This window comes from Stenotrophomonas sp. STEN021, assembly GCF_056760175.1.
Genome location: NZ_JBRREH010000016.1, coordinates 1 through 56,104, shown reverse-complemented (window position 1 = coordinate 56,104; position 56,104 = coordinate 1). Strand labels below are relative to the sequence as shown.

Sequence of the window (56,104 nt, the reverse complement as noted above, 5' to 3'; positions counted from 1 at the left end):
GCAAGCCGGAAGTGATTGCCGGCATCCACACCGCCTATCTCGAAGCCGGTGCGGACCTGCTGGAAACCAATACCTTCAACGCCACCTCGGTCAGCCAGGCCGATTACCACCTTGAACATCTGGTCTACGAGTTGAACAAGGCCGGCGCGCAGGTGGCGCGCCAGTGCTGTGACGCGGTGGAAGCAACCACGCCGGACAAGCCGCGCTTCGTGATCGGCGTGCTTGGACCGACCAGCCGCACCGCCTCGATCAGCCCTGACGTCAACGATCCCGGCTTCCGCAACACCAGCTTCGACGAGCTCCGCGCCACCTACCGCGAAGCCATCGATGGTCTGATCGACGGTGGCGCCGACACCCTGATGGTGGAAACCATCTTCGACACACTCAACGCCAAGGCCGCGCTGTTTGCCATCGAAGAGGTATTCGATGCGCGTGGCGGGCGCCTGCCGATCATGATCTCCGGCACGATCACCGATGCCTCCGGCCGCACCTTGTCCGGGCAGACCGCCGAAGCCTTCCATGCGTCGGTTTCGCACAGCCAGCCATTGTCGATCGGCTTCAACTGCGCACTGGGCGCCACCGATATGCGTCCGCATGTTGAAACGCTGTCGCAGGTATCCAGCGGCTATGTCAGTGCCCACCCGAACGCTGGCCTGCCCAACGCCTTTGGTGAGTACGATGAAACCCCCGAGGAGATGGCCAGGACCCTGAAAGAGTTCGCCCAATCGGGTCTGCTCAATCTGGTCGGCGGCTGCTGCGGCACCTCGCCCGATCACATCCGCGCCATTGCCGAAGCCGTTGCCGGCTTGCCGCCGCGCGCGCTGCCGCTGGCTTCTGCCAAAGCTGCCTGAGGACCACACGATGAAGAAGATCCTGCTGGTCGGTGCCAGTGGCACCCTGGGCTCGGCGGTTGCGCAGCATCTGCGGCAGCACCATCAAGTCATCACGGCCTCGCGTTCGGACCCACTGCACAGCGTTGATCTGCGCAGCGATGACAGCGTGACTGCGCTGCTGCAGGCGGTCGGTCCGCTCGATGCCATCGTCGCAACCACCGGCAGCGTCCACTTCGGGCCTTTGACGGAAATGAGCCCGGCGCAGTTCGCGCAAGGACTGCAGGACAAGCTGCTGGGCCAGGTGCGTCTGGCCTTGCTCGGCCAGCACCATCTGCGCGATGGCGGCAGCATCACCTTGACCACCGGCATCCTCACCGAGCAGCCGATCGCCCAAGGCGCCAGTGCCACCAGCGTCAATGCCGCCATCGAAGGTTTCGTGCGTGCCGCGGCACTCGAACTAACGCGCGGCCTGCGCATCAACGCAGTAAGCCCAAGCGTGCTGAGCGAAGCGCTGGATGCCTACGGCGACTTCTTCCCCGGCTTTGAACCGGTCACCGCTGCCCGCGCCGCACTGGCCTACCAGCGCAGCATCGATGGCATCGCCAATGGACAGGTTTTCAAGGTCTGGTAATGAGCAACGACACCGCAACCCACTACACCCGTCTATCCGGTCTTGAACCGCTGGTCATCACTCCTGACCTGCTGTTCATCAACGTTGGCGAGCGCACCAATGTCACCGGCAGCGCGCAGTTCCGCAAGCTGGTCAAGGAAGAACGCTACGAGGAAGCCGTTGACGTCGCCCGTCAGCAGGTGGCCAGCGGCGCGCAGATCCTCGACGTCAACATGGACGAGGGCCTGATCGATTCCGAAAAGGCGATGGCGCGCTTCCTCAACCTGATCATGTCCGAGCCCGATATCGCCCGCATTCCGGTGATGGTCGATTCGTCCAAGTGGAGCGTGATCGAGGCCGGCCTGAAATGCCTGCAGGGCAAGAGCGTGGTCAACTCGATCTCGCTCAAGGAAGGCGAAGAACTGTTCATCGAACACGCCCGGCTGGTACGCCGCTACGGCGCCGCTGCGGTGGTGATGGCGTTCGATGAGGTCGGCCAGGCCGATACCTGCGAGCGCAAAGTCGAGATCTGTACCCGCGCCTATCGGATCCTGACCGAGCAGGTTGGCTTCCCGCCGGAAGACATCATCTTCGATCCGAATATCTTTGCCGTGGCCACTGGCATCGAGGAACACGACAACTACGCGGTGGACTTCATCGAAGCGACCCGCATCATCAAGCGCACGCTGCCGCATTGTCATGTATCCGGCGGCGTCTCGAACGTGTCGTTCTCGTTCCGTGGCAATGAAACGGTGCGGCAGGCGATCCACTCGGTGTTCCTGTACCACGCGATCAAGGCTGGCATGGACATGGGCATCGTCAATGCCGGTGCGATGCCGATCTACGACCAGCTCGACCCGGAGCTGCGCGAGCGCGTGGAGGACGTGATCCTCAACCGCCGCCGCGACGGCACCGAGCGCCTGCTGGAAATCGCCGAACGCTACAAGGGCAAGAAAGGCGAGAAGAAGGTCGAAGACCTGGCCTGGCGCGAGCGCCCGGTCCGCGATCGCCTTGCGCACGCGCTGGTCCACGGCCTGGATGCCTGGGTGGAGGAAGACACCGAAGAAGCCCGTCAGCAGTCCAATCGCCCGCTGGACGTGATCGAAGGCCCGCTGATGGACGGTATGAACGTGGTCGGCGACCTGTTCGGTGCTGGCAAGATGTTCCTGCCGCAGGTGGTGAAGTCTGCGCGCGTTATGAAGAAGGCCGTGGCCTATCTGCTGCCCTTCATCGAAGAGGAGAAGGCACGCACTGGCGACGTTGGCAAATCCAACGGCAAGATCATCATGGCCACCGTCAAGGGTGACGTGCACGACATCGGCAAGAACATCGTCGGCGTGGTGTTTGCCTGCAACAACTTCGAGGTGGTGGATCTTGGCGTGATGGTGCCAACACAGAAAATTCTGGATGCTGCCCGCGCGGAGAACGCCGACATCATCGGTCTGTCCGGCCTGATCACGCCATCACTGGAAGAAATGAGCCACGTCGCCAAGGAGATGCAGCGGCAGGGCTTCGAGATGCCGCTGATGATCGGCGGTGCCACCACTTCACGCGCACACACCGCCTTGAAGATCGACCCGTACTACAGCGCGCCAACGGTGTGGGTGAAGGACGCTTCGCGCGCGGTCGGCGTGGCCCAGTCGCTGATCTCGCGGGAGCTACGCGACAGCTTCATCGCCGCAAACGACGCCGACTACGCCGACATCCGCCAGCGCCATCGCAACCGAGGTGACGCCAAGCGTCTGGTATCCCTGGAGCACGCACGCGGCCAGCGCTTTACCTGCGACTGGAGCCAGTACACCCCGCCCACCCCGAACCAGCCGGGCGTGCATGTATTCGACAACTATCCGCTGGAAGACCTGCTGCCGGTGATCGACTGGACGCCGTTCTTCCAGGCCTGGGAGCTGGCTGGCAAGTACCCGGCGATTCTGACCGATGAGATCGTGGGTACGCAGGCCAGTGATCTGTTTGCCGATGCGCAGGCCATGCTCAAGCGCATCGTTGATGAGAAGTGGTTGACAGCGCGGGCTGTGTTTGGGATCTGGCCGGCGAATAGTGATGGCGACGATGTGCAGATAGCCCTTCTCCCGTCGGGAGAAGGTGCCCGAAGGGCGGATGAGGGTGCGGCATGCCAAACATCTCTGACTCCACGCACCCTCAACCCAACCCCCACTCCGCGCCCCGGCCCTTGCGCTGGCGCAAGGGCGTTCGAGGAGCAACGAACCAATGGTTCGCCAGCTGCTCCTCTCACCCCGGAGGGAGAGGGGCTTGAGCAACGCACCCTCCACTTCCTCCGCCAGCAGGTCGACAAGCCGGCCGAGCGCCCGGACTTCTGCCTGGCCGATTTCATCGCACCCGCAGACAGTGGCAAGCAGGACTGGATAGGCGCCTTCGCGGTCACCGCCGGCATCGGCATCGATGAACACGTTGCCCGCTTCGAAGCCGACCACGATGACTACAACGCCATCCTGCTCAAGGCCCTTGCCGATCGCTTGGCTGAAGCCATGGCCGAGCGCCTGCACCAGCGTGTACGCACCGAGTTCTGGGGCTATGCCAAGGACGAGCAGCTCGACAACGAGGCCTTGATCGCCGAGAAATACAGCGGCATCCGCCCTGCCCCGGGTTACCCGGCCTGCCCCGAGCACAGTGAAAAGCAGACCATCTTCCAGCTGCTGGACGCAGAAGGTATCGGCATGTCGCTGACCGAGAGCTTCGCCATGCTGCCCACCGCAGCAGTGTCTGGCTATTACTTCAGCCACCCGCAGAGCCAATACTTTGTGGTTGGCCGGGTAGCGCGCGAGCAGGTGGTCGACTATGCCAAGCGCAAGGGCGTGGAGCGGGCGCAGGTGGAACGCTGGTTGGCCTCCAATCTCGACTACGATCCGGAATGATCCGCAACTGCTGGCGGCGACAAGCTCGCCGCCAGCGCCTATCCTGCCCGCAGCCTTCCAAGCCCAGACCCCATGCAAAGCCGCAATGCAGAGCTGATCCGCAAGCACGCCGCGCCCGGCCGCATCGGCCTATGCGGCACCGATGACTGGGTCGGCAAGGCCATCCGCAAGGCGCAGGCGCCACTGACCCAGGACGGCCATCGCAGCCTGTGGTCGCATGCGTTCCTGTTCAGCGAGCAACGGCTGGACGGCCACTGGTGGGTATTGGAATCGGATCTGGACCTGCGCAATCGCCAGCTGCGACTGGGTGCGCAGGAGAACCGCGCCGATCGCTATTTCGACGACGAAGCCTTCCCGAATCTGGCCATCCTCGATTTCGGTCTGGATGCAGCACAAACCCACAAGGTGCAGGTTGCGGCCTTGGACCTGCTCTCAGGCCTGTCCAGTTACTCGCTGAGCGAACTGGTCGGCACCTTGTTCGCGATGCACAGTACCCGCCTGCGTAGACGCAGCAACTTGCTGTCCAAGGAAGGTGCACTGTACTGCTCGGCGATGGTGCAGCACTGCTATGCCGCCGCCGGCATCGACCTGCTGCCAGGCGTGCACGGCAAGAACGTGGCACCGCAGGACATCTACGACGCCGCCCTGCCACACACCACCCATTCGCTGATCCGCGACCTGGGCATTTCCAGCCTGCGTCGCTTCACCCATGGCGCCAAAGAGCTGCTGGATACGCCGGTCGAAGACTTGTTCTAACGACGTTGGCGACGTGCCGGTGCCCTGCCAGCGCCCCACTCAGCCCATTTCCTGCTCCAGCATCTGGATCAGCAACGCAGCCAGCGCCTTGGCTTCCGGATCCGCTGAAGGACGATGCAGCACTGCCAACTCGACGCTGTCGATCCGCGGCAAGCCAGTCTCAATCCCCAGCACCACATGCCCGGCTGTCATCGCGCGCGCCGGCAACAAGCTGATGCCCAAACCATCGGCAACCGCCGATTGAATGCCACCAAGACTGGAGCTGGTGAAACTGATACGCCAACGCCGACCCAGGCCTTCAACCGCGTCGATCATGTCTTCGCGGTACATGCCACGCGGCGGAAAGGCCACCAGCTGCACCGGTTCGGTCCCGAACGACGGACTGCTGGCACTGTCCACCCAGCACATGGGTTCCGGCCAACAGGCCACCCCCTCACGGCTGCCACGACGTTGCTTGACCAGGATCAGGTCGAGCTCGCCGCGGTCGTAGCCCTCGGCCAAGGCCCGGCTCAAACCACTGCTGACCTCCAGCTTCACCCGCGGATGGGTTCTGGTGAATTCTGCCAGTACCGGCGTGGTGCGCCCTGCCGCGAAATCCTCCGGCACGCCCAACCTGATCACCACAGCCGCGCCATCACCCGACAAGGCTTCTGCCAACTGCTCGTTGAGCGACAACATGCGCCGGGCATAACCCAGCACGGTCTCACCGATGTCGGTCGGCCGCACATCGCGTACCCCACGATCCAGCAGCCGATGCCCGGCAAGGTCCTCCAGCCGACGCACTTTCTGACTGATGGTGGACTGGGTGGAATGCAGGCGTGCGGCGGCGGCAGTGAAACTGCCGCAATCGGCCACCATCACCAGCGCCCGCAGCAGATCCAGCTCGAAGTAGGCCCTATTTGTTTTTGAACTGGACTCAACCATGACATTTAATTTCACGATAGCTCGGCGCACTTGTAGCATCGGCCGCAGCCTCGGGTAAACACCAGATCCGACAGCTCGCGTGCAGCCCTCTCGCTGGTGCCGTGCAGCGACGCTGACCTGGACCCGCTCGAAGGCCATCGCTTACCACTGGAATACGCCATGAAGACCACGCTGTACCTGCTGCTGTCCGCCGCCGCAGTCACCTCCCCCGCGATCGCCGCGGCGCCGCAGGCCGATGTGCTCATCCGCAATGCAACCGTGATCGATGTCGAACATGGTCGCGCGATACCCGACCAGACCGTCGCCATCCGTGACGGCAGCATCGTCGCCGTCGGTGACGATGCCCACGTCGGCACGCAATGGCGTGCGACCACTGCCGTCGATGGCCGCGGCCGTTATTTGATACCCGGCCTGTGGGACATGCACGTGCACTTTGGCGGTGGCCCGGCACTCATCGAAGAGAACAAGGCGTTGCTGCCACTGTATGTGGCCCATGGCATCACCACGGTGCGTGACGCCTCCGGTGACCTGGCCGAACAGGTGTTGTCGTGGCGCGGGCAGATTGCCAATGGCCAGTTGTTCGGGCCGCAGTTGTTCACCTCCGGTGCCAAGATCGAAGGCCTGGCACCGGTCTGGAAAGGCACGATTGAAGCAGGCGACAAAGCCGGCGTGGACGCCGCGCTGGATCGCGAGCAGCGCGACCAGGTCGACTTCGTGAAGATCACCGACAGCACCCTCAAGCCGGAGCTGTTCCTGTATGCCGTCAGCCAGGCCAAGGCGCGCGGCCTGCGCAGTTCCGGCCATGTGCCGATGGCGTTGACCGTGGGTCAGGCCATCGAGGCCGGCATGAGCTCGATCGAGCACCTCGACTACGCCTTCAAGGCCGGGGTCAAGGACGAGGCTGCAATCGCCGCCGATTTCGCCGCCGGCAGAATCGACCGGGCCGAAGCCAACCGCCGACTGCACGCCGGCTTCGACCGCGCCACGGCGATGGCCGCCTATCGTCGTTTCGCCGAACTGGGCGTTGCGGTGACCCCTACCCTGGATGGCGGCCGCATCGTCGACTTCCTTGATGTCCAGCCGCGCGACAACGACCCCTACCTGGCCTACATCGGCCCGGGGCTGCGCGATACCTACAAGTGGCGCGTCGAACGCGCCGCCAAGGCCACACCGGCACAGATCGAAGCACGCCACGCCCACTACGCACAGGTCGCCGCAGTTCTGCCGATGCTGCAGGAAGCCGGTGTGCACATCATGGCCGGTACAGACGCAGGCTTTCTGAACTCCTACAACTTCCCTGGAATCGGTCTGCACAACGAGCTTGCCCTGTATGTGCGCGAAGGGCTTACCCCCGTGCAGGCGCTGCAGTCGGCGACCCGCGCTGGCCCTGCCTGGTTCGGCAAGCTGGACCGCTACGGCGCGGTCGCCGAAGGCAAGGCTGCGGACCTGGTTCTGCTCGACCTCAACCCCTTGCAGGACATCACGGCCACGCGTGCAATCAACACCGTGGTGATGCGCGGCAAGGTCTATGACCGCGCCGCACTCGATGCCATGCTGAGCGATGCCAAGGCGCAGGTCAGCCAATGGAACGCGCAGGCCAAGCCCTGATATCTGCTTTTCCAGCGCCTGCCGATTTAGGGCGCCGGGCACGACCATGGCCCGGGCCAGCGCAGCCCGGGCCACATTGACCACACGCAAACCTGCAATTTTTGGGAGCGGCGTAAGCCGCGAAGCGGGAACACCATCAGATCGCACAGGCATCTGGAACTCCAACAAGGCCAGCTTCGCGGCTCACGCCGCTCCCACAATCGGATGCCAGCAGGCGTAAGCTGCTTGGCGAAAGCCAACAACTTTGCGCCAACGAGCGTTTGACTCATCCGAAACAATGGGAATCAACCGGATCGCCTCCCTGCGAACTGCCATCCAAAGACGGCAGAGGGCACAATAGCGGCAGCGGTGCATGCCACCGCCCCCCCTTGCCTGCCCAGCGCGTCCAGCGCCTCCCCATGACATCCGTTGCCCTGCCAACACAGGCCGTGCCAACCGCACGCTTGTCGAGCTTCTACTTCTTCTACTACGCCGCACTTGGCGCGTTCACGCCGTACTGGAGCCTGTACCTGCAGTCGCGTGGCATGACCGTCACCGCCATCAGCGTGATGATGAGCCTGTGGTACGCCACGCGAGTGATCGCGCCCAGTACCTGGACCTCGCTGGCCGCTGTTTCGCCGCGCCCGATCCGCTGGCTGCGCGTTGGCTGTGTACTGACCATCGTCTGCTTCGCCGGCTTCCTGGTGCCCGCACCGCCGTGGACCCTGTACGCGGTGATGATCGCATTCTGCTTCTTCTACAACGCGGTGATGCCGCAGTTCGAATCGATCACCCTCACCCACTTGGGCGCGGACAGCCATCGCTACGGCATGATCCGCGTCTGGGGCTCGGTGGGCTTCATCATCGTCGTCACCCTGTTCGGCTGGTTGATTGAAAAGCATGGCGCCGGCAAGTTGCCGTGGCTGATGCTGCCGCTGTTCGCGCTGATGGCAGGCTCGGCCTTCCTCAACCGCTATGCGCGCAATATCGGCGCGCGCAGCCAACACGAAGCAGGCTTCTGGAACATCGTGCGGCAGAAGCCGGTAATGGCCTTCTTCATCGCCGCCTTCCTCGAACAGCTGTCGTTCGGCCCGTACTACACCTTCTTCTCGCTTTACATGGACCAGCACGGCTACAGCACCTCGTTGCTGGGCCTGATGTGGACCGTCGGCGTGGTATTCGAAGTCGCCGTGTTTTTCCTGATCGCCCGCTTCTTCCGCCGTTGGGATGCCAGCTGGCTGCTGATCATCTCCATGGGCAGCGCCGTACTGCGCTGGTGGGTGACCGCGCTGTGGCCGGAGAACCTGCCGGTGATGCTGGTCGCACAGGCCACCCATTGCCTGGGCTTCGCTGCGTTCTTCGCCTCGGCCATGCAGCTGTTGGCACGCTATTTCCCGGGCACGCTCAACGGCCATGGACAGGGCCTGTTCTATGGTTTTTCGTCCGGCCTGGGCGGCGTGCTTGGGGCGTTGATCGCCGGCCAGTTGTGGCAGTTCGGCGACGGCAAGCTCGCCTTCATCGTCGGCGGCTGCTTCGCTCTGCTCGGCACCTTGATTGCCTGGTACTGGCTGCCGCCATCGCGGCAAGCGCGCCGCAACGGCGCCTGAGCCGGCACGCTGCCGCAACCTGGCGCGAGGGCGGCAGCAAAGCCCCTTCAGTGCTGCGGCGACGCCAGATGCCGGCGGAACGACGGCAGCAGTGCGCGGTTGCCATGACCGCTGAGATGATCACCATCAAAGAACAGCGGCCTGCCAGCGTCGTCGGGCAGACACACCTGCCCAGGACACAGCACGGGCAAGGGATCCCAGATCGTCGCGCCCGGCAGCGCCTGCGCCACCTGTTGCAAGCTGGACAAAGCAGGTGCCCGCAGTGCTTCCATGCGTTCGCGCGTAATTGCCATCCCGTTCACGCAGATCGGATTGGCACGATTGAACACATCGGAACAACGGAACGGGGGCGCGCCCAGCACCGGCTTGGGTGCTTCCAGCACGATCAGAACGCCGCGATCGGCCAAGGGCTTCAGTTCAGCGATTGCTGCCTGCACGTCCACAGCACGCTGGGCAACAGATGCATCACTCAGCACCGCTGCAAACACCTGCTGCTGATCGAACAAGCCGAACTGCTCAACCAATCGTGGCACTCGCAGACCTGGCAGGAACAACACATCACCGGCCCGCGCCTGCGCAGCTACATCGCTGAGTGTGTTGTGCACGTACGCATCACAGCCCGGATCGGTTTGTTGCCCACCTTGCAATCCGACCAGCGCACAGCCCGCATTGGCGTACAGCCGAACCTGCTCCCCGTCGAGCAGCACCACGCGGCGGAGCATTTCCCTATAGGCAAGCGCATGTGAATCGCCGGCCACGAACAAGCGCCGCGAGCTCCCTTTCTCTGCAGCACATTGGCCGCGCTCGAACTGCTGCACCTGACCGCCCGCCACCGGCAGGCGCGACACCAGCAGTTCGCAATCCGGGAACTCCTTGTTCAAGCCCTTGGCATAGGGATACCAGTCCAGCGGATGGCGACTGACCGTACTCAAGGAGATGTGCTTGGCAGCGCGCTCCACTTGTTTCTGCAGGCCCATGCCCAGCAGCAATGCCATCACGCCACCCGCCACCCAGCGCAGGTCCGAGCCACGCCAGCGCCTGCCAAAGCGCAGCGGCTGTTCGACCCATCGCCATGACAACCAGGCCAACAGCGCCGTGCAAGCCAATGCCAGTGCCCCGGTGGCCAGCGAGTCCAGGCCAAGCGTCCAGCGGAACAGCACGAATACCGGCCAATGCCATAAATAGAGCGAGTACGACATCCGCCCTATCACCAGCATTGGCCGCGCCGACAGGCTGCTGCCAATCCAGCCGGCGGCGGAGCGGTGCAGCAGCCCCAGCAAACCAAGCGTACCGAGCACCGGCCACAGGCCATCGATCCACGGCGAGTGACCGGGACGCGCAGCCCACAACCCGTAGGCCAGCAAGCTGGCGCTGCCCAACTGCAACAGCACAGACCAAGGCCCTGCTGGACGCGCTTCGGTGTTCGCACGCCCACGCATTGCGAGCAATTGAAACAGCAGCACGCCCGTACCCAACTGCCAGAACCGCGTGGTGGTCTGATAGAACGAAGCGATCTCATGCCCCCCCTGCAGCGCGCGGCTTATCGCAAACAACAACGAGCCGGCCGTGGCCAGGGCAAACAGCAGCATCGACAACCCCCTGCCCCGCCCGCCCTTGGACCAGGCCATGAACAACAACGGGAACAACAGGTAAAACTGCTCCTCCACACCCAGCGACCAGGTATGGGTGTAAGGGTTGAACTCACTACGTGGCGAGAAATAGTCATTGCCAGTTCCCGCCAACACCCAGTTGCTCAGCCCGACAAAGGCCATGCGCCCGGTCTTGCCGCTGGTTTCGCTGAGCCAAGATTCGGGAATGAACAGGGTGCTCAGCAGGCTGGTAGCAAGCAGGCACACCACCAGCGCCGGCATGATCCTGCGGAGGCGACGCGCATAGAAGCCCAGCATTCCCTTCCAGCCGATGCACCCGGATGACCGCGCCACCGAAGCACTGACCACATAACCGGATATGACGAAGAAGACATCGACACCGGTGAATCCGCCCGGCAACCAGCTCGGATTGAGGTGGTACAAGATGACCGCGAGCACGGCAACGGCACGCAGGCCGTCAACGTGGGGGAGGTAGCCTTCCTGCTTCAACTGCCCCTGCATGGTTTCCCTCGTCAAAAAAAAGGGCGCCAGCGGCGCCCGTTATCTGCATCATAGCCAATCGTTACCAGACCAGATCGTCCGGCACCTGGTACTGCGGGTCCGCGTACGGATCAGCATCTGCCGGGGCATTCGGGTCGACCTTCAATGCCACGGCCTGGGCAAATATCTCCTCGGCCTGCGCCAACACCTCGGCTGTCACCAACAGGTAGCGGCCATTCTGCTGCAGCACGCCGAGCTCGCCGGCGTTGAGCGCCTTGAGCTGGTCGGCATTGACATAGACGCGCTTGATCTTGCCGCCATAAGGGAAGTGACGGGCGATGTCGGCATTCGGGTCATTCAGACCCTTGTCCTTGATCAACTCATCGAGCTTCGCGCGCGCTTCGCGGCGCAGGCGTGCTTCTTCCTGCTTGGCCTGTTCGGCCTGGATGCGCTCGTCCTTTTCCTTCTGCGCACGGATCGCATAGGCCTTGGCCAGATCGATGTCTTCCTGTGAGCGGGGCTTGCGCGGACCCTGCTGCGGCCTGCCCTGCCCGGGCTTGCCCGGATGGGATGGCTTGCCGTGCTGCGCGGGCTTGCCTGCGTGGGCAGGCTTGTTGCCCGCCTGCTGCGGGCGGCCCTGGCCAGGCTTGCCCTGCTGGCGGCCGTCACGGCGCGGTTCGGGCTTGCGCTCCGGTTTGGGAGCAGGCTTGAAACCCAGCCCTAGCAGCTGGTCACGAATATTGTCACTCATAGGAAATATCAGTAGTGCGGGGGCGGTGGTTCATCGGCAGCATCGGCGTACAACGCCGTGCGCACCTTGCCCAGGTCATCAAGTAGGTGACGCAGCAGATCGGCATTGCGTGAGCCCTGCATACGGGCATCCGCCAATGCTTCGCTCATCTCCGCCAGCGCGTGCTCCTGGAAAGAGACGCGCATCTCCAGCTCAACCAAGCGTGCTTCCAGCGCCTGTTCGCGCTGCTCGGAAGTGGACTCATGCATGTACGGAACGTCCTCGGCCAATGCCGTAATACGCCAGGCCTGCGGCTTCGATCTCAGCCGGGTCGTAGAGGTTACGGCCATCAAATACCACCGCATCACCCAGCGCTTCGCGCATGCGCGCAAAGTCAGGGCTGCGGAACTGCTTCCACTCGGTGACAACCACCAGAGCGTCTGCACCATGCAATGCTGCAAAGGCGGAATCGCAGAACACCAGGTCCTCGCGCTCGCCAAAAACGCGTCGGGCTTCGCCCATGGCTTCCGGATCGAACACCTGCACCTTGGCACCGGCTTCCCACAACTGCGCCAATACACGCCGGCTCGGCGCCTCGCGCATATCGTCGGTGTTCGGCTTGAACGCCAGGCCCCATACAGCGAAAGTCTTGCCGCGCACACCCTCGTCTTCACCGCGGTCGTAATGCCGCTGGATCAGTTCGAACAGATGGCCCTTCTGGGCGGCGTTCACCGCCTCGACTGCGTTGAGCAGCTGCGGCTGGTGGCCATGCTGGGCAGCGGTACGCGCCAGTGCCTGCACGTCCTTGGGAAAACAGGAACCGCCATAGCCGGCGCCGGGATAAATGAAGTGCCAGCCGATGCGTGGGTCGGAGCCTATACCCTGGCGCACCTGCTCGATATCGGCACCTACGCGCTCGGCGATATTGGCAATTTCATTCATGAAGCTGATCTTGGTCGCCAACATCGCATTGGCGGCGTATTTGGTCAGCTCAGCCGAGCGCACGTCCATTTCCACGACACGGTCACGGTTGCGGTTGAACGGCGCATACAAGCGGCGCAGTACCGCCACCGCATGGGCGTTGTTGGCGCCAATGACGATGCGATCCGGGCGCATGCAATCTGCGACCGCATCGCCTTCCTTCAGGAATTCGGGATTGGAGACCACATCGAAGGCGATCTCCTGTCCACGCGCGGCCAGCTCTTCAGCGATGGCGGCACGAACCTTGTCAGCGGTACCTACCGGCACCGTCGACTTGTTCACCACCACAGCGGGCCGTGAGAGATGGCGGCCGATGGTGCGGGCCACCGCCAACACATACTGCAGGTCGGCGCTGCCGTCTTCATCCGGCGGGGTACCGACCGCGATGAAGATCACTTCACCGTGGCCGATGGCCTTCGCCGCGTCGGTGGTGAAGGCCAAGCGCCCGGAGGCGTGATTGGCCTTCACCATCGGCTCCAGGCCAGGCTCGTAGATCGGGATGATGCCCCGCTCCAGACCGTCGACCTTGGCCTGGTCGATATCGACGCAGACCACATCGTGCCCTACTTCCGCCAGGCAGGTCCCGGTGACGAGACCCACATAGCCGGTGCCGAAAATAGCTACACGCATGGTTGCGCCTACTCCGTTACTCAGCCTTACGGCATGATGCCCAGCAACTCGACGTCGAAGCTCAACGTCGCGTTCGGACCGATCGGACCGCCCTGGGTGCCGGCTTCGCCGTAGGCCAGCTCGCCCGGAATCCAGAAGCGGTACTTGGAACCTACCGGCATCAGCGCCACGCCTTCGGTCCAGCCCTTGATGACCTGGTCCAGACCAAAATCAACCGGCTGACCGCGCTGGTAGCTGCTGTCGAACACTTCGCCGTTGAGCAGCTTGCCTTCGTAGTTCACACGAACGCGGCTGCTGGCCATCGGGCGCTCGCCGCTGCCGGCACGGATCACCTGGTACTGCAGGCCCGAAGCAGTGGTCACCACGCCCGGCTGGGTCTTGTTCTTGGCGAGGAAGGCATTGCCTTCTTCACGGTTGGTCTGAGCGGCCTTGCCGGCCTCAGCCTTCATTTCGGCTTCCTTGGTGGCGCTGAATGCCTGCAGCACGCCCTGCGCCTGCTCGTGGCTCATCAGCGGGGTGCCCTTGGCGAACACCGTGCTGATCGCCTGGAACACCGAATCCAGATCAATCTCATTCTTGATGCGCGCCAGCGACGGACCAACGGCAAAGCTGCCCAGCATCAGGCCGACCTTTTCGCGGTCAACCGACGGCGGCGCGCTACCCGGTGCCATGCCCGGAACCTGCTGACCCGAACGCGCCATCATCACGGTGCGCAGTGCCTGATCGGTCTTCTGCGCATCTTCCTGCGACAGCAGCGGCTGGCCGCCAGCAAAGGCGTTCTCAACACCGCGGCGCATTGCGGCGACGTCGACTTCCGAGGCAATCGGCTCAAACGAGCTGGCCACGTCGATGCCGATGGCGTAACCAATCTTTTCACGATCCGAGGTCAAAACAGACTTCTCCTTGGTCGCCGCCGCAGCGGCAGGTTGTTGCGAAAAAACGACCCCGGGGGCCGCCATCGCCAAAATCAGAAGCGACGCAACCGCGCCACGCTTTCCCATCTTCATTCGCTGCATTCCTGGAAGTGAACAAACGCCACCGGCGGCGCGAGGGGCGATATTGTCGCACGCGCACCGCAGATGTCGAGGTACGTCAGCGCGGCGGTGCTGGTGCGGCCAGCGCGCGATCGATTGCCGCACGCAGTTCCGGGTCATCCGGCTTCACCTTGCTTGGAAACTGCGCCAGCACGCGTCCATCGCGGGATATCAGATATTTATGAAAGTTCCAGCCCGGTGCCACGCCACTGAGACGGGTCAGGTCCTGGTATAGCGGCGTCGCCTCCGGACCAATCACATGCACTTTTTCGAACATGGGGAACTTCACCCCATAGGTAAGTGTGCAGAACTCCTGGATCTGCGCCTCGCTGCCCGGCTCCTGGCCTTTGAAATCATTGGACGGAAAGCCCAACACGGCAAAACCACGCGGCGACAGTTCCTGCTGCAATGCCTCCAGCCCCTCGTATTGCGGGGTGAATCCGCACTTGGAGGCTGTATTCACTACCAACAACACCTTGCCGCCGTACGCGCGATTCAGGTTCACCTCGTCTTTTCCGGCCAGCGAACGGTAGTTGCGGTCCAGCAACGGGCCTGCAACCACATCCAACGCAGCACCAGTGCCTAGCACAAAAGCAACTGAAATCAATAAATTACGAATGTTCACTGGTTTCTCCCGAGCACTACAAGCAAGTTTGGAACGGCATAGGCCATCAGTTGGGTCGGAACCAGTTGCATGTCGGCGTGTCGGTGTTATAGTTGCATACAACACCAGCCACCCTACACAGGGGCCTCATGAACACCAAGCACGGCAGACACGCTCTCCACGCACTGATGGTCACAGGCACCTTGCTGTTGCTGGGCTGCTCCACATCCCTCGGCAACGGCCTGGCCGATGCCACGGATTATGCAGCCCGAGTGGGCGGTGATGGGCAGGATGCCGACGAAATCCCCAAAGCGAAACGGCCGGCCCGGCGCATGCGGACCAGTCTTTCGATGCCTTATTTTTCTTTCGCACAGCTGAATTCGCGGAGCTGACCCATGAGCGATATCCAGTGGAGCGATGGCGCTCCCATTTACCGCCAGCTGAAGGATCGCGTGATTGCGATGATGCTGGACGGGATCCTGAGGCCGGGCGACGCCCTGCCCTCGGTACGCCAGGTTGCGGCCGAGTACCAATTGAATCCGATCACCGTCTCACGCGCCTACCAGGAGTTGGCCGACGAGAACCTGGTCGAGAAGCGCCGTGGCCTTGGTATGTTCATGACCGAGGAGGCCGCACAGAAGCTGCGCGGCAACGAGCGTGATCGTTTTCTCAATGACGAATGGCCGGCCGTGCTGGAGCGTATCCAGCGCCTTGGCTTGACCATGAAAGATTTGCTGCCACCGGGGACCACTCTATGAACGCCGCCGTCGAAGCCGTCGTTTCCGCCAAGGGCCTGCGCAAGGCCTACAAGCAGAAGCCAGCGCTGGACAACACCAGCTTCACCATTGAACCGGGCCGCATCGTCGGCCTGATCGGCCCCAACGGCGCAGGCAAGACCACGGCGCTCAAGGCCCTGCTCGGCCTGACCTCGTTCGACGGCGACCTGCAGGTACTGGGCATGGACCCACGCAGCCAGCGCGATGATCTGATGAATGATGTCTGCTTCATCGCCGACGTGGCTGTGCTGCCGCGTTGGTTGCGGGTCAAGGAGGCCATCGATTTTGTTGCCGGCGTGCACCCACGCTTTGACCGCGCCCGCTGCGAGCGCTTCCTGGCCAATACCAAGCTCAATCCGAAGCAACGCGTCCGTGAGATGTCCAAGGGCATGGTGGTACAGCTGCACCTTGCCCTGGTGATGGCGATCGACGCCAAGATCCTGGTGCTGGACGAGCCCACCCTCGGCCTGGACATCATGTACCGCAAGGAGTTCTACCAGCGCCTGCTGGAGGATTACTTCGATGAGCAGAAGACCATCATCATCACCACCCATCAGGTGGAAGAGATCGAGCACATCCTGACCGACGTGCTGTTCATCCGTGATGGCTCGATCGTGCTGTCCTCCGACATGGAGGCACTGGCCGAGCGTTACACCGAACTGCTGGCCTCCGCCGACACGCTGCAGGCCGCCCGCGCCCTTGCTCCGATTGAAGAACGTGCCCTGCCATTCGGCAAGACCGTCCTGCTGTTCGATGGCGCCGACCGCAACCAACTTGCCGCCATGGGCGAAATCCGCACCCCCGGCCTGGCCGACCTGTTCGTGGCCACCATGAAGGGAACCTACGCATGAACGCCACTCACCACATCACCCCGCTTGGCAAGTTCAAATGGCTGCTCAAGCGTGAGTACTGGGAAAACCGGGGCGGCTTTGTCTGGGCCCAGGTCATCACCGGCGGCATCGCCATCCTGTTCGCCATCATCGGCGCACTGATTGGCGCGTTCGCCGCCCGCAACTCTGATGGCATCAACCATATGGGCGATGTCAGTGAGTACCTCAAGGTCATGGGCGCGTTCGGCGACGGCCTGCTACTGGCGGGCATCTTCCTGGCTTCGCTGATCCTGGCCTTCGTGGTGTTCTTCTACGCATTGGGCAGCCTCTACGACGACCGTCGCGACCGCAGCGTGCTGTTCTGGAAGTCATTGCCGGTCTCCGACACCCAGACCGTGCTGTCCAAAGCATTGTGGGCGCTGGTGTTGGCGCCACTGATCGCCATGGCCATCGGCCTGGCTGTCGGCCTGGTGTTGTGGGTGGTCGCCATGTTGGGCGCAGCCGGTGCCGGCGCCACCAGCCCCTGGGCGATCGCCACCCATTCCCACCCGTTCCGCATCCTTGGCCTGGTCCTCAGCACCCTGCCGGTGAGTCTGTTGTGGGCGTTGCCAACCGTGGGCTGGTTGATGTTCTGCTCGGCACTGGTGCGCACCAAGCCGTTCCTGTGGGCGGTACTGATCCCGCTGCTGGCCTGCACCATGATCAGCATCCTCGGCGCCATGCCGGGTGTGAAGCTGCCGCTGGGCTGGATCTGGTACACCGTTGCCTACCGCGGCCTGCTGAGCGTATTCCCCTCGTCCTGGCTTCCGCGCGGATTGACCGACACCAACATCAGTGGCAATGATCTGCAGACGCCTGCCGATCTGGTGCAGTGGCTGCTGCAGCATCACAGCCTCAGCAAGGTACTGTCCAATCCGGATATCTGGATCGGTGCGGTTGTCGGTATCGCCCTCATCGTCGCCGCTATTTACCTGCGCCGCCGTCGCGACGACATCTGACCCTCGATCAGGAGAATGTCCATGCACAAGACACTTGTACTTGCCGCTTTGCTGGCTGCGCCGGGCGCAGCCATCGCCAGCCAGCCCTGCGCGTTTACCGCACCGCAGGCGCTGAACCTGGACCTGGGCGGCAGCAAGATCGTGATGTTCGAGGTGAACAGCCATGATCTGCGCCTGCAGGCCAGCCCTGGAGCGAAAGCGGCCGTCAGCGGACGTGCCTGCGCCTCCAGCCAGGAACTGCTGGACCAGCTTTCGCTGAGCCAGCGCAAGGTCGGCAACAAGCTGGTGGTGACCCTGGAACGTAAAAACCAGGGGCTGAACATCAACATGGGCCACACCTACGCCTATCTTGACCTGACCGGCAGCCTGCCGGACGACATCCTGGTCCAGCTCAAGGTTGGCTCCGGCGATGCCTCGCTGTCCGGCGCGCAGAGCATGAGCGCCGACGTGGGTTCGGGCGATGTCAGTGCCCGTGACATCAAGGGTCTGGCCACGGCGGCGGTGGGCTCAGGCGATGTCGAGTTCCACAACATCGGCTCGCTGCATGTGCTGTCGGTGGGCTCGGGCGATGCCAAGGCCAATGGTGTGCGCGGCGATGCGCGCATAGGCACCGTCGGTTCCGGCGATGTCGAACTGCAGGGCGTGCAAGGCGCGGTGACGATTGAAAGCATCGGCTCAGGCGATGTCGATGTACGTGACAGCCGTGGCGCGGTGAGCCTGGGCTCGCTGGGCTCGGGCGACCTGGATGTACGCGGCGCCGCCAGCCTCAAGGTTGATCGGCTTGGCAGCGGTTCGGTGAATCATTCCGATATCCGCGGCAATGTCGATCTGCCGAAAAAACGTTGATTCCTTCCAACCGCAACGGAACGCACACCATGAAGACCCTCCACGCATCCCTGCTGGCCTTGGCACTGGCAATCCCATTGGCCGCCTGCGGTGAAAAGCCGGCCGCCAATGCGCCGGCGACCGACACCAGCGTTGGCGCCAAGTTCCGCGAAGCCACCGACAAAGCCCGCAAGGAAATGGCCGAAGGCAATATCAGTATCGGCTCCGACGGGGCCAAGGTGGAGCTCACCCCTACCGGCGACCTGCTGATCAACGGCGCATCCATCCCGCTCAATGACAGCCAACGCGCCATCACGCTGCGTTACCGCACGCAGATGATCGGCATCGCCGAAGCCGGCATCGACATTGGCGTGCAGGGTGCCAACCTGGGTGCGAAGGCCGCGGGCGAAGCAATCAAGGGGATCTTCTCCGGCAACTCCGAGCAGATCGAAGCACGCATCAATGCCGAAGCGGACAAGATCAAGGCCAGTGCCGCCAAGCTGTGCGACCAGCTGCCAGCACTGATGGCCACCCAGCAGCAACTGGCTGCGGCGGTGCCCGAGTTCAAGCCGTACGCAAGGATGGACCAGAGCGATATCGACGACTGCCGCAACGGCAACTCGCAGTCCTTCTGACCGGCACAGGCAGGGGCGGTAGAATGACCGCCCCTGTCGTTGCTGCCCCGATGCCATGAAAAAACTGTTGTTGCTGATCCTCGTTGCCTTCGCCACCCTGGCCACCGGCTGTGATCGCGAAAAGTACGCCGAGCACCGCAGCGAGCGCAGCAAGCCCAAGACCGAGGTCACCCTGGAGCGCATCGCCATCCGTCGCGCGCCCTATCCCAACCTGGACATCCTCCCGGACGGCCGCCTGCGCGTTGATGACATTGTCATTCCCTTGAACGCCGAGCAGCAGGAATTGCTGCACACCAGCTTCGTCAAACTGCAGATCCTGCGCCAGAACACCTTGGTGGATGCCGATCCGGCGCTGGCACAGGAACGCACGTTGCCGCTGCAGCTCCCGGAAGGCCAATCGCCGTTCCCCTCGGATCTGGCCAAGCAGATTCCCGAGTTCGAGAAATACGACGAAGCCCTGGCCAACCTGCGCGCCGTGCGCTGAGCACGCGCACAAATGCGGCTCTTTGTAGTGCCGAGCCATGCTCGGCAAGGGCTTCACTGGTAGAGCCTCTGCCGACCATGGGTCGGCACTACAGGACTCAAGCTAGTGCCGAGCATGGCTCGGCACTGCAGTCCCCGACCTCAATGGTCGTGGATGCCGCCCAGGGTCAGCGCTGCCGGATCCAGCAGGCGCTTCAGTTCGGCCTCGGACAAACCACTGTCCTCCAGCGCCACTTCCAGCACCGGCCGCTGCTCCTTGTAGGCGCGCTTGGCAATTGCCGCCGCCTTCTCGTAGCCGATCATCGGGTTCAGTGCGGTCACCAAGATGGGATTGCGGGCCAAAGCCTCGCGCACCCGCTCCTGTTTGACCACCAGACCCACGAAGACCTTGTCGGCCAGCAACGTCATCACGTTGGACAGCAACTGGATCGAATCCAGCAGATTGGCCGCGATCAGCGGCAGCGCCACGTTCAACTGGAAGTTGCCGGTCTGCCCAGCCACGGTGATCGCCGCATGGTGACCAATCACCTGCGCAGCCACCATCACCGTTGCTTCCGGAATCACCGGATTGACCTTGCCCGGCATGATCGAGCTGCCCGGCTGCAAGGCCGGCAGCTCCACTTCGCCCAGCCCCGCCAGCGGACCGGAGTTCATCCAGCGCAGGTCATTGGCGATCTTGATCAGGGCCACCGCCAGCGCATTGAGCTGGCCTGACAACTCCACCGCGTCATCCTGCGCAGCCAGCCCTTCAAATTTGTTGGCGGCACTCTCGAACTTGACCCCGGTACTGAGCGACAGCGCCCGAGCCACCTTGCCGCCAAAGCGCGGGTCGGCATTGATGCCAGTGCCGATCGCGGTACCGCCCAACGGCAAACGACGCAGGCGCTTCAAGGCATCCTCGATACGCCCTTCGGCCGAGGCCAGCTGCGCCGACCAGGCACCGAATTCCTGGGCGAAGGTCAGCGGCATCGCGTCCATCAGGTGGGTGCGGCCGGTCTTGACGATCTTGCCCAGGGTACGGGCGCGCTTGTCGATGGTCTTGCGCAGGTGCTTGAGCGCCGGCAGCAGCGATTCCACCACTTCGAGCTGGGCCGAGACGCGGATGGCGGTCGGGATGACGTCATTGGAGCTCTGCCCCAGATTGACGTGATCGTTGGGATGCACCGCGGTCTTGCCGGCCTTGCCGCCGTGGTTGGCCAGCGTGGCGATGACCTCGTTGGCATTCATGTTGGACGAGGTGCCCGAGCCGGTCTGGTAGACATCGATCGGGAACTGGCTGTCATGCGCGCCGATCGCCACTTCGGCCGCCGCCGACTGGATCGCCTTGCCAACGCCCTTGGGCAGTAAGCCCAGGCCGGTGTTCACCTCAGCCGCTGCGCCCTTGATCAGGCCCAAGGCGCGAATGAAGGCGCGCGGCATGCGTTGCCCGGAGATCGGGAAATTCTCTACGGCGCGCTGGGTCTGCGCGCCCCATAGGGCCTCGGCAGGCACCTGCAGTTCGCCCATGCTGTCGTGCTCGGTCCTGAAACCGTTCTTGGAAGCCTTGCTCATCGTCAACTCCGCACCATCTGATTGTTGGGAAAAGGGAAGCTGCGGCTGGCAATGGGCAGGCTTCCCTGGCTGGCGGCTGCCGACACCATACTCGCCACGCCCAGCAATGGCACCTGCGCCCGACGGGATTCAACGGCCCGCCAGCGGCCGTTGCCCCGGCAGCGTAGAATATGCGCCCCCGCCACTGCCCAACCGCCTGCCGCCATGACGGATACGTCCCGCCAAGAAGCCGCCCTGCTCGCCCTGTCCCCGCTTGATGGCCGTTATGCCGGCAAGGTCGACGCATTGCGCCCGATCTTCTCCGAGTACGGCCTGATCAAGGCCCGCGTCAAGGTCGAGATCGAATGGCTGCTGGCGCTGGGCGCCGAGCCGGGCATCACCGAGCTGGCCGACTTCTCGGCGGCCGGCAAGGCCAAGCTGCGCGCACTGGCCGACGGCTTCTCGGTCGAGAACGCTGCCCGCGTCAAGGAAATCGAGCGCACCACCAACCACGACGTCAAGGCCGTTGAGTACTTCATCAAGGAGCAGCTCAAGGACGACGCCGAGCTGGCGCCGGCGCTGGAGTTCGTGCATTTCGCCTGCACCAGCGAGGACATCAACAACCTGTCCTACGGCCTGATGCTGGCCCAAGCCCGCGACAAGGTGATCCTGCCCGGTTACAGCGGCATCGCCGCCTCGCTACGCACGCTGGCCCATGCCCAGGCCGAACAGCCGATGCTGTCGCGCACCCACGGCCAGACCGCCTCGCCGACCACCCTGGGCAAGGAACTGGCCAACGTCGTCGCCCGCCTGGAACGGCAGATCCGCCAGATCGGCGCGGTCGAGCTGACCGGCAAGATCAACGGCGCGGTCGGCAACTACAACGCCCACGTCGTGTCCTACCCGAACATCGACTGGCCGGCCTTCGCCGAGCGCTTCGTCACCTCGCTGGGCCTGGTGTTCAACCCCTACACCACCCAGATCGAGCCGCACGACAACGTCGCCGAGATCGGTGATGCCGCCCGCCGCGCCAACACCATCCTGATCGACCTGGCCCGCGACATCTGGGGCTACATCTCGCTGGGCTACTTCAAGCAGAAGCTCAAGGAAGGCGAAGTCGGCTCCTCGACCATGCCGCACAAGGTCAACCCGATCGATTTCGAAAATGCCGAAGGCAACTTCGGTATCGCAAATGCCTTGTTTGAGCACTTCAGCGCCAAGCTGCCGATCAGCCGCTGGCAGCGCGACCTGACCGACTCCACCGTACTGCGCGCCGTCGGCACCGCCTTCGGCCACAGCCAGGTGGGCCTGGAGTCGCTGGCCAAGGGCCTGGGCAAGCTGACCGTGAACCCGGAGCGCCTGGACGCCGATCTGGACGCCGCATGGGAAGTGCTGGCCGAAGCCGTGCAGACGGTGATGCGCCGCCACGGCCTGCCGAATCCCTACGAGCAGCTCAAGGCCCTGACCCGCGGCCACGGCATCACCGCCGATTCGATGCGCGAATTCATCGAAACCCTGGAACTGCCGGCCGACGCCAAGCAGCGCCTGCGCGAGCTGACCCCGGGTGGGTATGCCGGTTTGGCGGCGCAGCTGGCCAAGGCGATCTGAGCAGCAGAAATGCTGAATGCTTGAAGCCGTTCTCCCGTTCACGGAAGAACGGTTGTGATGAGGGCAAGCTACTGGATGTAGTGCCGAGCCATGCTCGGCAGGGGGCGTCCCGGTAAGGCTTCTTGCCGAGCATGGCTCGGCACTACATGTGCATTGCTGGTAACGCCCCCTGCCGAGCATGGCTCGGCACTACGGGTGCATTTTCTCTGCTGAATTTGATCCAGATCAGTCGCCTACGGTGCGCATTGCCGCCAACAAGGGGACAATGGAGGTCTGCGCGTCATCCGCGCCCCTGTTCGACCTCCGTTGCAAAGGACTCCCCCATGGCTGCACGCAAGCAAAAGACCTATCCGATCGAAGTCCAGGCCAAGCCCGGCCTGCCGCTGGGCATGAGCCCGGCTACCTTCCTGCGCGATTACTGGCAGAAACGCCCGCTGTTGATCCGCGCCGCCTTCCCGGACTTCGAAACTCCGGTAATGCCAGAAGACCTGGCCGGCCTGGCCTGTGAAGAAGGTGCGCTGGCCCGCATCGTCAGCCATGACCGCACCACCGACGGCTGGACCTTGCGTACCGGCCCGTTCCAGGAAGAAGACTTCCCCGGCATGCCCGACCACGACTGGACCCTGCTGGTGCAGGACGTGGACAAGTGGGACCCGGAAGTGCGCGCCCTGACCTCCTACTTCAACTTCCTGCCGCGCTGGCGCATGGACGACGTGATGATCAGCTTTGCCGCCACCGGCGGTTCGGTTGGCGCCCATGTCGACCAGTACGACGTGTTCCTGCTGCAGGCCCATGGCCAGCGCCGCTGGCAGATCGACGCCAGCGAGTCGACCAAGGGCAAGCGCCCGTCGCTGGAGTTCCGCCCCGACGTCGAGCTGAAGCTGCTGAAGAAGTTCAAGGCCACCCACGATTGGGTGCTGGGCCCGGGTGACATGCTGTACCTGCCGCCGAACGTGCCGCACAACGGCGTTGCCGTGAACCCCTGCCTGACCTTCTCCTTCGGCATGCGTGCGCCCTCCTCGGCCGAACTGATCAGCGATTACCTGGACGATCTGGTTGCCGATGCCGACGAATCAATCCGCTTCCAGGACCCGGACCTGAAGCTGCCGGAAGATCCGAACGAGATCGACGCCGCCGCGATGAAGCGCGTGGTCGCCGCGCTCAATGCGCTGCGCATGAATGACCCCGACCGTCTGGGCAACTGGTTCGGCCGCTTCATCACCACTTACCGTGCCGCTGGCGACATCCTGCCCTCGCAAGCCCCGCCGTCACCGGAAGAAGTGACCGCTGAGCTGGAAAATGGCGGCGTGCTTGAGCGCCATCCCTGGGCCCGCCTGGCCTGGCGCCGCGCCACCCGTGGCGCCTCGCTGTACTGCTCGGGGCTGGCGTTCCAGCTGTCGATCAAGGACGCGCAGACCCTGGCCGGCGCCGAGCAGATCGACATCACGCTGTTCAACAAGCTGGGCAACAAGGGCCGTGATGCACTGATGGAACTGATCGTCGGCGGCCATTACCAGCTGCTGGACGTGGAAACCATTGCCGCCATGCTGGCCGAGCAGGACGCGCTGGAGGCCATGGAAGACGTGGCCGAAGAAGATTTCGACGAAGAAGACTTCGACGACGAGGCCGACGCCCCGGAAGTCGAGATCGAAGTCATCGAGTACAGCGAAGCCGGTGAAGGCGAGCCGTCCAGCGCCAGCATCGAGACCGTGCTGGTCAATGAGGAAGGCGTCGAGGTCGTGGTGATCTGCGACGACGGCGAGGAAGAAGACGAAAACGACGCGGAAACCCCGTCGGCATGAGTCAAACCGCGATCTTCCATGTAGAGATCGCCGACTACGCCGTGCAGCAGGCACTGCTGCACGGCGTGCGTCATACCGTATTTGTCGATGAGCAGAACGTCCCGGCCGAGCTGGAAATAGACGCACTGGACCCGCTCAGCGACCACGCGCTGGCATTGGACCAACACGGCCAGGCCATCGGCGCTGCTCGCCTGACCCCGGATCAGCGCATCGGCCGCATGGCCGTACTCACCGCCTGGCGCGGCAAGGGCGTCGGCCAAGCCTTGCTGAATGCGCTATTGGCAACCGCCCGCACGCACGGCTGGGGCGAGATCAGTCTGCACGCTCAACTGCACGCCCGCGACTTCTATGCCTGCAACGGATTTTTGCCGGAAGGTGTTGAATTTGAAGAAGCCGGCATCGGTCACCAGACCATGCGCCGGCGTCTGGACGGGGCGATGCGGGTACAGGACCCGGACCAGGCCCGCGCCGCCATGGCGGCGGTCATCCACGGCGCACGTCGCCACCTGCACCTGCAGCTTCGCGGCAACGATGCCCTGCTCGGTCAGCCGCTGGTATTGGACGCACTGCGCCGCTTCGCCACCGCCCGCTACCACAAGCAGGTGCAGGTGTTGCTGCACGAAGCCGACCTGCCCGCCCTGCCCGCTACGTTCATCGCCTTGGCACAACGCCTGCCCAGCGTGTTCCAGCTACGCGAACCGGTAGACCCGATGGACTGCGAGGTCAGCTCGGCAGCCATCAGCAACGATCACGGCGACTGCTACTTTCGTCCAATGGGCGCCCGTGTCGAAGGCGAACTGTCATTGGACAGCCCCGCCCGTGCGCAGCAGCAGGAAGCACTGTTCAAGCGCATCTGGGAGCGTTCACGTGATTGCAACGGGCTGCGCGTACTAGGTGTCTGAGCACTGACCGGGGCAGGACAGGCCGCAGTCAGGTATTAATGCGCGGGACAGTGTAGATGCCCCTTCCTGTCCAGTGAGGGGTATAATTTGATGGTTAGAACACGCCCGCGCGGGACGCTGTAACAGGTCCGCCGGTTCCCAGAACTACCCCACAAGTGAATCCGACTCTCCATCGTGGACAATCTACTGAAGCAGTTTGCGCAATCATCGCAGCTCGCCGGCGGCAACGCCTCCTATGTCGAGGACCTGTACGAACAGTACCTCGTCTCCCCGGACAGTGTGGACCCCAAGTGGAAGTCCTACTTTGACGGCTTCAAAGGCCGCGAAGCTGGCGATGTGCCGCACTCTGCCGCCATCGCACACATCACCGAAGCCGCAAAGAATGCTGGCAAGGTCGGCGCCAACGCCGGTTCCGGCGACGAGCGCGAGCGCAATGTCGGCCGTCTGATCACCGCCTACCGTTCGCGCGGCCACCTCGGTGCCAACCTCGATCCGCTGGGCCTGACCCCGCCGGTCAACCCGCCGGACCTGGGCCTGCCCTTCCACCACCTCAGCGATGCCGACCTCAACGACGAGTTCAGCACCGGCGGTGTCGGCGGCCAGCCGCGGATGAAGCTGCGTGACCTGTTTGCGCGCCTGAAGGCGACGTATACCGGTTCGATCGGCGCAGAATTCATGTATATCGCCGAAGTCGAGCAGCGCCAGTGGCTCTACCAGCGCCTCGAGGCTGCCGGTGGCAACTACAACCTGGATGCCGACACCAAGCGTCGCACCCTGGAGCGCCTGACCGCGGCCGAAGGCCTCGAACGTTACCTGCACACCAAGTACGTGGGCCAGAAGCGCTTCTCGCTGGAAGGCGGCGACTCGCTGATCCCGATGATGGACACCATCATCCGCGACGCCGGCAAGGAAGGCGTCAAGGACGTGATCATCGGCATGGCCCACCGCGGCCGCCTGAACGTGCTGGTCAACACCCTCGGCAAGAACCCGCGCAAGCTGTTCGACGAATTCGAAGGCAAGTTCGAGCACGACGACCGCGCCGTTGCCGGTGACGTGAAGTACCACATGGGCTTCTCGGCCGACGTCGCCAGCGATGGCGGCCCGGTGCACCTGGCCCTGGCCTTCAACCCGTCCCACCTTGAAATCGCCGATCCGGTGGTTGTCGGCTCGGTGCGCTCGCGCCAGGAACGCCGCAACGACACTGCACGCAAGCAGGTGATGCCGGTCCTGATCCACGGCGACGCTGCATTCGCCGGCCAGGGCGTGGTGATGGAGCTGTTCCAGATGTCGCAGGCCCGCGGTTTCGCGGTCGGCGGCACCGTGCACATCGTCATCAACAACCAGGTGGGCTTCACCACCTCCAACCGCGACGACTCCCGCTCGACCCTGTACTGCACCGACATCGCCAAGATGGTCGCCGCACCGGTCCTGCACGTGAACGGCGACGATCCCGAAGCCGTGGTGTTCGCGGCCAAGCTGGCCTATGACTTCCGCCAGCAGTTCAACAAGGACGTCGTGATCGACCTGGTCTGCTACCGCCGCTGGGGTCACAACGAAGCCGATGAACCGGCGATCACCCAGCCGCTGATGTACCAGGTGATCCGCAAGCACAAGACCACCCGCGAGCTCTACGCAGAGCAGCTGGAAGCCGCAGGCGTCATTGCTGTCGGCGCCGGCAAGGAAATGGTCGACGCTTACCGCAACAAACTGGACTCCGGTGAAGTCACCACCGAGCTGGCCACGGTCGAAAAGACCCCGGCCACCAGCAAGATGTTCGTCAATTGGCCGAAGTACCTGTCGGGCAAGCTGTCCGACCCGGTCAGCACCAAGGTCGACATGGGCAAGCTGACCCAGCTGGCCACCATGATCAACACCATTCCGGAAGGCGTGGAAGTGCACTCGCGCGTCGCCAAGGTCTACGACGACCGTCGCAAGATGGCTGCCGGCGAGATCCTCGGTGACTGGGGCTTTGCCGAGAACCTGGCCTACGCAACGCTGCTGGACGAAGGCAATGGCCTGCGCCTGGTCGGCCAGGACGTGGGCCGCGGCACCTTCACCCACCGCCACGCGATCCTGCACGACCAGAAGACCGACAACTACTACCTGCCGCTGCGTCAGCTGGTCGAGTCGCCGGAACAGGCCACCATCATCGATTCGCTGCTCAGCGAAGAAGCTGTGATGGCGTTCGAGTACGGCTTCTCCACCACCGATCCGAACACCCTGTGCATCTGGGAAGGTCAGTTCGGCGACTTCGCCAACGGTGCCCAGGTCGTGATCGACCAGTTCATCGCCTCCGGCGAAGCAAAGTGGGGCCGTATCTCCGGCCTGACCCTGCTGCTGCCGCACGGCTATGAAGGCCAGGGCCCGGAACACAGCTCGGCGCGCCTTGAGCGCTTCCTGCAGCTGTGCGCACTGGAGAACATGCTGGTCTGCGTGCCGTCCACCCCGGCACAGGCATTCCACATGCTGCGTCGCCAGATGCGCATGGACACCCGCAAGCCGCTGGTTGTCATGTCGCCCAAGTCGCTGCTGCGTCACAAGCTGGCCGTGTCCAGCCTGGATGAAATGGCCAATGGCGAGTTCCAGCACCTGATCGGTGACGCCACCGCGGACGCCAAGAAGGTCAAGCGCGTGGTCGTGTGCTCTGGCAAGGTCTACTACGACCTGCTGGAAGACGTGACCAAGCGCGGCCAGGATGACGTTGCACTGGTACGCGTTGAGCAGCTCTACCCGTTCCCGCGCCCGGCGCTGGCTGCCGAACTGAAGAAGTACGGCAAAGCCACCGACGTTGTGTGGTGCCAGGAAGAGCCGATGAACCAGGGTGCGTGGTACCAGATCAAGCACCACCTGCAGGCATGCGTGGCCGATGGCCAGGCCCTGCACTATGCCGGTCGCCCGCGTTCTCCGTCGCCTGCTGTTGGCCACATGTCCGATCACCTGCGCGAACTCGCACAGCTGCTCGCCGACGCGCTGGTCAACAAGATCGACGACAACTACGCCGAATAAGCCCCCTTTTCCACAAGAAAACGAAACCAGGAAATCAGCCAAATGGCCACCGAAGTCAAAGTACCGGTACTGCCCGAATCCGTCTCCGACGCCACCATCGCCACCTGGCACAAGAAGGCTGGCGAGGCCGTCAAGCGTGATGAGAACCTGCTCGACCTGGAAACCGACAAGGTCGTGTTGGAAGTACCGGCGCCGGTTGATGGCGTGCTGAAGGAAATCAAGTTCCAGGAAGGCGACACCGTCACCTCGAGCCAGATCCTGGCGATCATCGAGGAAGGCGCGGTTGCTGCTGCCGCTCCGGCCGCTGCTGCCGAGGCACCGAAGGCTGCTGCCCCGGCCGCCGCCGCTCCGGCTGCTGCCGCTGCACCGGCCCCGGTTGCCAAGTCGGCTGCCGACGCCCTGCCCCCGGGCGCCCGCTTCTCGGCAATTACCGAGGGCGTGAACCCGGCTGACGTGTCCGGTACCGGCCGTCATGGCGCGGTCACCAAGGAAGACATCGTCAACTTCGCCCGCAACGGCGGCGTCGGCAAGGCCGGCGGCGCACGTCCGGAAGAACGCGTGCCGATGACCCGCATGCGCAAGCGCATTGCCGAGCGTCTGATGCAGTCGAAGAACTCGACCGCCATGCTGACCACCTTCAACGAAGTCAACCTGTCCAAGGTCTCGGCTGCGCGCAAGGAACTGCAGGAAGAGTTCGTCAAGGCCCACGGCATCAAGCTGGGCTTCATGAGCTTCTTCGTCAAGGCCGCTGCCAACGCACTGCAGCGCTTCCCGCTGGTCAATGCCTCGATCGATGGTGACGACATCATCTATCACGGCTACTCGGACATCTCGATCGCTGTCTCGACCGAGAAGGGCCTGGTGACCCCGGTGCTGCGCAACGTCGAGCGCATGTCGTTCGCCGACATCGAGAAGGCGATTGCCGATTACGCCAAGAAGGCCCGTGACGGCAAGCTGTCGCTGGAAGAACTGCAGGGCGGTACCTTCACCGTGACCAACGGTGGCACCTTCGGCTCGCTGATGTCGACCCCGATCGTCAACCCGCCGCAGAGCGCCATCCTGGGCATGCACGCCATCAAGGACCGTCCGATCGCCGAGAACGGCCAGGTCGTGATCGCGCCGATGATGTACCTGGCCATGTCCTATGACCACCGCATCATCGACGGCAAGGATTCGGTGCAGTTCCTGGTGGACATCAAGAACCAGCTGGAAAACCCGGGCCGCATGCTGTTCGGTCTGTAATTCCGCTCGAAGCCCCTCTCCCACCGGGAGAGGGGTTGGGGTGAGGGCCGAGGCCCTCCCGCACCCTCATCCGGCGCTACGCGCCCCCTTCTCCCACAGGGAGAAGGGATTGGTACCAAGGAATCTCAAATGGCTGAACAATTCGACGTCGTCGTCATCGGTGCTGGTCCGGCCGGCTACCACGCTGCCATCCGCGCCGCACAGCTGGGCCTGAAGACCGCCTGCATCGATGCAGCGCTGGGCAAGGACGGCAAGCCGGCACTGGGCGGCACCTGCCTGCGCGTGGGCTGCATCCCGTCCAAGGCGCTGCTGGACTCCTCGCGCCAGTACTGGAACATGGGCCACATCTTCGATCAGCACGGCATCAGCTTCAACGACGCCAAGATCGACGTGAACAAGATGGTCGGCCGCAAGGACGCCATCGTGAAGCAGTTCACCGGCGGCATCGCCCAGTTGTTCAAGGCCAACAAGGTTGCCACCTACTACGGCTTCGGCCAGCTGCAGGCCGGCAATGTGGTCAAGGTCAAGCAGCACGACGGTTCGGAAGTCGAGCTCAAGGGCACCAACGTCATCATCGCCGCCGGTTCGGATTCGATCGAACTGCCGTTCGCCAAGTTTGACGGCAAGCACATCGTCGACAACGTCGGCGCGCTGGACTTCACCGAAGTGCCGAAGCGCCTGGCCGTCATCGGCGCCGGCGTGATCGGTCTGGAACTGGGCAGCGTGTGGAAGCGCCTGGGTTCGGAAGTGGTCATCCTGGAAGCACTGCCGGAGTTCCTGGCCGCCGCCGACGCCGAAGTGGCCAAGGTTGCCGCCAAGGAATTCAAGAAGCAGGGCCTGGACATCCGCCTCAACGCCAAGGTCTCCAAGACCGAGATCAAGGGCGAGGAAGTCATCGTCAGCTACACCGACGCCGAGGGCGAAAAGACCCTGACCGTCGACAAGCTGCTGGTGGCCGTTGGCCGCCGCGCCGCCAGCAAGGGCCTGTTGGCCGAAGGCACCGGCGTGCAGCTCAACGAGCGTGGCCAGATCGTGGTCGACGACCATTGCCACACCGGCGTTGACGGCGTGTGGGCGGTGGGTGACTGCGTGCGCGGCCCGATGCTGGCCCACAAGGGCTTCGAGGAAGGCGTTGCCGTGGCCGAGCTGATCGCTGGCCTGCCCGGCCACGTCAACTTCGACACCATCCCGTGGGTCATCTACACCGAGCCGGAACTGGCATGGGTCGGCAAGACCGAAGCCCAGCTCAAGGCCGAGGGCATTCCCTACAAGGCCGGCAGCTTCCCGTTCGCCGCCAACGGCCGCGCCGTCGCCATGGTGGAGCCGGCTGGCTTCGTCAAGGTGCTGGCGCACGCCGAAACCGACCGCGTGCTGGGCATGCACCTGGTCGGCGCCAATGTCTCCGAGCTGGTGCACGAAGGTGTGCTGACCATGGAGTTCAGCGGCTCGTCCGATGACCTGGCCCGCATCTGCCACGCCCACCCGTCGCTGTCCGAGGCAGTGCACGACGCGGCGATGGCGGTGACCAAGCGCGCCATCCACAAGGCCAACTAAGCTCCACGGCCTGTGACCTGAAGGCTCCGCCAAGGCGGAGCCTTCTTGCTTTTGTAGTCCCCGGTCTGCGTGCGCATTCATCGGCAGCAGAACGACCACCTCTTCCCATCCATCAGGAACAACACATGAAGTCCATCTGCGTCTATTGCGGCTCCAACCCCGGCGCCAAGCCCATCTACGTCGAACGCGCCACCGAACTGGGCACGCGCATCGCCAACGAAGGCCTGCGTCTGGTCTATGGCGGCGGCCGTACCGGCCTGATGGGCGCGGTAGCCGATGGCGTGCTGGCAGCAGGTGGCGAAGTCACCGGCGTGATCCCGCAGCACCTGGTGGACATGGAAGTGGCGCACAAGGGCGTGACCTCACTGGAGATCGTCAGCTCCATGCATGAGCGCAAGTCGCGCATGTTCGACCTGTCCGATGCCTTCGTCGCCCTGCCCGGTGGCTTCGGCACCGCCGAGGAGATCTTCGAGATGCTGACCTGGCGCCAGCTCGGCATCGGCCACAAGCCCTGTGCCTTCCTCGATATCGACGGTTTCTACCAGCCGCTGATCGGCATGATCGACACCATGGTCAGCGAGCGCTTCCTGCACCCGGAGCAGCGCGAGGACCTGTGGTACGGCGACGACGCCACGCAGATGCTGGAGTGGATGCGCAACTACTCGCCGGCCCAGGCCGACAAGTGGTTCGACGAGAAGAAGCGCAACGCGCTGCGCTGAGGCACCAAGGCGCTTTTGGGGGAGCGGCGGGAGCCGCGAAGCTCGTACCAACACAGCTTGCCAGCACCCCAAGCTAGCAACGACCAACACGCATCGTGCAATCCAAGCCGATGTGCAGCCGGAAGCATCTCCGGCTTCGCGGCTGACGCCGCTCCCACAAAAACCCGACCGACCGGTTGCGGGGGCGGCGTGAGCCGCGAAGCTCGTGTCCTGCACAGATCACAGGCCTTTGAAGCAAGCAACAGCAACGACCAACATGCATCGTGCAATTGCAGCCGATGCGCGGCGGAGGCATTGCCGGTTTCGCGGCTTACGCCGCTCCTACAAATCGGCAGCGCTTATGTCCGCTGCAAGGTCTCCTCGCGCGGCGCCGGGTAACCCAGCAGGTAACCCTGGCCAAAGTTGCAGCCCAGCTCCTTGAGCGTCTGCAGCTGCCGCTCGTTTTCGATGCCCTCGCCTATCGTTTCGATGCCCAGCGTGCGCGCGAGCGACAGCACGCCCTGCACCAAGGTGTGCGTGCTGTTGCTGCCTTCATCGTGCAGGCCAGCTACAAAACTGCGGTCCACTTTCAGCGCACTGATCGGGAAGCGATGCAGATAGGAAAGCGCCGAGTAACCGGTGCCGAAGTCATCCAGCTGCACCACCACGCCGCGCTCACGTAGCTGATGCAGCGCACGCAAGGTGCGCGGCTCGTCATCAAGCAAGGCCATCTCGGTGATCTCCACGCGCAGGCGCTCAGGATCTGCCCCCGCCGCGTCCAGCATCCCAAGCAACCGCGATGCAAACTCTGCCGAACGGAAATGCCGTGGTGACACGTTCACCGAGATGTAGCCGACAGCCGACGCAGCCATGTCCTGCATCACCTGCTCGTAGATCTGCCAGTCGACCTGTTCGATCAAGCCGCTCTCTTCACCCAGCGACAGGAATTCCCCCGGCAGCAGCACGCCGCGACGCTCATGTCGCCAACGCAATAGCGCTTCGTGGCCGACCACCTGGCCGTCAAGCAAGGACACGATAGGCTGGTAATACGGCAGGAAGTCGCGCTTCTTGATCGCCCTTCGCAGGTCCGCTTCCAGCTCCAGGCTGCGCATGGCCTCGTCGTGCATCGCACCGTCGAACATCACGCAACGGTCCTGGCCCTTGAGCTTGGCCCGGTACATGGCAGCGTCCGCATCACGCAGCAGGTCCGCGCCGGAGCTATAGCGCGCATCCCATACCGCGATACCAATGCTGCCGGACGGGAACAGCTCACGCCCATCCACCCACATCGGCGCCTCCAGCGCCTTGAGCAGGCGTCGGCCCAGATCCATCGCTGCATTCGAGCCGCGGTCCGAGTGCACAAGCAGGGCGAACTCGTCGCCCCCCAGTCGCGCCACTACATCTTCGCCACGGACCAGCCCCACCAGCCTGCGTGCTACCTCGACCAGCATCTGATCGCCGGCGGCGTGGCCAATACTGTCGTTGACCCATTTGAAGCGGTCCAGATCCAGGAACAGCAGGGCGAAATGTGGGGCTATGCCCAGCTCTGCATTCTCGATGGCGCGTTCAAGGCGATCCTGCAGGTGCAGCCGGTTGGGCAGCCCGGTCAACACGTCGTGCATGGCCAGATGGGTCAAACGTTGTTCGGCGCGCATACGCTCGCCGATCTGGCCCAGCAGCTTCTGGTTCACCTCACCGAGTTCACGGGTACGTTCGGTTACCCGCAATTCCAGGTCCGCATACGCCTGCACCAGCCGTCGCTGGTCGCGCTGGCGGGCCAGGCTGTTGCCAATCGTGCGCGCCACAAATACCAACAAGCGCTGATCATCGGCACTGAATACAACCTCCGGGTTGTAGCTCTGTACGGCGATCACACCGACCACTTCCTCATCGCTGAACAAGGGCACGCCCAGCCAGCACTGCGACTTGGCACCGAACTCTTTCAAGGTGCCGGCGGCGATCAATTCGTCGATATCCGCACGCGTCAGCAGGACCGGTTCGCGGCGTTGCAATGCGTACTCGGTCAGGCCATCGCTGAACACCCGGGTTGCACGTTCTCGATTGAAACGATCAACCGAATAGACGAACTCGATGCCTGTCGCATCCTCGGTCACCATCGCCACGTAGAAATTGCTGGCATCCAGCAGGCGGCCAATGATCTCGTGCACCTGCGCGTAGAACTCGCCGGTGGCCTTGCCACTCAGCGCCAGCTCGGAAATATTGAACAGCGCCGCCTGCAGCATTTCCGCACGCCGCCGCTCGACGATCTCGCCCTGCAGGTGATTGTTTATGCGCTCCAGATCCTGGGTACGCTGCCAGACCCGCTGCTCCAACTGCGCGTGCGCCTGATGGCGATCCATCGCAGTGAGGATGTGCTTGGCGACAAAGTTCAGCAGCGCCAGCTCTTCTTCGCCATAGCAGGCATCGGCGACATAACTCTGCACCACGATCGCCCCGCATACGCGGTTGTCGCGCCACATCGGCACACCCAGCCAGTCGGTACTTTCCACACCTTCGGACACCTCGTACGGCTGTTCGAGGTATTTGGCCAGCTCACGCGACGGCCCGCTCAATGCACGACCATTGCGCAGCACAGCAAAGGTCAAGCTGGCAGGCATTTCCTCGTAGCGATAACGGCGCCCGGGCTCAGGCAGATAACTGTCGTGGGTATCAACGAAGTACAGGAACTCCAGGCTTTGCTGGTTTTCATCGCACTCGACGATGTAGCAATTCTCGGCATACATCAATGAACCCAGGATGCGATGGAAATGCGCCATCATCTCCATCATCGCAAGGTCGGCACCGGCCAGGTCGGCGATTTCAAACAAGGCCTTCTGCAGTTGCTTGGAACGCTGCAGCTCTTCAATCTGGATGCGTTGGCGCATCAACTCCATTGCCGAGCAGATCAGCACCCGCGCCGTGCCCTGCCATGCTTCAAGGCGCGCGGCAGGCAATGCCTCTGCGATGTCGATCAACAGTACATAGTCCGCGTCGCTGTCGTGGCTCCATTCCAGTCGCTGGGTAGTCAGCGGCAAGCCTGGGGAACGCCCCGCAAGGCAGTCTCGCGCCAACTGACACAGGCTGACGGCAGACTCCGGGAAACTGCAGCTGCCCTCGCCAAGCACGCCATCGCGCCACGCCAGCGCAACCGTGCTGGTCGACGGCAACAAACCCTGCAATGTCGCCACCACCTTGGTGACCGGCGAAAATGTTTCGGCGCGCTGGGGTTCAACCCTCGCGTCAAGCTCGCTATACGACATGTATCCGCTCTCTCTGGGTCCCGGCAACGCGGAACTCCCCCCTGATCGACCAGCATACCTTTCGCAGCGGTCAAGAGCAGTGCGTCGCAGAAAAAGATTCCAATTCACAATTATGAATAAGCGTCTCTGCATCGGCCCCGCCGAGCTAGGCAGAATCCCGCCCAACCACTACGCTTGTCCCGTGGATACCGCTGTCCAGACCCCTACCGATGAAGTGCTGATGTTGGCCTACGCCGACGGTGACAGCGATGCGTTTTCCGAGCTCTATGCCCGGCATCGCGCGCGACTGTTCCACTATCTGCTGGGCCAGCTGCGCGACCGACCCTTGGCTGAGGAACTGTTCCAGGACGTCTGGCAGAAGATGATCAATGCCCGCGCTGGCTGGAAGCCCGATGCTGCCTTCGCCACCTGGCTGTTCCGTATCGCCCACAATCGCCTCAATGACCATTGGCGTGCCGCCCGCCATCGCCCTTCAGCACCAGAAGATGCCGACGAGCGCACTGCACGCCTGGCCGACAACTGCACACCGGAACTATTGGCAGACGAACAGGCCCAGCGCCTGCAGCTACGCCAGGCCTTGGCCGAGTTGCCACCGGAGCAACAGGAGGTCGTGATCCTGCGGCTGGAACAGGAACTCAGCCTGGAGGAGATCGGGCAGATAACCGGCGTGGGCCGGGAAACCGTCAAGTCGCGGCTGCGCTATGCGATGGACAAGCTGCGCGCGAGGTTGAGCGAATGAACATCCCAGACATGCTGACCCCCGAAGAACGTGAGCTGGCCCGGCTGCTCGGCCGGCCAGGCGCTGGTGCCGCAGGGCCCAGCGCGCAGTTGGATGCCAGCATCCTGGCCATGGCCCGCGGCAACCCGCAGGCGCCAGCTCAGCCTCAATCAACGACATCGGTGGCGCACCAACAAGCGCCCACCACCCCGCACCCAGCATCGCGCAGCCGCGGCTGGGGACGTCGCCGTGGGCTGGTGTCTTCATTCGCTGTGGCTGCGTCACTGGTGCTGGTGGTTGGCCTGGCCTGGCAGCTGCGCCCGCTGCCGCCGCAACCAGCGATGCAGCACGCCGAGCTCGCAGCACCTGCTGCCGATATGGCAGCCGCAGAGGCGGCGGCTCCGGCTGCGGCGTCAATGCCAAGCCAATCAGCCGAAGATGCTGCCGCTGCCCCGGCACCGGCAGCACCGCAAGCCCAGTCCGTGGCAAGCGCGAAGGAGCGCCATGCCGATGCGCCGCAAGCTGCGCAGGCAAGTGTGGCGCGCAACGACGAGACGAACGTTGTCGAAAAATCCAGCGCCAGCAATGCAGGGCAATCCCCCCGCGCCTTCTCCGCCGCGCCGGCCGCGTCCCCTGCACCGCCCGCGCCTCCCGCCGCGCCGATGCCGATGATGGCCCCGGCACCGATGGCTGCCCCGGTTCAAGCCGAGCAAACCATCAGCACCGCTGCCGCGCAGGCTGACCTCTATCGCAGCGAAGCCGCATCCGCACGCGCAGCAGCGCCACGTCCGGCATCTGGCTCCACGCCGATCCCGCATGCTGGCACCAAGGCCGTCAGCAAGGCCGCCGAGGCGCGCCGCCAACGGGCCGAAGCCGTCGCCGCCGACAGCACTCCGGATATCGAGGCCGATGCCGCGCTGTCGCGTCACCAATGGATCAAGCGCATCCGTGAACGCCACGAGGCCGGTGATCTGGACGGTGCAAAGGCCAGCCTGCGGCGCTTCGCACACGACTACCCGGAAGCACGCATTCCGCGCGATCTGCGCCCGCTGCTCAAGGATTGAGCTGCATCGGCTACCGCTTTGCAGCGCTGCCACTAGAATGACGGCAATGCTCGACACTCTCGCCGCACCCGCCAGCCACGAGCTGGAGATCAAACACAGCCGCTTCCTCGCGCAGGCAGCGCCGATCACCGACGCCGCCGCAGCGCTGGCGTTCATCCAGTCGGTATCGGATGTCGACGCCACCCACAACTGCTGGGCCTACCGGCACGGCAATGACTATCGCTCCAGTGACGACGGCGAGCCGGCAGGCACCGCTGGACGCCCGATTCTCGCAGCGATTGATGGCCAGGGTTACGACCGCATCGCAGTCGTGGTGACACGCTGGTATGGCGGCATCAAACTGGGCGCAGGCGGTCTGGTCCGGGCCTATGGCGGTACTGCCGCCGAATGCCTGCGACTGGCCCAGCGCAGCCCACTGGTGCCGATGACCGAGCGCATCCTGCAATGCGGCTTTGAAGACATGGGCATCGTGCACACCTTGCTCGGCTCCGCCGGAGCCGAGAAGCTTGAAGAACACTTCCTGCCTGAAGGCCTGCGCCTGCATGTGCGCCTGCCGGCAGACCAGATCGATGCGCTGGCGCTGCGCCTGCGCGACGCCACCCGCGACCGCCTACGCCTGAGCGAACCCGTCGACCATGACTGAAACCCCTTCCACACCGCCGCAACGCAAGCTGCAGAAACTCGGCAGCCTGAAAACCCTGTGGCCATTCGTGCGCCGTCACGCCGGCCTGTTCACCGCGTGGCTGGTCGCACTGGCAGTGTCCTCGACGGCGACCTTGAGCCTGCCGATGGCGGTCAAGCAGATGATCGACCACGGCTTCTCCGGTGGTGGCGAGATCAACCGTGCCTTCCTGCTGCTGTTCATCGTCGCGGTGGTGCTTGCCCTGGCCACCGCCGCACGCTTTTTCTTCGTCTCCCTGCTGGGCGAAAAGGTCGTCGCCGACCTGCGCGGCAAGCTCTATGCGCACCTGATCGGGCTGGATGCCGGCTTCCACGACCGCACCCGCAGCGGCGAGCTGGTATCGCGGCTGACCGCCGACAGCGAACTGCTGCGCAGCGTGATTGGCTCGACCATGTCGGTGGCACTGCGCAGCAGCGTTACGGTGATCGGCGCGATGGTGATGCTGTTCGTCACCAGCCCGCACCTGGCCGTGTACTCGCTGATCGGCATTCCGTTGGCGGTACTGCCCATCGTGCTGGGTGCACGCCAGTTGCAGAAGATCTCCCGTGCCAGCCAGGACCGCGTCGCCGACGCCAATGCCCTGGCCTCGGAAACGCTCGGCGCGGTGCGTACCGTGCAGGCGCATGCCCGCGAACCCTACGAGCGTGGCCGCTTCGAGGCCGCGCTGGACATCTCCGTGGCCACCGCAAAGCGCCGCATCCGCACCCAGTCCTTCGTCACCGCCATCGCCATCGTGCTGGTGTTCGGTGCCATCGTTGCGGTGCTGTGGTCGGGCGCGCACGACGTCGTCGACGGCCGCATGACGGCAGGTACGCTGGGCCAGTTCGTGCTGTACGCCTTGATCGGCGGCGGCTCGGTCGGCGCGTTGGCCGAAGTCTGGAACGAACTGCAGCGCGCCTCCGGCGGCATGGGCCGCATTGGTGAACTGCTGGCCGAGAACCCACAGATCACCGCACCGGCGCAACCGCAACCGCTGCCCTCGCCGGTTCGCGGCGAGATCCGCTTCGAGCATGTGTCGTTCCATTACCCACAGCGCCCGGATCATCCGGCGCTGGACGATTTCAGCCTGACCGTGGCGCCGGGCGAAACCGTGGCCCTGGTCGGCCCCTCAGGTGCCGGCAAAAGCACTGTGTTGTCGCTGCTACTGCGCTTCCATGATCCGGACAGCGGCAATCTGCGCCTGGACGGCGTCGACCTGCGCGAGCTTGATCCGGCACAGCTGCGCCAGAGTATTGCGCTGGTGCCACAACAGCCGGCCCTGTTTGCTGCCAGCGCTGCCGACAACATCCGCTATGGCCGGCTCGAAGCCAGCGACGAGGACGTTCGCGCTGCTGCGCGCTCGGCCGAGGCCGACGATTTCCTGATGCAGTTGCCGGAAGGCTATGCCAGCGACCTGGGCGAACGCGGCGCACGCCTGTCCGGCGGACAGCAGCAGCGCGTGGCAATCGCCCGTGCCCTGCTCAAGGATGCACCGGTACTGCTGCTGGACGAAGCCACCAGCGCGCTGGACGCACAGAGTGAACGCGCTGTGCAGCAGGCGCTGGAGCGATTGATGGCAGGCCGCACGACACTGGTGATCGCCCATCGCCTCGCAACTGTCTTGAAGGCCGATCGCATTGTGGTGATGGACCATGGCCGCATCGTCGCGCAGGGCACGCATGCTGAACTGTTGGCCCAGGATGGCTTGTATGCCGAGCTGGCGCGACTGCAATTCATCGATTGAGAACGCTGCGGTAACGCATCGCTAACAAGGCCGGCGGCAAGCTCACACGGTGGTCGCACTGATGCAGTGAGATCACCTTTCCAGCACTGGAGGCGAGCTATGGCGTTCCGACAATTCCCTGCAACCACCCGCGATGGCGAAAGCTGCATCGTCATCGAGTTTCTTGATGAACCCAGCACCAGCCAGGCCAGCAGCACAAACCGTCCACCGCGCTACGAGCTGGCCGATGGCCGACCGCTGCTACGTCGTGGCAGCAACCTGTTCAGTGCCGATGGCGAAGTCAGCCTGTCGATGAACCAGCCCTACCGGGCCTGACTTCCTGCTTCTACAGCGCGCCGTGATCACTGCCGGCGCGCACCAGGGAGGCCCAGCTCCAAGCCGGCCGGGTAATTCTGAATACGCTTTGCCGATGCAGCCCGCGACTGATCAATTTTTCACCAACCATCTTGACAGCCTTGCGCCCCAAGGGATGTCAGTGATTATCCACATGCTTGCACACACGTCGCTGTGGATTAAGTCGCAGCCGGTGAGACGCCGATGGAGTTGCGCTCCCTCCCTTTGCGCAGCAAAGGGAAGGGTTGGGGAGGGGTGCTTTTGGGCTTTTGGGCTGTTGCGGTTGCAGTAGCTCTTGCTGCTGTTGGCTCACGGGCTTCGCGGCTTACGCCGCTCCTACAAGGTCGGGGATTCTGTGGGAGCGACGCGCTTAGCGCTCCAGCACCCGGCCTATGCCACTGCTGTTGATCTCGTCGCTGGCGGCTGAAATCACGTCAGGTGCATACGCCTGCACGAAGCCCATCCGGAAATGCACCTCACCGCTCGGCGTGCGCGAGGAATGAATCGAGGCCAGGCTGATGCCATGGCGTTCGAACACATGCAGCAACTCGCGCAAGGAGCCGGCGCGGTCCTCCGGCAGATGCACGCTCATCGCACGCTGGTCGGTCAGGTCCGCCAACAGGTAGCCGACCCGCTCGAAGCTGTAGTTGCCATCGCGCAGGGTCTGCTCGTCCACCGCCGCCTTGTTGTCGGCAAGGTACTGGCTGCGGAACAGCGCTCGCGCGGCATCGTCACCCTTCCCCACCAGACCACGTAGTTGCTGCAGCTGCTGCAACAGATGGTCCAGCACTTCACCGGCATGCGGATTGCCGAACTGGATGTCTTCGTAAATCGCAGGATTCAACGACAGAATGCGCGAGATCACCGCCGCATCCAGTTCAAACGCAGCCGATCGATACGGCATCAGTTCGCTCAGCGAACCCAGCATCGGCGCGTACTCGCGCAGCACGCCGGCCTGGGCCAGATGTGTGGCGTGCACCATCGCCTGCACCAGCGCCATGACCCGGTCGTGGTGCTCGGCGGTGCCGCGCACACATTCGGCCTGCAAGGCGATGCACAGTTCATCCAGCCACGCCTGCCACTGCGCATCCAACCGCGCTTCGCAGACCACCATCACCCTGCCCTTCAAGGTCGGCGCCTTCGGCGGTGCGGTCATCGGGTGCAGGCCGGCGACCGAGGCCTGCGATTCCAGCATCGCTGCCACCGGCTCGGCCTTGATCGAGGTAACGTCCAGCCACAGCTTGCCGCGCTCACGTCCCGCCGATTGCAGGATGTAGTCGCGGATCAATGCTGGCGTATGTCGGATCGGCGCCGAGAACAGCAGCACATCGGCCTGTTCCAGCAACTGCTCCGGCGTCTGCGAGTCTGCATCGACCGGATCATGGCCAATCACCTGCAGGCCCATGCGTGACGCGAAGAAACCGCGCAGCCAACGTCCAAAGGCACCGCCGCTACCGACGATGCCTATGACCGGACGCAGACTCACGCCAGACGCTCGGCGCGGAAGCGATACGGCGTACCCAACGCCGCTGGTGCAGCTGCCAATACGTCGAACTCCTCCACGCCGGTGGCCAAGGTCGCTTCCAACGCCGCATGCACGCCGGCGATGGCGCGGCCCACACCGTCCTCGAAGCTGTGGCCCTTGAGCAGGAAGGCGACCAGCAGCGACATCAACACGTCACCCGTACCGGCCACATCCACCGGCAGATGCGGTGAGGTCCAGCGCCAGATCTGTTCGCGGCCAATGGCCAGCGTCACCAGCTCGCCGGGGTCGCCGGAGACCGAATGCGCAATCACCCATTCCGGGCCGCGCTCCAGCAGCTTGCGCGATGCAGCGATGGCGTCGTCCTGCTCCAGCGCCGGCATGCCGGTCAAACGACCCAGCTCGAAAGCGTTCGGGGTGACCAGCCAAGCATGCGGCAGCAGGCGTTCGATGAAGATCTTTTCCAGCCCGGGCTCAACGTAAGGGCCGGTATGGGTATCGCCGATCACCGGGTCCAGGCAGTAACGCAGCTGCGGCGATTGCGGCAGCACTTCGTCCAGCCAATCAGCGAAGGCGGCGCCGTTGGCGACGCTGCCGAAGTAGCCGGACACAAGGGCCCCTGCACGCTGCGGCAAACCACGCTCGGTTGCGCCCTGCAACAGCTCGGCGAACCAGTCTGCAGGCAGCACGCGGCCGCGCAGGGTCTCGTAGAACGGCGCGTTGCTCAGCAGCGTGGTGGGGATTTCGGCGACGCGCAGGCCCAGGGCGCGCAGTGGCGGCACCGCCGCACTGTTGCCGGCATGGCCGTAGACCAATTGGGATTGCACGGAAATCACGTCCACCGGCGACGGCCCATCCGGGCGTTGCCGACGACCGTGCACGAGATGGCTATGGTCGACTTCGTTCATCGCCCTATTCTACGTCCGCAGGACGAGGCGCGAGTGCATACGCTTGCGCGCGCAACCAATGGAAGATGGCATAACGAAAAAAAGCCGCAGCAAGCTGCGGCTTTGATTCACGTAGTGCCGAGCTATGCTCGGCAGGGGCGTTACAAGCGATCCATGCAGGCAGGGCGTCACCGGTAAGGCCAATGCCGAGCATGGCTCGGCACTACAGGTGAGGCTCAGGACTTCATGCGCTCCCAGAAGCCCTTCACGCCGTCGATGAAGGTCGCCGACTTCGGTGAGTGCTTGCGCGCTTCTTCGCCGATGAACGTAGCTTCAAACTGCTCCAACAGCTTGCGCTGCTCGGCCGTCAGGTTGACCGGGGTTTCCACCACGACGCGGCAGTACAGGTCGCCTTCGGTACGGCTGCGCACCGACTTGACACCCTTGCCACGCAGGCGGAACAGCTTGCCGGTCTGGGTCTCGGCCGGGATGCGGATTTCCGCTTCGCCGCCCAGGGTTGCGACGCGGATTGCGTCGCCCAGCGCTGCCTGCGAGATACGCACCGGCACTTCGCAGTGCAGGTCGTCGCCGTCGCGGGTGAAGATCGCATGCTCGCGCACGCGCACTTCCACATACAGGTCACCCGCCGGCGCACCGGCCGGGCCGGCTTCGCCCTCGCCCTGCAGGCGGATGCGATCGCCGGTATCAACGCCCGCCGGCACCTTGACCGACAACACCTTGTCTTCCTCGACACGGCCATTGCCGTAGCAGGTCTTGCACGGCTTGCTGATGATCTGACCGCGACCATCGCAGTTATGGCAGGCCTGCTGCATGGCGAAGATGCCACGCTGCACGCGTACCTGGCCGCGGCCACCGCAGACATTGCAGGTCTCGACCTTGCGGTCTTCCGAGCCACTGCCGTCGCAATCACCGCACTCGGCCAGGGTCGGAATCTCGATGCGGCGCTCAACGCCGGCCACCGCTTCTTCCAGGTCCAGCTCCATCACGTAGCCGATATCGGCACCGCGACGCGGCTGGCGCGGACCGCCGCCACCTCCGCCAAAGATGTTGCCGAAGATGTCGCCGAAAATATCGTTCATGTCCGGACCACCCGGACCACCACCGCCCATGCCGTGTTCGAACGCAGCGTGGCCGTGGGCGTCGTACATGCGCCGTTTATTGCCGTCGGACAGGGTTTCGTACGCCTCCTTGCACTCCTTGAAGGCAGCTTCGGCAGCAGCATCGCCCGGGTTGCGGTCCGGGTGGTGCTTCATCGCGCAACGGCGATAGGCCTTCTTCAGCTCTTCATCGGTGGCGGTGCGGGCTACGCCCAGTACTTCGTAATAATCGCGTTTCATTGGCACATGAGGTTCTGTAATCGGGGTTGGAAATCAGGGACGGAAAGCCTGGTATTGCAGATACCGGAAGGGGATCCGGAAGCCGGAACAGTAGTTCCGAATCCCGAATCCCCAGGTACAACTCCGGCCTTGCTTACTTCTTGTCGTCCTTGACTTCGGTGAACTCAGCGTCCACCACGTCGTCATTGGACTGGGCACCGGCGTCGCCGCCCGGAGCCGGACCGCCCTGCTCACCAGCCGAAGCGGCAGCAAACAGCGCCTGACCGGCTTCTTCCAGCGACTTCGACTTGGCTTCGATCTGCGCCTTGTCGTCGCCCTTCATCGCGGTTTCCAGATCAGCCAGTGCGGCTTCAACCTTGCCGATCACGTCGCCGCCAACCTTGCTGCCATGCTCGGTGATGGCGCTGCGGGTGGCGTGGATCAGACCGTCAGCCTGGTTGCGGGCCTGCACCAGCTCCTGGAACTTCTTGTCTTCTTCGCGGTTGGCTTCCGCGTCGGCGACCATGCGTGCGATCTCTTCCTCGGACAGACCCGAACCGGCCTTGATCTCGACCTTCTGTTCCTTGTTGGTCTTCTTGTCCTTGGCCGACACGTGCAGGATGCCGTTGGCGTCGATGTCGAAGGACACCTCAACCTGCGGCATGCCGCGCGGTGCCGGCTCGATGCCGGACAGGTCGAACTTGGCCAGCGACTTGTTGTAACGGGCCTGCTCGCGCTCACCCTGCAGCACGTGCACGGTCACGGCCGACTGGTTGTCCTCGGCGGTCGAGAAGGTCTGCGAGGCCTTGGTCGGGATGGTGGTGTTCTTCTCGATGATCTTGGTGAACACGCCACCCATGGTCTCGATACCCAGCGACAGCGGGGTCACGTCCAGCAGCAGCACGTCCTTGACGTCGCCGCCCAGCACGCCGCCCTGGATCGCAGCACCCAGTGCCACGGCTTCGTCCGGGTTGACGTCCTTGCGCGGTTCCTTGCCGAAGAACTCGGTAACAGCCTGCTGCACCTTCGGCATGCGGGTCTGGCCACCGACCAGGATCACTTCGCTGATGTCGCTCGAACGCAGGCCGGCGTCATTCAACGCAACGCGGCACGGCTCGATCGACTTCTTGATCAGCTCTTCGACCAGGCTTTCCAGCTTGGCGCGGGTCAGCTTGATGTTCAGGTGCTTCGGACCGGAAGCGTCTGCAGTGACGTACGGCAGGTTCACTTCGGTCTGCTGCGCGGACGACAGCTCGATCTTGGCACGCTCAGCGGCGTCCTTCAGGCGCTGCAGGGCCAACGGGTCCTTGCGCAGGTCGATGCCCTGGTCCTTCTGGAACTCTTCAACCAGGTACTCGATGACGCGGTTGTCGAAATCTTCGCCGCCCAGGAAGGTGTCACCGTTGGTGGCCAGCACTTCGAACTGCTTCTCGCCGTCGACGTTGGCGATCTCGATGATCGACACGTCGAAGGTGCCGCCGCCCAGATCGTACACAACGATCTTGCGGTCCTTGTTGTCACCCTTGTCCAGGCCATAGGCGAGGGCAGCCGCGGTCGGCTCGTTGATGATGCGCTTGACATCCAGGCCAGCAATGCGGCCTGCATCCTTGGTGGCCTGGCGCTGGCTGTCGTTGAAGTAGGCCGGCACCGTGATGACCGCTTCGGTGACCTTCTCACCGAGGAAGTCTTCGGCGGTCTTCTTCATCTTCTCCAGCACGCGGGCAGAGATTTCCTGCGGTGCCATCTTCTTGGCATCGCTGGTCTGTACCCATGCGTCGCCGTTGTCATGCGCCAGGATGCCGTACGGCACGTGGGCGATGTCCTTCTGCACTTCGGCGTCGGTGAACTTGCGGCCGATCAGGCGCTTCACCGCATAGAAGGTGTTCTTCGGGTTGGTGACGGCCTGACGCTTGGCCGAGGCACCCACCAGTACTTCGCCGTCCTTGGTGTAGGCGACGATGGAGGGCGTGGTGCGGTCGCCTTCCGAGTTTTCAATGACGCGGGCCTTGCCGCCGTCCATGATCGCCACACACGAGTTGGTGGTGCCGAGGTCGATACCAATGATCTTGCCCATGGGGGACTCCTGAGTATTCGTTTGCCGGCAGCCGCCGGGGATGAATGGGATATGGGGAAGGACCTGATGACATTCAAGTCATCCCCGGAACACTGTTTGCCGGCGACCGCGCCTGATTTAGGCAGCGGCCAGCCAGCGCGGCCGATCAGTCGGCCTGGGCCACCACAACCAACGCCGGCCGCAGCAGGCGCTCGTTGAGCAGGTAGCCCTTCTGGAACACGGTCACTACCGCACCCGGTGCCACGCCTGCCGGTGCCGGCACCTGGCTGATGGCCTGGTGGTGCTCCGGATTGAAGGCCTGGCCGGCCGGGTCCAGCAGGACCAGACCGTTGTCAGCGGCTACTTTGAGCAGCTGCTTGTAGGTCAGCTCCATACCTTCGCGCAGCGGATTGGGCTCGCTGCCAGCGGCAGCCAAACCTGCATCGAGGCTGTCGAACACCGGCAGCAGGTCGCCAAGCAGCTTTTCGTTGGCGAACTTGCGAGCTTGGTCGATGTCGCGGGCCACACGCTTGCGCTGGTTGTCCAGGTCGGCGCGTTCGCGCAGCGATTCGGCCTTGACCTGCTCCAGCTCAGCGCGCAGCGCCTCGATCTGGTCGTGCTGCGCGTCATCACCGCCCAGGGCGGCGTTCTCGGGGTCGAATTCAGTGTGCTCTTGGTTCATTTTCGCTTCCTTGGCGGATGTTCTGCCGCCTACCACGACCCGTATGTGGGCTGTACCGAGAGTTTCAAGGCTCCGACTCACTCCATGAGACGCTTTGTTCCTAATCTGTGCCGGTCACCGTCTGTCCTACATTGACCTGCCCAGCCCGCATGCTAGTTTTGCGCGGCCCCTAGACCTGCCAGCCATGCTCAGACATCTATCGATCAAGGATTTTGCTGTTGTCCGCGCCACCGAACTCGAGTTCGGCCCAGGCATGACTGTCGTATCCGGCGAAACCGGCGCCGGCAAGTCATTGATGGTGGACGCTTTAGGCTTCCTGTCCGGCCTGCGCGCCGACTCCGGCGTGGTCCGCCACGGCGCCAGCCGCGCCGAGTTGTCGGCCGAATTCAGCCTGGACGACGACGCCCCGGCACGCAACTGGCTGCGCGACAACGAGCTCGACGACGAAGATCAATGCCAGCTGCGCCGGGTGATCCGCGCCGATGGCGGCTCCCGCGCCTTCATCAATGGCCGCCCGGTGCCGGTATCGCAGCTGTCCGAACTGGCCGGCTTCCTGGTCGAGATCCACGGCCAACACGACCAACAGGCGCTGCTGTCGCGCCCCAGCCAGCTGGCCCTGCTCGATGCCTTCGCCCGCAATGAGGCCGAACGCGCTGCCGTGCGCAACGCCAGTGCCCAATGGCAGGCGTTGCTGGATGAGCGCGACGCGCTATCCCAGCAAGGCGATGTCTCCGACCGGATCGGCTTTCTTGAGCACCAGCTCGGTGAGCTGCAGCGCGAGGAGCTGGAGCCGGCAGCCATCGCGGCGCTTGGCGCCAGCCACCGCCGCCAGGCCCATTCCACCGCCTTGATCGAAGCCTGCCAGCGCGCTGGCGGCCTGCTCAATGGCGACGAAGATGGCCCCTCGCTGCTGTCGCTGCTGCAACAGGTGCGAAACGAACTGAGCCGGGTCAGCCAGCACGACGCCCGCCTTGGCGAGGTCGATGCCATGCTGGACGCCGCCGGCATCCAGCTGCATGAGGCGCTGGCCCAGCTGGACCGGGTCCAGGACGACCTGGACAGCGACCCGGAAGCTTTCGAGGACATCGAGCGCCGACTGAGCCGCCTGCACGACCTGGCCCGCAAGCACCGCGTGCCAATGGAAGAACTCGCCGCCACCCGCGATCGCCTCGAAGCCGAGCTGGAGCAGCTGCGCGGCGCCGACGAGCGTCTGGCCAAGCTGGCTGGCGAGATCGACAAGGCTGCCGCCCGCTGGCAAGCCGTGGCGGCGACGCTTTCCAGCAGCCGCCAAGTCGCCGCAGCCTCCCTTTCCGATACCACCACCGCACTGATCGGCGAGCTGGGCATGGGCGGCGGCCAGTTCCGGATCGAGCTGGAGCCACAGGCACAGCTGCGCCCGGACCCGAATGGTGCCGAGCGGGTTGAATTCCTGGTCGCCGCCAACGCCGGCCAGCCGGCCCGCGCCCTGCGCAAAGTGGCCTCTGGCGGTGAGCTTTCCCGCATCTCCCTGGCCATCGAAGTCGCCGCGCTGGGCCTGGATGCCGTGCCAACCATGGTTTTCGACGAAGTGGACTCGGGCATTGGCGGCGCGATCGCCGACATTGTCGGCAAGAAACTGCGCGCCCTGGGCGAACGCCGCCAGGTGCTGTGCGTGACCCATTTGCCGCAGGTTGCCTCCAAGGGCCATGCCCATTACCGGGTGAGCAAAGCACCGGTGGAAGGCATGACCCAAAGCGCGGTTGAGCTGCTGGATGCCAAGGGCCGCGAGGAAGAACTGGCGCGCATGCTGGGTGGCGCCGAGGTCAGCAAGGAAGCGCGGGCGGCGGCACGGAAGCTGTTGACGGAGGCCTGATAGCGGGAAGCCAGGGCTTTGGCTTTGGCTTTGGCTTTGGCTTTGGCTCTAAAGCCCCTCTCCCGCCTGCGGGAGAGGGGTTGGGGTGAGGGCAGCTCTTGGCTCTTAAGGCTCCGCTCCAAAAGCACCCCTCCCAAACCCTCCCCTTCGCTGCGCGAAAGGGAGGGAGCAGAAGCAACTGCATAAACAAAAACACCGGCCATTGGCCGGTGTTTTCAGTTCAACAGCAACAGCCCATAGGCCGCGCTACCAAAGCCTTACTTACGCTTCTTGCGCACGTACAACACCAACGAATGCTCTTCCAGCTCAAAACCGTGTTCCGCCGCGATCTTCCGCTGCAGCTCCTCGATTTCCGGGCTTTCGAACTCGATGATCTTGCCCGAGTCCACGTCCACCATATGGTCGTGGTGGCCGCCGCGGTCCAGCTCGTAAACCGCCTGGCCGCCTTCGAAATTGTGTTTGAGGACCAGCCCCGCCGCCTCGAACTGGGTCAGCACACGGTAAACCGTGGCCAGCCCGATCTCATCACCGCAATCAAGCAACTGGCGGTAGATGTCCTCGGCCGTGAGGTGGTGGTGTTGGGGGGTGTTCTGTTCAAGCAGGGCAAGGATGCGCATCCGCGGATGCGTAACCTTCAGGCCGACTTTGCGCAGGTCATTGGATTCCATAGCCATCGTGTTCATTGGCGGTTTAACGCCAGTTATCTCCGGTCAGATCGCGCTGGGTGCCGGGGAGTGTATCATCGACCCGATTTCCTCAACTGCCCTACCTAATGCGCAACCTCCTGTTGATCGCCGTTGTCGCCCTGTCCACTACTGGCTGCGGCATTATCTACAAGCAGCCCATCTATCAGGGCAACCTGATCCGTGAACAGTCCGTGGCGCAGTTGCAGGTCGGCCAAAGCAAGCAGCAGGTCAACGCGCTGCTGGGCACGCCGTCCATTGCCGACCCGTTCCACGCCCAGCGCTGGGACTACACCGCCAGCCAGCGCGTGAACCGCCTGGGCAAGACCGAGGTGAAAAACTTCGTCGTGTTCTTCGAGAACGACCAGGTCACCCGCTGGGAAGGCGACTATTTTCCGACCCAGGACGGCGACCTGGCACGCAACAGCGTGCGCCAGTTCGGCCGCAACCTGGCCAAGGACAAGAAGAAGGGCCGCTGATCCAGCCCCGCCTTCGCAAGGTCAATCGCCGCCGCGCGCCCGCCGGCGGCGATTTTCTTTGGGGTCGGCCAGCAAGGGGCGCAGCAGCTCCACCCGGTCGCCGTCCTGCAGCTGCTGCTGCGGACGCGCCAGCACGCCGTGCACCGCCATTGCCACCGCTGCCGCAGCGCCATCCAGCGCCGCCTCGGCCACCGCATCGGCGACCGTGCAGCCCTCAGGCAGCTCCAGCTGCCGCTGCTGGTAACGGTCAGGCCAAGCCAGCACCACCTCTACACGCATCGCTCAGGCTTCCTGATCGGCTACGCGCACGAAGTCGTTGACCATGCGATCGGCCAAGCCCTGGAAGCCCAGCGCCAAGGCAGGCCCCAGCAGCCGCGAGGTCGGCTCGAACTCCAGCTCCAGGGTGACCTTGCAGGCGCTCTCGGACAGGGCGTGGAACTCCCAGCGGCCGTGCAGGCGCTTGAACGGGCCTTCGCGCAGCTTCATATCGATGCTGTGCGGCCGCTGCAAGGTGTTTTCGGTCATGAACCAGGTGCGGAACGAGCCCAGCCCCAGATCCAGCCGGGCAACCAGCCGCTCCTCGCCCTGCTCCAGGATTTCCGCCTTGTCACACCAGCGGAACCGGCCAGGATAGGCGGTGACATCATTGACCAGGTTGAACATGCGCTCGGCGGAGTGTTCGACCAGCGCGCTGCGACGAATGGTTGTCATGGCGATACAGATACAGAAAGTGTTCGGGGAGCCCCCGAATCGGAGACAATACGGAAATGAGCAAGAAACAAAGCAAGGATAAAGCAAAGAGCGGGACGGCCGACAAAACCATCTCGTTGAACAAGCGCGCGCGCCACGAATACCACCTGGAAGACCGGGTCGAAGCCGGCTTGGTGCTGCAGGGCTGGGAGGTCAAGGCGATCCGCGCTGGCCGCGGCAACATGACCGACGCTTACGCATATGTGCGCGATGGCGAGATCTTCCTGATCGGTGCGCAGATCACCCCGCTCATCCAGGCCTCCACCCACACCGTTCCGGAAGACCGCCGCCAACGCAAGCTGCTGCTGCATCGGCGCGAGATCGACAAACTGATCGGCCGGGTCGAACGCGACGGCTACACGCTGGTACCCACCGCGATGTACTGGAGCAAGAACAAGATCAAGATCGAGATCGCGCTGGCCAAGGGCAAGCAGAATCACGACAAGCGCGACACCGCCAAGGAACGCGACTGGGACCGTGAGAAGCAGCGCGCGATGCGCGCCCACAACCGCAACGCCTGATGTCGACACAGCGCGCGTTGCAGGCAGCCAGCGCGCAGGATGTGCGGGCGCTGTGCGCGCAGCTGCTGGCCTTCAACCGCAAGGCCAGCGGCAATAGTTTTGATGAGCTGCCAGTACAGCTGGCCAGCCATGACCGGGACGGAACGCTGCGTGGCGGATTGCTCGGCGACGTCTGCGCAGGCTGGCTCGCCATCCATGTACTTTGGGTTGACCCGCAACTGCGCGGCCAGGGATTGGGCAGCCAATTGCTGCTGGAGGCCGAACGGCAGGCCAAGGCCGCAGGCGCACACAGCGTGGTGCTGGACACTTTCGACTGGCAGGCTGAGGGCTTCTATCTCCTGCACGGCTACGAAGTTTTCGGCCGCCTGCCCGACTTCCCGCCAGGCCATGAGCGCATCTATCTGCGCAAGACGCTTTAACCCATCAGTATCCGGCGCAGATCGCGACGCTGGGTCCCGGGCAACTGCAAGGCCGCGTACAGCACGGTCAAACTGATCACTTCACTCAACTCAGCCGCTTTGCGGTCATCACCAGCCAACCATTGCCGCGCCTCCTCGGCAGCTTTCGGCGGCAGCAAGGCAAGGATCGCGACATCGTCCAAGGCATCAACCTGCAACTGCAGCGCACGCGAAAACCGCAACACCCGCGCGGTATGGACCAACAACTGAGCCAAGCCCATGGCCATCGCGACGGCCGCTACCCGTTCCACGCCAGCAGCGGCAAGCCCGGACCAAGGCGACTGCAGCAACAACAGCAACACAGCTGCCAACAGATAGACACCAAGCCAGCGCCGACGCACCTCCCGTACCCAGCCCAGCAAGCCACCACAAAGCAGCAGCAGCAACGGCGCAAGCTGCGGCCAATGACTGCGCCCAAGCAACGCCGTGACCAACACCGCAACCGCCAGCAGCAGATAGAACAGGACAGGCGCCAGTGCCCGCTGCCGGAACCTAGCCCCAGCTCCAGCCGCCAACAAGCCCAAGCTGCGCAAACCGCGCTGCTGCATAAGCACCCTCACTTTCACCAACTTGATCGCGGCCATGGTCCAGCGGCAAACGTCGCAGAAAGGTCGGCGCGGCGTTAAGCCTCAACTGATGTGTTCAAGTTGATGCGACATCGCAGCCGCACGTAGTCATGAAGATTGTTGACTAGACTGGCGCCCCACAAAGAGTTCTTTGACGATGGATCGCTGGTACAACGCAACGCTGCTGTCGCTGATCGTTCACCAGATAGATGCCGCCTACTGGCACGAATGGGAGATGTTCCATGTGCCCGGCGGCATACAAGGCTTTCTGTTGTTCAACCTACTGGCATGCTCCATGGCTATCGGCAAGTGGCGTTGGCTACGCCACAAGCGAGGCGTTATGCCCTGCTCTGCGGCTGCATTGGCGTGCTAACCGCCCTGCTCCACGCCGGCTTTGCCGCAGCAGGCAAAGACCAGTTCGGCCTGCCACTCTCCATCGCGACCATCGTCGCCTGCGTGGCAAGTGGCATCGGCCTTTTGCTGAAAGCCCGGCAAAATCCAAGTTCACGCGGGTGACTGTTCAGGGTTTTCCCTGTAGCATTCGTTTCGTCAGCGAGGCTATGGCCGGAACATTGTCCAGAGCCCTCATGAATCAACGTCTTACCGGGGGTGCACTGGTTTCGACGGGGGTTGTGAAGTCGCTTGGCGCATGCCGAGGGGGTAGCTTTCCTCGTAAATCCAGCTGCAAAACTCTAGTTGCCAACGACGACAACTACGCTCTCGCCGCTTAAGGCGTAAGCCCCGAACCCACTTGTGCCCGTGCTCGTGGATGTAGGGTCATTATCACGGAACCGGCTGTGACGGCTGCCTGTCAGTCACGGCTTAACCAAAACAGGCTGGTCCTGGGGTGCGCTTTGCACACCGTGCTGCCACAGGACGAGACCCAACGGTGAGCTAAGCATGTAGTGCCGGGGATGGAGTGCCTTCGGACGGCGGTTCAATTCCGCCCACCTCCACCATTAGATGGACCGCCAAGGTCCCGATCAGGCCGGAAACCCAATAGATTCATGGGTTTCCGGCCTTTTTTGTTTCCGTCGCAGTCCGCCGCATTGCGTTGCAGACCATGAGACGGTGGGGGCATATTTTGGGGCATCTGCCCCCAGTGACGAATCACATGCCCCCACTGACCGATATGGCCATCCGGAAAGCCAAGCCCGCCAGCCGCACACAGAAGCTGTTCGATGGTGGTGGCCTGTACATGGAGATATCCCCCAAGGACGGCCGGTGGTGGCGCCTGAAGTACCGGTTCGACGGCAAGGAGAAGCGTCTGGCCCTGGGCGTCTACCCAGACGTTCCGCTTGCCCTCGCCCGCCAGCGCCGTGAGGACGCCCGCCAGTTGTTGGCCAGGGGCGTCGACCCAGGGGAGCACAAGAAGGCCGCAGCGGCCGCACGCGCCGAGCTGGGCGCCAATACCTTCGAAGTGGTCGCCCGGGAATGGCTGACCAAACGGGACTGGGTGGATAGCTACCGCGTCAAGGTCGCGGCTTGGCTCGACAACGACGTCTTCCCTTGGATCGGCAGCCGGCCGGCGGCAGAACTGGAGGCCACCGACTTCCTGGCCGTGGCCAGACGAGTGGAAGGCCGGGGCGCCATCGAGTCTGCCCACCGGATCATGCAGAACTGTGGCCAGGTCATGCGCTACGCCATCGCCACCGGCAGGGCCAAGCGAAACCCGGTCGCCGACCTGCGCGGCGCCCTCGCCTCGCCACCCGACAATTCATTCGCCGCGGTTACAGACCCCGACGAGTTGGCACCTCTGCTCAAAGCGATGCACGGCTACAGCGGAACCATGGTCGTGCGTTGCGCGCTGCAGATGGCGCCGATGGTCTTCCTGCGCCCCGGAGAATTGCGGCAGGCCGAATGGGCGGAATTCGATCTGGACGGAAAGACCTGGACCATCCCGGCGTCTCGCATGAAGATGCGCCGACCCCATTTGGTACCGCTGTCCGGCCAGGTGCTTGCAGTGCTGGAAGATATCAAGCCACTCACCGGCCGGGGGCGCTACGTGTTCCCGTCTGCCCGGTCGCGCGACAGGCCGATGTCCGAGAACGCCGTCACCGCTGCACTGCGCCGCATGGGCTACGAGACCGGCACAGTCACGGGCCACGGATTCCGCGCGACAGCCCGCACGATCCTGGACGAGGTGCTGGGCTTCAGGCCCGACATCATCGAGCACCAGTTGGCGCACGAAGTCCGCGACCCGAATGGCCGGTCCTACAACCGGACTTCACACCTGCCAGAACGACGAAAGATGATGCAGGAGTGGACCGATTACCTGGACAAACTGCGGACTCAGCCTGCCAAGTCCGCATAATTTGGCTCCCACCGCGCAGCCATGGCTGCAATAGCAAGGCCGGCGACCGGTGAACCAAACGGCGTAGGGGCGCGCCCGACAGACAGGCCAGCGTCGGGCTGCGATCGTTCATCCAATCCAATGGAGGTAGTGCTTTGATCGGAGAAATGATGGAAGGGCTAAACCTAGAAGTTTCGTGGTGGCATGGCTTTATCGCCATAGGCATCCCCACCATCGTCGCCGGATTCCTCATCCTGCAGAACTTCATGGGCATTGCAGAGCAGAGAGCTAAGCTGTGCGTGGAGATTATCGCCCAGCTGACTCCGGCTGAGCGAGCCGCCAATGGGATCACCTGTCACGAGGCGCCATCAGTGCGGTAAGCCCCCGTGATCCGGGGGCATTCCTCATTCCAACTAAACACTACGCACCAGAAAATCCACGCGAAGAACTATCTCTCTTTGAAGCCCTGCTTCCAGTTGTAAAAGCCGCGCCAACCGAACGCCCCACTCAAGATGGCAATAAGCCCAAAAAACAGAATGCCATTAAACATCCATGGACGCAAAATCACCTCACCCCTGGAAAAGAAATGAGGAGCTACAAATCCACAAAATATGCAGCCCGCCAACGCAACTGCAAAAACCAAAAAAGCCCCGAACCCTGGGCGAACGTTCATCACACTCACTCCCAATGACAACTAACAGTTACTCGATTATTGCCAACAGTACTGACGCACACCAACACTCTCCCTCCTGCAAGGTTGGATGAACCAGTCGTCATCAAAGCCCCAACGTTAATCAATGCATTCACAAACCCCCCCTTATCGGCAACAGCTCCAACAGGAAATTCAAACCTTGTCGTCACCCCGCCTCGTCCCTCGCTCAGTTGTTCGATCTTAAGCGGCACGCTGTTTCCGAATGCATCGACGTATGACGTTTCTACCGGCTCCCACTGCTGGGATTGAACATTAAATGAATATTTTGAATATGAGCCATCCGCATAATTGATCCGGATCGGGGAGAAAATATTTATTCCAAGCGACCACGCCCCTGACGCCAAAAAAATGTAAGATTCAAAACGGAAATTTAGATCAGCATTGATCGCCGCTCTTTTCTGAGGATAGCTAATATCTTCATAAACATTGGAGGGGAAACGGGGATCTGCATACCCCACATTTGCTGCCGCCGCCACCCGCATATATTCAAGAAGCCCTGACACTTGCGATTCGACAGCCATATCGTTAATCGATATATATGGCTGGCAATCGGCTGTCGGCACCGTCTGATTTTCACACGCCCTACCACCATCTCGATTGCGCGCGACGGAGTACTTTTTAGAAATGTCTCCAGATGCGTTAAGAACATAAAGAATCTTACTCGACGGGATCGGCATTCTATTGGCGTAATTAACAGCCTTCACTCGCATTTGCTGCAAAGTGCAACCATCACATTCAAGAGCAATCGTTTCGGCATGAACCTTCCCCGGAAGAATAGCGGCGCAAAAAAATATAACTGCGCCAGCAATATAACCAATTCGCGAACTAGCCATAACTGCCACCCCCATTTGAAAGTTGTGTTAGTACAACCCCATATACACAGAGAGCATCCGTACCACATACGCAGAAGATCCAGCCACCGCACATCACCCAGATCTGGCGCTACGGATAGTGGCCCCGAAATTGTTCACGTCGTGTGAATTTGAAAGGTGACATGCGCGAAGGGCGCCGGCAGTCCTGTGATCCCTCAATCCAACGTCAGGCAGCAATCTTGTGCTCGTAAAACGGGTGCCGCTTGTCGTCGAAGATCGCGTACAGCGCCTGCAGGTCGGCCGGGGCTGGGTTTAGCCAGGCCTCGATGTGCTCGGGCTTGATGTTGATGATCGTCCGGTCGTGGCCGGCGGTGGCCACCTCAGGTTCGGGCTCATCGGTGATGGCTGCGAAGCTCAGCAGATCCGGCTCCTTCCCTTTCGGGTCGGTCCAGTGCGACCACAGGCAGGCCACCAGCATCAGTGACCACCTCCCAGCTTTTTGAGCCAGCCAAAAGTAGAGAAATTCGGCGAAACTAACCCCAAGCAGAGAGGTGGTTTTGCCATGAAGAAGTCGAAGTTCACCGAAGAGC

Annotated in this window: 51 protein-coding genes, 1 other RNA gene and 2 pseudogenes (1 of these 54 cut by a window edge); 33 read left to right on the top strand and 21 right to left on the bottom strand. The window is 63.3% G+C overall.

Going from position 1 to position 56,104, the window contains the following annotated elements:
* The 4 genes from ACVOL0_RS05350 to ACVOL0_RS05335 all read left to right on the top strand — a co-directional run.
* On the top strand, window positions 1–851 hold the 3' portion of the coding sequence (locus tag ACVOL0_RS05350; protein ID WP_481548207.1) for a homocysteine S-methyltransferase family protein. It extends 229 nt beyond the left edge of the window; 851 of the gene's 1,080 nt are visible here — the last part of the coding sequence; its start codon lies off the left edge, out of view; its stop codon occupies window positions 849–851.
* A gap of 10 nt (window positions 852–861) precedes the next feature.
* On the top strand, window positions 862–1,464 hold the full coding sequence (locus ACVOL0_RS05345) for a short chain dehydrogenase (protein WP_481548206.1): 603 nt from the start codon (window positions 862–864) through the stop codon (window positions 1,462–1,464).
* Window positions 1,464–4,334 carry a methionine synthase gene (gene metH / locus ACVOL0_RS05340; RefSeq protein WP_481548205.1) on the top strand — a complete coding sequence of 957 codons (2,871 nt, stop codon included), beginning with the start codon at window positions 1,464–1,466 and terminating at the stop codon, window positions 4,332–4,334. The genes ACVOL0_RS05345 and metH overlap by 1 nt, the downstream gene beginning before the upstream one ends.
* Window positions 4,335–4,406: 72 nt before the next feature.
* Entirely contained in the window at window positions 4,407–5,090 is a 684-nt protein-coding gene (locus ACVOL0_RS05335) for a hypothetical protein (RefSeq protein ID WP_481548204.1), read from the top strand.
* Window positions 5,091–5,129: 39 nt separating this feature from the next.
* On the opposite strand, the gene ACVOL0_RS05330 is transcribed toward ACVOL0_RS05335, so the two are convergent.
* On the bottom strand, window positions 5,130–6,014 hold the full coding sequence (locus ACVOL0_RS05330) for a LysR substrate-binding domain-containing protein (RefSeq protein ID WP_481548203.1): 885 nt from the start codon (window positions 6,012–6,014) through the stop codon (window positions 5,130–5,132).
* Between the two features lie 159 nt (window positions 6,015–6,173).
* On the opposite strand from ACVOL0_RS05330, the gene ACVOL0_RS05325 reads away from it, so the two are divergent.
* A complete protein-coding gene (locus ACVOL0_RS05325; protein WP_481548202.1) occupies window positions 6,174–7,622 on the top strand; it encodes an amidohydrolase family protein in 1,449 nt (482 codons plus the stop codon).
* Window positions 7,623–8,020: 398 nt separating this feature from the next.
* Window positions 8,021–9,208: an MFS transporter gene (locus ACVOL0_RS05320; RefSeq protein WP_481548201.1), complete on the top strand. Its 1,188-nt coding sequence runs from the start codon at window positions 8,021–8,023 to the stop codon at window positions 9,206–9,208.
* 47 nt (window positions 9,209–9,255) lie between these two features.
* Here the strand turns inward: ACVOL0_RS05320 and ACVOL0_RS05315 are convergent, their stop codons facing one another.
* The 6 genes and pseudogenes from ACVOL0_RS05315 to ACVOL0_RS05290 all read right to left on the bottom strand — a co-directional run.
* Complete coding sequence (locus tag ACVOL0_RS05315; RefSeq protein ID WP_481548200.1) at window positions 9,256–11,319, bottom strand: acyltransferase family protein; 2,064 nt, start codon at window positions 11,317–11,319, stop codon at window positions 9,256–9,258.
* A gap of 61 nt (window positions 11,320–11,380) precedes the next feature.
* Window positions 11,381–12,049 carry a DUF2058 domain-containing protein gene (locus ACVOL0_RS05310; RefSeq protein ID WP_481548199.1) on the bottom strand — a complete coding sequence of 223 codons (669 nt, stop codon included), beginning with the start codon at window positions 12,047–12,049 and terminating at the stop codon, window positions 11,381–11,383.
* A gap of 8 nt (window positions 12,050–12,057) precedes the next feature.
* Window positions 12,058–12,297 carry a SlyX family protein gene (locus ACVOL0_RS05305; protein ID WP_481548198.1) on the bottom strand — a complete coding sequence of 80 codons (240 nt, stop codon included), beginning with the start codon at window positions 12,295–12,297 and terminating at the stop codon, window positions 12,058–12,060.
* Window positions 12,290–13,639 (bottom strand): UDP-glucose dehydrogenase family protein, encoded by a 1,350-nt coding sequence (locus tag ACVOL0_RS05300; RefSeq protein WP_481548197.1) that lies wholly within the window; start codon window positions 13,637–13,639, stop codon window positions 12,290–12,292. Before ACVOL0_RS05300 ends, ACVOL0_RS05305 begins: the two co-directional genes overlap by 8 nt.
* A gap of 26 nt (window positions 13,640–13,665) precedes the next feature.
* The gene (locus ACVOL0_RS05295) at window positions 13,666–14,646 is read right to left on the bottom strand and encodes an FKBP-type peptidyl-prolyl cis-trans isomerase N-terminal domain-containing protein (protein ID WP_481548196.1); all 981 of its coding nucleotides are present in this window, start codon (window positions 14,644–14,646) and stop codon (window positions 13,666–13,668) included.
* An 85-nt stretch (window positions 14,647–14,731) separates the two neighbouring features.
* A pseudogene (locus tag ACVOL0_RS05290) lies at window positions 14,732–15,223 on the bottom strand (glutathione peroxidase); the annotation flags it as partial.
* A 203-nt stretch (window positions 15,224–15,426) separates the two neighbouring features.
* On the opposite strand from ACVOL0_RS05290, the gene ACVOL0_RS05285 reads away from it, so the two are divergent.
* The 7 genes from ACVOL0_RS05285 to ACVOL0_RS05255 are packed head-to-tail and all read left to right on the top strand — an operon-like array spanning window position 15,427 to window position 19,825.
* Complete coding sequence (locus ACVOL0_RS05285; protein WP_481548195.1) at window positions 15,427–15,669, top strand: hypothetical protein; 243 nt, start codon at window positions 15,427–15,429, stop codon at window positions 15,667–15,669.
* A gap of 3 nt (window positions 15,670–15,672) precedes the next feature.
* Window positions 15,673–16,035: a GntR family transcriptional regulator gene (locus ACVOL0_RS05280; RefSeq protein WP_481548194.1), complete on the top strand. Its 363-nt coding sequence runs from the start codon at window positions 15,673–15,675 to the stop codon at window positions 16,033–16,035.
* A complete protein-coding gene (locus ACVOL0_RS05275) occupies window positions 16,032–16,904 on the top strand; it encodes an ABC transporter ATP-binding protein (RefSeq protein WP_481548193.1) in 873 nt (290 codons plus the stop codon). The genes ACVOL0_RS05280 and ACVOL0_RS05275 overlap by 4 nt, the downstream gene beginning before the upstream one ends.
* Complete coding sequence (locus tag ACVOL0_RS05270; protein ID WP_481548192.1) at window positions 16,901–17,881, top strand: ABC transporter permease; 981 nt, start codon at window positions 16,901–16,903, stop codon at window positions 17,879–17,881. The genes ACVOL0_RS05275 and ACVOL0_RS05270 overlap by 4 nt, the downstream gene beginning before the upstream one ends.
* Window positions 17,882–17,902: 21 nt before the next feature.
* Window positions 17,903–18,727: a DUF4097 family beta strand repeat-containing protein gene (locus tag ACVOL0_RS05265; protein ID WP_481548191.1), complete on the top strand. Its 825-nt coding sequence runs from the start codon at window positions 17,903–17,905 to the stop codon at window positions 18,725–18,727.
* Window positions 18,728–18,756: 29 nt separating this feature from the next.
* Window positions 18,757–19,341, top strand: coding sequence for a DUF2884 family protein (locus tag ACVOL0_RS05260; protein WP_481548190.1), 585 nt, complete (start codon window positions 18,757–18,759; stop codon window positions 19,339–19,341).
* A 55-nt stretch (window positions 19,342–19,396) separates the two neighbouring features.
* On the top strand, window positions 19,397–19,825 hold the full coding sequence (locus tag ACVOL0_RS05255; RefSeq protein WP_481548189.1) for a hypothetical protein: 429 nt from the start codon (window positions 19,397–19,399) through the stop codon (window positions 19,823–19,825).
* 140 nt (window positions 19,826–19,965) lie between these two features.
* On the opposite strand, the gene ACVOL0_RS05250 is transcribed toward ACVOL0_RS05255, so the two are convergent.
* Window positions 19,966–21,375, bottom strand: coding sequence for a class II fumarate hydratase (locus tag ACVOL0_RS05250; RefSeq protein ID WP_481548188.1), 1,410 nt, complete (start codon window positions 21,373–21,375; stop codon window positions 19,966–19,968).
* 204 nt (window positions 21,376–21,579) lie between these two features.
* Here ACVOL0_RS05250 and purB point away from each other — a divergent pair, with 204 nt between their 5' ends.
* The 7 genes from purB to ACVOL0_RS05215 all read left to right on the top strand — a co-directional run bounded on the left by purB (window position 21,580) and on the right by ACVOL0_RS05215 (window position 32,187).
* Window positions 21,580–22,962 (top strand): adenylosuccinate lyase, encoded by a 1,383-nt coding sequence (purB, locus tag ACVOL0_RS05245; protein WP_481548187.1) that lies wholly within the window; start codon window positions 21,580–21,582, stop codon window positions 22,960–22,962.
* A 323-nt stretch (window positions 22,963–23,285) separates the two neighbouring features.
* Window positions 23,286–24,764 carry a ribosomal protein uL16 3-hydroxylase gene (locus tag ACVOL0_RS05240; RefSeq protein WP_481548186.1) on the top strand — a complete coding sequence of 493 codons (1,479 nt, stop codon included), beginning with the start codon at window positions 23,286–23,288 and terminating at the stop codon, window positions 24,762–24,764.
* A complete protein-coding gene (locus tag ACVOL0_RS05235) occupies window positions 24,761–25,666 on the top strand; it encodes a GNAT family N-acetyltransferase (RefSeq protein WP_481548185.1) in 906 nt (301 codons plus the stop codon). The genes ACVOL0_RS05240 and ACVOL0_RS05235 overlap by 4 nt, the downstream gene beginning before the upstream one ends.
* Window positions 25,667–25,840: 174 nt before the next feature.
* Window positions 25,841–28,672 carry a 2-oxoglutarate dehydrogenase E1 component gene (locus tag ACVOL0_RS05230; protein WP_481548184.1) on the top strand — a complete coding sequence of 944 codons (2,832 nt, stop codon included), beginning with the start codon at window positions 25,841–25,843 and terminating at the stop codon, window positions 28,670–28,672.
* A 42-nt stretch (window positions 28,673–28,714) separates the two neighbouring features.
* Window positions 28,715–29,914 carry a dihydrolipoyllysine-residue succinyltransferase gene (gene sucB, locus ACVOL0_RS05225; protein ID WP_481548183.1) on the top strand — a complete coding sequence of 400 codons (1,200 nt, stop codon included), beginning with the start codon at window positions 28,715–28,717 and terminating at the stop codon, window positions 29,912–29,914.
* A 129-nt stretch (window positions 29,915–30,043) separates the two neighbouring features.
* Window positions 30,044–31,468 carry a dihydrolipoyl dehydrogenase gene (lpdA, locus tag ACVOL0_RS05220; RefSeq protein WP_481548182.1) on the top strand — a complete coding sequence of 475 codons (1,425 nt, stop codon included), beginning with the start codon at window positions 30,044–30,046 and terminating at the stop codon, window positions 31,466–31,468.
* A 125-nt stretch (window positions 31,469–31,593) separates the two neighbouring features.
* On the top strand, window positions 31,594–32,187 hold the full coding sequence (locus ACVOL0_RS05215; protein ID WP_481530296.1) for an LOG family protein: 594 nt from the start codon (window positions 31,594–31,596) through the stop codon (window positions 32,185–32,187).
* A gap of 338 nt (window positions 32,188–32,525) precedes the next feature.
* Here the strand turns inward: ACVOL0_RS05215 and ACVOL0_RS05210 are convergent, their stop codons facing one another.
* Window positions 32,526–35,426: a bifunctional diguanylate cyclase/phosphodiesterase gene (locus tag ACVOL0_RS05210; RefSeq protein ID WP_481548181.1), complete on the bottom strand. Its 2,901-nt coding sequence runs from the start codon at window positions 35,424–35,426 to the stop codon at window positions 32,526–32,528.
* A gap of 181 nt (window positions 35,427–35,607) precedes the next feature.
* Between ACVOL0_RS05210 and ACVOL0_RS05205 the strand changes: the two genes are divergently transcribed.
* From ACVOL0_RS05205 to ACVOL0_RS05185, 5 genes are all read left to right on the top strand, one after another.
* Window positions 35,608–36,165, top strand: coding sequence for an RNA polymerase sigma factor (locus ACVOL0_RS05205; protein ID WP_481530298.1), 558 nt, complete (start codon window positions 35,608–35,610; stop codon window positions 36,163–36,165).
* On the top strand, window positions 36,162–37,208 hold the full coding sequence (locus ACVOL0_RS05200; protein WP_481548180.1) for a hypothetical protein: 1,047 nt from the start codon (window positions 36,162–36,164) through the stop codon (window positions 37,206–37,208). Before ACVOL0_RS05205 ends, ACVOL0_RS05200 begins: the two co-directional genes overlap by 4 nt.
* Before the next feature lie 46 nt (window positions 37,209–37,254).
* Window positions 37,255–37,851: an IMPACT family protein gene (locus tag ACVOL0_RS05195; protein ID WP_481548179.1), complete on the top strand. Its 597-nt coding sequence runs from the start codon at window positions 37,255–37,257 to the stop codon at window positions 37,849–37,851.
* A complete protein-coding gene (locus ACVOL0_RS05190; protein WP_481548178.1) occupies window positions 37,844–39,613 on the top strand; it encodes an ABC transporter transmembrane domain-containing protein in 1,770 nt (589 codons plus the stop codon). The genes ACVOL0_RS05195 and ACVOL0_RS05190 overlap by 8 nt, the downstream gene beginning before the upstream one ends.
* A gap of 99 nt (window positions 39,614–39,712) precedes the next feature.
* Window positions 39,713–39,928 (top strand): hypothetical protein, encoded by a 216-nt coding sequence (locus tag ACVOL0_RS05185; RefSeq protein WP_481548177.1) that lies wholly within the window; start codon window positions 39,713–39,715, stop codon window positions 39,926–39,928.
* A gap of 388 nt (window positions 39,929–40,316) precedes the next feature.
* On the opposite strand, the gene ACVOL0_RS05180 is transcribed toward ACVOL0_RS05185, so the two are convergent.
* The 5 genes from ACVOL0_RS05180 to grpE form a co-directional block, all read right to left on the bottom strand.
* Window positions 40,317–41,432 (bottom strand): prephenate dehydrogenase, encoded by a 1,116-nt coding sequence (locus ACVOL0_RS05180; RefSeq protein WP_481548176.1) that lies wholly within the window; start codon window positions 41,430–41,432, stop codon window positions 40,317–40,319.
* Complete coding sequence (gene pdxY / locus ACVOL0_RS05175) at window positions 41,429–42,337, bottom strand: pyridoxal kinase (protein ID WP_481548175.1); 909 nt, start codon at window positions 42,335–42,337, stop codon at window positions 41,429–41,431. Before pdxY ends, ACVOL0_RS05180 begins: the two co-directional genes overlap by 4 nt.
* Before the next feature lie 215 nt (window positions 42,338–42,552).
* On the bottom strand, window positions 42,553–43,674 hold the full coding sequence (gene dnaJ / locus ACVOL0_RS05170) for a molecular chaperone DnaJ (protein ID WP_481548174.1): 1,122 nt from the start codon (window positions 43,672–43,674) through the stop codon (window positions 42,553–42,555).
* A gap of 133 nt (window positions 43,675–43,807) precedes the next feature.
* Entirely contained in the window at window positions 43,808–45,727 is a 1,920-nt protein-coding gene (gene dnaK / locus ACVOL0_RS05165; RefSeq protein WP_282271986.1) for a molecular chaperone DnaK, read from the bottom strand.
* A gap of 145 nt (window positions 45,728–45,872) precedes the next feature.
* Complete coding sequence (gene grpE / locus ACVOL0_RS05160) at window positions 45,873–46,388, bottom strand: nucleotide exchange factor GrpE (RefSeq protein ID WP_481548173.1); 516 nt, start codon at window positions 46,386–46,388, stop codon at window positions 45,873–45,875.
* A 184-nt stretch (window positions 46,389–46,572) separates the two neighbouring features.
* On the opposite strand from grpE, the gene recN reads away from it, so the two are divergent.
* Complete coding sequence (recN, locus tag ACVOL0_RS05155; RefSeq protein WP_481548172.1) at window positions 46,573–48,240, top strand: DNA repair protein RecN; 1,668 nt, start codon at window positions 46,573–46,575, stop codon at window positions 48,238–48,240.
* A gap of 257 nt (window positions 48,241–48,497) precedes the next feature.
* Here recN and fur read toward each other — a convergent pair whose 3' ends face one another.
* Window positions 48,498–48,908 (bottom strand): ferric iron uptake transcriptional regulator, encoded by a 411-nt coding sequence (fur, locus tag ACVOL0_RS05150; RefSeq protein ID WP_282271992.1) that lies wholly within the window; start codon window positions 48,906–48,908, stop codon window positions 48,498–48,500.
* A 104-nt stretch (window positions 48,909–49,012) separates the two neighbouring features.
* Here fur and ACVOL0_RS05145 point away from each other — a divergent pair, with 104 nt between their 5' ends.
* Window positions 49,013–49,402, top strand: a complete 390-nt coding sequence (locus tag ACVOL0_RS05145) for an outer membrane protein assembly factor BamE (protein ID WP_481548171.1) — start codon at window positions 49,013–49,015, stop codon at window positions 49,400–49,402.
* A gap of 21 nt (window positions 49,403–49,423) precedes the next feature.
* Here the strand turns inward: ACVOL0_RS05145 and ACVOL0_RS05140 are convergent, their stop codons facing one another.
* A complete protein-coding gene (locus ACVOL0_RS05140; RefSeq protein ID WP_481548170.1) occupies window positions 49,424–49,681 on the bottom strand; it encodes an RnfH family protein in 258 nt (85 codons plus the stop codon).
* Window positions 49,682–49,684: 3 nt separating this feature from the next.
* Window positions 49,685–50,113, bottom strand: coding sequence for a type II toxin-antitoxin system RatA family toxin (locus ACVOL0_RS05135; RefSeq protein ID WP_481548169.1), 429 nt, complete (start codon window positions 50,111–50,113; stop codon window positions 49,685–49,687).
* Between the two features lie 56 nt (window positions 50,114–50,169).
* Between ACVOL0_RS05135 and smpB the strand changes: the two genes are divergently transcribed.
* The gene (smpB, locus tag ACVOL0_RS05130; protein WP_481548168.1) at window positions 50,170–50,673 is read left to right on the top strand and encodes an SsrA-binding protein SmpB; all 504 of its coding nucleotides are present in this window, start codon (window positions 50,170–50,172) and stop codon (window positions 50,671–50,673) included.
* The gene (locus tag ACVOL0_RS05125; protein WP_481548167.1) at window positions 50,673–51,092 is read left to right on the top strand and encodes a GNAT family N-acetyltransferase; all 420 of its coding nucleotides are present in this window, start codon (window positions 50,673–50,675) and stop codon (window positions 51,090–51,092) included. The genes smpB and ACVOL0_RS05125 overlap by 1 nt, the downstream gene beginning before the upstream one ends.
* On the opposite strand, the gene ACVOL0_RS05120 is transcribed toward ACVOL0_RS05125, so the two are convergent.
* Window positions 51,089–51,715, bottom strand: coding sequence for a hypothetical protein (locus tag ACVOL0_RS05120; protein ID WP_481548166.1), 627 nt, complete (start codon window positions 51,713–51,715; stop codon window positions 51,089–51,091). The two genes, ACVOL0_RS05125 and ACVOL0_RS05120, sit on opposite strands and share 4 nt — an antisense overlap.
* Before the next feature lie 139 nt (window positions 51,716–51,854).
* On the opposite strand from ACVOL0_RS05120, the pseudogene ACVOL0_RS05115 reads away from it, so the two are divergent.
* The 4 genes and pseudogenes from ACVOL0_RS05115 (at window position 51,855) to ACVOL0_RS05100 (ending at window position 54,370) form a co-directional block, all read left to right on the top strand.
* Window positions 51,855–52,213: pseudogene (locus ACVOL0_RS05115) on the top strand (DUF6713 family protein).
* An 89-nt stretch (window positions 52,214–52,302) separates the two neighbouring features.
* Window positions 52,303–52,656, top strand: a transfer-messenger RNA (tmRNA) gene (gene ssrA, locus ACVOL0_RS05110).
* Window positions 52,657–52,760: 104 nt separating this feature from the next.
* Entirely contained in the window at window positions 52,761–54,011 is a 1,251-nt protein-coding gene (locus ACVOL0_RS05105) for a tyrosine-type recombinase/integrase (protein WP_481548165.1), read from the top strand.
* A gap of 134 nt (window positions 54,012–54,145) precedes the next feature.
* Window positions 54,146–54,370: a hypothetical protein gene (locus tag ACVOL0_RS05100; RefSeq protein ID WP_481548164.1), complete on the top strand. Its 225-nt coding sequence runs from the start codon at window positions 54,146–54,148 to the stop codon at window positions 54,368–54,370.
* A gap of 68 nt (window positions 54,371–54,438) precedes the next feature.
* On the opposite strand, the gene ACVOL0_RS05095 is transcribed toward ACVOL0_RS05100, so the two are convergent.
* The 3 genes from ACVOL0_RS05095 to ACVOL0_RS05085 all read right to left on the bottom strand — a co-directional run.
* Window positions 54,439–54,663, bottom strand: a complete 225-nt coding sequence (locus ACVOL0_RS05095; protein ID WP_481548163.1) for a hypothetical protein — start codon at window positions 54,661–54,663, stop codon at window positions 54,439–54,441.
* A 5-nt stretch (window positions 54,664–54,668) separates the two neighbouring features.
* On the bottom strand, window positions 54,669–55,535 hold the full coding sequence (locus ACVOL0_RS05090; RefSeq protein WP_481548162.1) for a hypothetical protein: 867 nt from the start codon (window positions 55,533–55,535) through the stop codon (window positions 54,669–54,671).
* A gap of 205 nt (window positions 55,536–55,740) precedes the next feature.
* Window positions 55,741–56,104 (bottom strand): SOS response-associated peptidase family protein (locus ACVOL0_RS05085; protein WP_481548161.1); only part of this gene is annotated, 364 nt, incomplete at its 5' end.

Excerpts from the sequence above, each read along its gene's own strand:
- ACVOL0_RS05140 (WP_481548170.1), bottom strand. The coding sequence starts at position 49,681 with ATGCGTGTAGAGGTGGTGCTGGCTTGGCCTGACCGTTACCAGCAGCGG.
- ACVOL0_RS05255 (WP_481548189.1), top strand. The coding sequence starts at position 19,397 with ATGAAAAAACTGTTGTTGCTGATCCTCGTTGCCTTCGCCACCCTGGCC.
- pdxY (WP_481548175.1), bottom strand. The coding sequence starts at position 42,337 with ATGAACGAAGTCGACCATAGCCATCTCGTGCACGGTCGTCGGCAACGC.
- ACVOL0_RS05280 (WP_481548194.1), top strand. The coding sequence starts at position 15,673 with ATGAGCGATATCCAGTGGAGCGATGGCGCTCCCATTTACCGCCAGCTG.
- lpdA (WP_481548182.1), top strand. The coding sequence starts at position 30,044 with ATGGCTGAACAATTCGACGTCGTCGTCATCGGTGCTGGTCCGGCCGGC.
- ACVOL0_RS05210 (WP_481548181.1), bottom strand. The coding sequence starts at position 35,426 with ATGTCGTATAGCGAGCTTGACGCGAGGGTTGAACCCCAGCGCGCCGAA.
- ACVOL0_RS05345 (WP_481548206.1), top strand. The coding sequence starts at position 862 with ATGAAGAAGATCCTGCTGGTCGGTGCCAGTGGCACCCTGGGCTCGGCG.
- ACVOL0_RS05325 (WP_481548202.1), top strand. The coding sequence starts at position 6,174 with ATGAAGACCACGCTGTACCTGCTGCTGTCCGCCGCCGCAGTCACCTCC.
- recN (WP_481548172.1), top strand. The coding sequence starts at position 46,573 with ATGCTCAGACATCTATCGATCAAGGATTTTGCTGTTGTCCGCGCCACC.
- ACVOL0_RS05270 (WP_481548192.1), top strand. The coding sequence starts at position 16,901 with ATGAACGCCACTCACCACATCACCCCGCTTGGCAAGTTCAAATGGCTG.
- fur (WP_282271992.1), bottom strand. The coding sequence starts at position 48,908 with ATGGAATCCAATGACCTGCGCAAAGTCGGCCTGAAGGTTACGCATCCG.
- ACVOL0_RS05330 (WP_481548203.1), bottom strand. The coding sequence starts at position 6,014 with ATGGTTGAGTCCAGTTCAAAAACAAATAGGGCCTACTTCGAGCTGGAT.
- ACVOL0_RS05235 (WP_481548185.1), top strand. The coding sequence starts at position 24,761 with ATGAGTCAAACCGCGATCTTCCATGTAGAGATCGCCGACTACGCCGTG.
- ACVOL0_RS05300 (WP_481548197.1), bottom strand. The coding sequence starts at position 13,639 with ATGCGTGTAGCTATTTTCGGCACCGGCTATGTGGGTCTCGTCACCGGG.
- smpB (WP_481548168.1), top strand. The coding sequence starts at position 50,170 with ATGAGCAAGAAACAAAGCAAGGATAAAGCAAAGAGCGGGACGGCCGAC.
- ACVOL0_RS05190 (WP_481548178.1), top strand. The coding sequence starts at position 37,844 with ATGACTGAAACCCCTTCCACACCGCCGCAACGCAAGCTGCAGAAACTC.
- ACVOL0_RS05295 (WP_481548196.1), bottom strand. The coding sequence starts at position 14,646 with ATGAAGATGGGAAAGCGTGGCGCGGTTGCGTCGCTTCTGATTTTGGCG.
- ACVOL0_RS05215 (WP_481530296.1), top strand. The coding sequence starts at position 31,594 with ATGAAGTCCATCTGCGTCTATTGCGGCTCCAACCCCGGCGCCAAGCCC.
- ACVOL0_RS05200 (WP_481548180.1), top strand. The coding sequence starts at position 36,162 with ATGAACATCCCAGACATGCTGACCCCCGAAGAACGTGAGCTGGCCCGG.
- ACVOL0_RS05095 (WP_481548163.1), bottom strand. The coding sequence starts at position 54,663 with ATGAACGTTCGCCCAGGGTTCGGGGCTTTTTTGGTTTTTGCAGTTGCG.
- ACVOL0_RS05305 (WP_481548198.1), bottom strand. The coding sequence starts at position 12,297 with ATGCATGAGTCCACTTCCGAGCAGCGCGAACAGGCGCTGGAAGCACGC.
- ACVOL0_RS05240 (WP_481548186.1), top strand. The coding sequence starts at position 23,286 with ATGGCTGCACGCAAGCAAAAGACCTATCCGATCGAAGTCCAGGCCAAG.
- ACVOL0_RS05125 (WP_481548167.1), top strand. The coding sequence starts at position 50,673 with ATGTCGACACAGCGCGCGTTGCAGGCAGCCAGCGCGCAGGATGTGCGG.
- ACVOL0_RS05195 (WP_481548179.1), top strand. The coding sequence starts at position 37,255 with ATGCTCGACACTCTCGCCGCACCCGCCAGCCACGAGCTGGAGATCAAA.
- ACVOL0_RS05185 (WP_481548177.1), top strand. The coding sequence starts at position 39,713 with ATGGCGTTCCGACAATTCCCTGCAACCACCCGCGATGGCGAAAGCTGC.
- dnaK (WP_282271986.1), bottom strand. The coding sequence starts at position 45,727 with ATGGGCAAGATCATTGGTATCGACCTCGGCACCACCAACTCGTGTGTG.
- ACVOL0_RS05135 (WP_481548169.1), bottom strand. The coding sequence starts at position 50,113 with ATGACAACCATTCGTCGCAGCGCGCTGGTCGAACACTCCGCCGAGCGC.
- metH (WP_481548205.1), top strand. The coding sequence starts at position 1,464 with ATGAGCAACGACACCGCAACCCACTACACCCGTCTATCCGGTCTTGAA.
- ACVOL0_RS05090 (WP_481548162.1), bottom strand. The coding sequence starts at position 55,535 with ATGGCTAGTTCGCGAATTGGTTATATTGCTGGCGCAGTTATATTTTTT.
- ACVOL0_RS05285 (WP_481548195.1), top strand. The coding sequence starts at position 15,427 with ATGAACACCAAGCACGGCAGACACGCTCTCCACGCACTGATGGTCACA.
- grpE (WP_481548173.1), bottom strand. The coding sequence starts at position 46,388 with ATGAACCAAGAGCACACTGAATTCGACCCCGAGAACGCCGCCCTGGGC.
- ACVOL0_RS05315 (WP_481548200.1), bottom strand. The coding sequence starts at position 11,319 with ATGCAGGGGCAGTTGAAGCAGGAAGGCTACCTCCCCCACGTTGACGGC.
- ACVOL0_RS05310 (WP_481548199.1), bottom strand. The coding sequence starts at position 12,049 with ATGAGTGACAATATTCGTGACCAGCTGCTAGGGCTGGGTTTCAAGCCT.
- ACVOL0_RS05145 (WP_481548171.1), top strand. The coding sequence starts at position 49,013 with ATGCGCAACCTCCTGTTGATCGCCGTTGTCGCCCTGTCCACTACTGGC.
- ACVOL0_RS05120 (WP_481548166.1), bottom strand. The coding sequence starts at position 51,715 with ATGGCCGCGATCAAGTTGGTGAAAGTGAGGGTGCTTATGCAGCAGCGC.
- ACVOL0_RS05335 (WP_481548204.1), top strand. The coding sequence starts at position 4,407 with ATGCAAAGCCGCAATGCAGAGCTGATCCGCAAGCACGCCGCGCCCGGC.
- ACVOL0_RS05275 (WP_481548193.1), top strand. The coding sequence starts at position 16,032 with ATGAACGCCGCCGTCGAAGCCGTCGTTTCCGCCAAGGGCCTGCGCAAG.
- purB (WP_481548187.1), top strand. The coding sequence starts at position 21,580 with ATGACGGATACGTCCCGCCAAGAAGCCGCCCTGCTCGCCCTGTCCCCG.
- ACVOL0_RS05260 (WP_481548190.1), top strand. The coding sequence starts at position 18,757 with ATGAAGACCCTCCACGCATCCCTGCTGGCCTTGGCACTGGCAATCCCA.
- ACVOL0_RS05250 (WP_481548188.1), bottom strand. The coding sequence starts at position 21,375 with ATGAGCAAGGCTTCCAAGAACGGTTTCAGGACCGAGCACGACAGCATG.
- ACVOL0_RS05105 (WP_481548165.1), top strand. The coding sequence starts at position 52,761 with ATGAGACGGTGGGGGCATATTTTGGGGCATCTGCCCCCAGTGACGAAT.
- sucB (WP_481548183.1), top strand. The coding sequence starts at position 28,715 with ATGGCCACCGAAGTCAAAGTACCGGTACTGCCCGAATCCGTCTCCGAC.
- ACVOL0_RS05265 (WP_481548191.1), top strand. The coding sequence starts at position 17,903 with ATGCACAAGACACTTGTACTTGCCGCTTTGCTGGCTGCGCCGGGCGCA.
- dnaJ (WP_481548174.1), bottom strand. The coding sequence starts at position 43,674 with ATGAAACGCGATTATTACGAAGTACTGGGCGTAGCCCGCACCGCCACC.
- ACVOL0_RS05320 (WP_481548201.1), top strand. The coding sequence starts at position 8,021 with ATGACATCCGTTGCCCTGCCAACACAGGCCGTGCCAACCGCACGCTTG.